Below are 55,985 nucleotides of genomic sequence, written 5' to 3' on the forward strand. Positions count from 1 at the left end.
GATGATGCCTTGCTGGGGCCTTACCTGAACGGTGGCAAGGTTGGGGTGATCGGCTACTCGGCCGGTGGTGAAACTGCCTTGATCCTCTCAGGCGCGCGCCCGGACCTGGACCGCCTGCGCAAGTACTGCCTGGAGCGCCCTGACGACGCCGACGCCTGCAAGACCCACGGTGTACTGATTGCCGACCGCAGCGAGCTGGTGCCAGAGGCCGACCAACGGGTGGGGGCCGTGATGCTGATGGCACCTCTCAGCCTGCTGTTCGGGCGCCATGCCCTGGCCGGGGTGCAGGTGCCGGCGCTGATCTACAGTGGCGACAGCGACCAGCTGGTGGCGGTGGACCGCAACGCCGAAGCCCTGGCCCGCAAATTGCCGGTCACACCGGACTATCGCCTGCTGGCCGGCGCCGGGCACTTCGTGTTCATGGCCCATTGCGATGCCGAGCAGTCCGTGCGGATGCCGGCGCTGTGCAAGGACGCCGCAGGCGTGGACCGCCGGCACATCCACCATTCCCTGCAGCAGGAAGCCGCGGTGTTCTTCAGCCAGGCGTTGGGCGCGCCGGAGCCGGCCGAGCGTTCAGCCGCGAGTGGCGCGCCGCGCCAGCAACAGCGTTAGGCCGACACCGGCCAGGGCGAGCAGGGCGGCCACACAGAAGATCGAGGCATAGCCCAGATGTGCGGCCACTGCGCCCATCACCGGCCCGGCGATGGCCAGGGCCATGTCGAAGAACACGGCGTAGGCCCCCAGCCCTGCACCACGGCTACTGCTGGGTACCTGCTTGATCGCTTCAACCCCCAGCGCCGGGTACACCAGCGATAGCCCGAAACCGGTAAGCCCGGCACCGATCAGCGCCCACGGCGGCGACGGTGCCAGCCACAGCAGGCTCAGGCCGAGCACTTCGGTGGCCATGCACGCGACCGCCACGTTGTAGCCACCAAAGCGGTTGACCGCATTGACGAACAGCAGCCGGGAAATGATGAAACACACGCCAAACGCACTCAGGCACCAGGCTGCGCCCACCCAGCCGCGCTCCAGGTAATACAGGGTGACGAAGGTGGTCAGGGTACCGTAGCCGATAGAGGCAAGGGTCAGGCCCAGACCGCACGGTGCGACCCGGCCGAAGGCCGACCAGAAGGGCAGGCGCTCGCCGCGCACCACCACCACGTCCGGCCGCTTGCGCAGTACCAGCAGGGCAGATACCGCCAGCACCAGCAATGCCGGCCCCAGCACGCTGAAGTCCAGTCCGTCGACGGCCAGTACACCCAAGGGGGCACCAATGGCGATGGCGCCATAGGAGGCGATACCGTTCCACGAAATCACCCTGGCGGTGTGTTCGGGCCCGACCTGGCTGATGCCCCAGCTCAGCGTGGCCACGCCGATCAGCCCTTGGGCGACGCCCAGCAGCAGGCGCCCGCCGAGCAACAGCGCCAGGCTAAGCAGCGGTAGCGTCAGGGTCCAGGCCGAGAGCAGGGTCAACACCCCGCAGCCGGCAATCCCCAGCAAACCGAAGCGAATGGCCTGCTTGCCCCCCAGGGTATCGGCCACGCGCCCGGCAAACGGGCGGCTGAGTAGCGTGGCCAGGTATTGCAGGCCAATGGTCAGCCCGGCGACCACCGCGCCAAACCCCAGCTGGTCGTGCACATGGCTGGGCAGCACGGCGATCGGCAGGCCGATGCAGAGGAAGGCGATGAAGGTGTAGAAAACGATCGACAGGATCTGCAGGGTGATTTGCAGCGTGTTACTGGCGGGGGCGGGTTGTTGCGCGGTCATGGGCTCGTTCGCGGGCGGGCGGTTGGGCGTGGCCCCATCATGGCCGTTGCGCGAAGGAAATGAAAGCAGGCTAACGAATTAATCGTCGGGCAGTGCCAGCCCGTGGGATCGGCGGTGAATTCTTCGCGGGCGAGCCCGCTCCTGCAGGATGTGCATAGGCCTCAAATGCTACGCAGCCCCTGTGGGAGCGGGCATGCCCGCGAAGAGGCCGGCCCAGCCATACAAGATGGCCAGGCCGCCCCATCAATCAGACCAGCACACCCTGGCTACGCAGGTAATCGTCATTCGCGGGCTCGCCCGCTCCCACAGGATTTGCATAGGCCTCAAGTGCTACGCAGCCCCTGTGGGAGCGGGTTTACCCGCGAAGAGGCCGGCCCAGCCATACAAGATGGCCAGGCCGCTCCATCAATCAGACCAGCACACCCTGGCTACGCAGGTAATCGTCGTAGGTACCGCTGAAGTCCACCACGCCATCAGCCGACAGCTCGATGATGCGCGTGGCCAGCGAAGACACGAACTCACGGTCATGGCTGACGAACAGCAGGGTGCCCGGGTAGTTCTCCAGCGCCAGGTTCAGCGCTTCGATCGATTCCATGTCCAGGTGGTTGGTCGGCTCGTCCATCACCAGCACGTTCGGCTTCTGCAGGATGAGCTTGCCGAACAGCATGCGGCCTTGCTCACCACCGGAAATCACCTTCACCGACTTGAGGATCTCGTCGTTGGAGAACAACATGCGCCCGAGGGTGCCGCGGATCACCTGCTCGCCGGAGGTCCACTGGCCCATCCAGTCGAACAGGGTCATGTCGTCTTCGAAGTCGTGGGCGTGGTCCTGGGCGTAGTAGCCCACTTCGGCGCTGTCGGTCCACTTCACTTCACCCTTGTCCGGGGTCATTTCACCGACCAGGGTGCGCAGCAGGGTGGTCTTGCCGATACCGTTGGGGCCGATGATCGCCACGCGCTCGCCAGCCTCGATGGTAAAGCCCAGGTCCTTGAACAGCACCTTGTCGTCGAAGGCCTTGGCCATTTTTTCGACGGTAACAGCCTGGCGGTGCAGTTTCTTGGTCTGCTCGAAGCGGATGAACGGGCTCACCCGGCTCGACGGCTTGACCTCGGCCAGCTGGATCTTGTCGATCTGCTTGGCCCGCGAGGTGGCCTGCTTGGCCTTGGAGGCGTTGGCCGAGAAGCGGCTGACGAAGGTCTGCAGTTCGGCGATCTGGGCTTTCTTCTTGGCGTTGTCCGACAGCAGCTGCTCGCGGGCCTGGGTGGCAGCGGTCATGTACTCGTCGTAGTTGCCCGGGAACACGCGCAGCTCGCCGTAGTCCAGGTCGGCCATGTGGGTGCAGACACTGTTGAGGAAGTGCCGGTCGTGGGAAATGATCACCATGGTGCTGTTGCGCGCGGTGAGGATGTTCTCCAGCCAGCGGATGGTGTTGATGTCCAGGTGGTTGGTCGGCTCGTCGAGCAGCAGTACGTCCGGGTCCGAGAACAGCGCCTGGGCCAGCAGGACACGCAGCTTCCAGCCCGGAGCCACCTCGCTCATCGGGCCGAAGTGCTGTTCCAGCGGAATACCCAGGCCCAGCAGCAGTTCACCGGCGCGTGATTCGGCGGTGTAGCCGTCCATCTCGGCGAATTCGGTTTCCAGTTCGGCGACGGCCATGCCGTCTTCCTCGGTCATTTCCGGCAGCGAGTAGATGCGATCGCGCTCGGCCTTGACCTTCCACAGCTGGCCGTGGCCCATGATCACCGTGTCGATCACGGTGAATTCCTCGTAGGCGAACTGGTCCTGGCGCAGCTTGCCCAGGCGCGTGTTCGGCTCGAGCATGACCTGGCCGCCGGACGGCTCCAGGTCACCGCCGAGGATCTTCATGAAGGTCGACTTGCCGCAACCGTTGGCGCCGATCAGGCCGTAGCGGTTGCCGTTGTTGAATTTGACGGAAACGTTTTCGAACAGCGGCTTGGAGCCGAACTGCATGGTGATGTTGGCGGTGGAGATCAAGAGACTTACCTATCAATAACTTACGTGACTTCTTCGCAGCGTCGGACCCATTCTGGACCAATCGGGAGCTTTTCCAGCTCCTGCCAGTCGTTGGACGAGTTAATCCAGCGCGCATGAGTCGATAAGAGCATCTGCACGCTATGCCCGAGCTGATGGGCGATGAATGCGGGGTTGAGACCAGACATTGAGCACATTGTCGCATAGGTGCGACGGCAGTTATACGGGGGCGGTATCTGATCCCCGGACCCTTGACGATCGGGCGCTATTGATGGTGCAGGTTATACGTGTTTTTCATCTTGATCCGGGCAGGAAGACGAACGGCGATTCGGCGAAAGGCCTTGCCTGCCTTCGACGCTCCGTATCCTGTTTCAAGGCTTTGCCTCCTGTTCACGGAAGCGGAGTTATCAGCTCGGCACCTTGGTTACGCACATTCCCCACGGCGATACCCACCCGGTACCACTCGAAGGCTTCGGCCGGCTCACCCAGGTTGAGCACCAGTTGTTCTGCGCGCTCGCTCGGCATTGCTGCCGCGATCCACTCGTACGCCAGTTCTGGCGACAACACGACAGGCCGGCGGTCGTGAACGTCGACCATTCCGCCCTGAGCGTCGGCGGTAATGATGACGAACCCGTCGTGCTCTGTGCCGGTGAACTGGCCGATCGAGGCGCAAAGGGCAGGGCGCCCATCCTGGCGGCGGATGTAGTACGGCTGCTTCTTCGGCCCACCTTCATCAACCCATTCGTACCAGCCGTCGATTGGGGTGATGGCCCGGTGCGGCCAGATCGCCCGGAAGAATGGGCCATGCGCCACCTTCTCGACGCGGGCGTTGATCGGCGCAGCGCGATCATTCGCCCAGTGCGGTCGCCATCCCCACCTCACCAGGTCCGCTCGTGGGCCTGCGTCATCCATCCGCAGTACTGCCACCGGCGTGGTCGGCGCGATGTTGTACCGGCCAAGCGGCTGGTCGCCGACGTTGTTCCGCCAGGCCTCTGGCAGGCTCAGGGTTTCAACGAAGTCATGTATGCCACGGTACTGGCTGAGCCTTCCGCACATACGCCCTCCTACCGAAACCTGAAGGATAGCCGTTGGCTGGTAGTAGTGCCGGCAGTCATACGGAGACGGCCAGGCACCCAGCATGCCACGATGCATGACCAACGGATTTCAGCACCTACCCGCAACGGGGTCAGCCTGCCGTTGCGGGCGATGGCTGCAGGCTGTCTGCCTGCTCGGGAACCCTGACGAACACGCTGTATCTGCCACCTTCCATTTCTTCGAAGGCAATCAGTTTTTTCACCAGCGCACCGTTTAGTACCTTGCCGGCATTCAATAGCAGCATGCCGTTGTCGGCGTTGAGGTTGCGCGCCAGTATCATGCCATCCGCCAGTTCGTGCGTGCTCAATACCTTGATCGCCGGGTCGGTCAAGGTAATGTCGCGCATGTACGCGGCACAGACATTGACGAAGTCTTCCACCAGATCTGGGTCATACAGCTTTCCAGCATGCTTGCGTATGTAGAGCAGTGCCTCATCGCTATTGAGCTGGCGATCCAGGACCAGTCCGCGCTGCAATTCGATGAAATCCACGGCCATTTTCAACCAGCGGGCGCCCAGTGGAATTGCCGCGCCCTTCAGGTGGCCCGGAAAACCGCTGCCATCCCAGCGTTCCTGGTGGTGAAGTATGAGTTGTGCAGCCTCTTTTATTGGCTCCAGGGTCATGACCAGTGCTTCGCTCTGTTTCGGGTATGACCGGTACAGTTCGCGCTCTGGTGGAGGTATGAGATCGGCGGGGCAGGTGAGCATGTTGTCGGTCCAGCTCATCTTGCCGATGTTGTAGAGGGCTGCAGCCATGGTCAGGTTGCGACAGGTACCTTCGTCCAGTCCATGGCTGGTGCAATACACCCGTATCAATTCTATGACTTGCCGGTTGGTCTGCTTGGCCTTGGGCAGACGCATGTTGCCTAACTGCGAAAAGAACTCGGTGGTGGTCACGTAACTGCGCTTGAGTTCTTCATAGGCAAGGTCAAGCATGTCGGCAGTTTGCTGCAGCTCGGCGGTGCGCGCCACTACACGCTGTTCAAGGCTTTCGTTAAGCGCCTTGAGTTGCTTGATCTGTAACTGAGTCAGTTGTTCCAGGCGCTTTCGCTCGCTTTCCGAATGCTGGTGGGCCAATGCCTGGCGCAGAGTGACCAACAGTTCTTCATCATTCCAGGGTTTGCTGATGTAACGATAGATGTGCCCATCATTGATGGCTTTTGCGATGGTGTCCGTGTCAGCGTAACCCGTAAGCAGGATGCGCAACGTATCGGGAAAGCGCTCATGTACGTGGGCCAACAGCGTTGCCCCGTCCATGTTTGGCATGCGCGCATCACTCATCACCAGATTGATCGGGCGTTGTTGGAGCAGTTGCAGGGCGTCGGCACCGCTTTCGGCAAGGAGGAGTTCGTAGGGTTGGTTGCGAAGTAGACGACGAAGGCTGCTGAGAATCGAGGGCTCGTCGTCAACCAGAAGTATCACCGGCTTGTCTGCTGCGCCATCGGTAACGGGTAGCTCCATGGGTCCCTCCCTGCTGGTCTCGGCCAGATTACTCCCAGGCGACAGCCTAGATGATATTTGCCCCTGCCGTTAGCTTTTGCCTGTTGGCCTCACTATGCTCGGAGACAGGTGCATCTTGCCAGGGAGGGTCATGCTGTGCCGATTTGTCTGCAGGTTCGCATCGTTGCCTCGATGCTTGTCGTTTTACCGGCATGGGTGCTGGCCCAGAGCATCGGTGGGCCGCTCACGCCATTGCCGGCGGTGCCTGAGCTTGACCCTGCCCGGGTGGAACTGGGGCGCAAACTGTTCAATGACTCGCGTTTGTCCCTCGATAGCAGCCAGTCCTGTGCAGATTGCCATCGCCTGGATCGTGGTGGCGCGGACGGGCAGGCGCGCTCGCTTGGTGCAGATGGCAAACCCTTGCCAGTTCACACCCCCAGCGTCTTCAACGCCAGCCTGAACTTCCTGCAGTTCTGGGATGGGCGCGCGCAATCGTTTGACGGCCTGGTGCACCTGGCAACCGGTAATACGGACGGCAAAGAAGATGGCTGGGCTACCGCGGTTCAACGAATTGCTGACGATCCGGCTTACCAGACGGGGTTCGCCGAAGCCTATGGCAAGCCGGTGACCACCATTGATGTCAAAGATGCCCTGGTTACGTACCAGCGCACCCTGCTGACACCCGATTCACGCTTCGATCGCTATCTGAAAGGAGATACCAGCAGCCTCAGCCTGGAAGAGAAGCATGGCTATCAGCGCTTCCAGGAGTACGGTTGTATAGCCTGCCACCAGGGTGTGAATATCGGCGGCAACATGCTGCAGAAGTTCGGCGTCTTCGATGATTATTTCGCCAACCGTGGCAATGTTACCGGGGCAGATCGGGGACGCTACAACGTGACAGGTGACCCGGACGACCTCCACCTGTTCAAAGTTCCAAGCCTGCGAAACGTGGAGGTGACTGCCCCTTACTTTCATGACGGTTCGGCGCCCACCTTGGAAGCAGCCGTCGATGCCATGTTTCATTATCAGTTGGGACGTACGCCGAGCGACGATGATAAAGCGCTGATCATCAAGTTTCTCCAGACCCTCACCGGCCAATGGGAGGGTAAACCGCTATGAGGTTGAACGCTCGGCGCAGTCTGCTGCTGTTGGCTGCGTGCGCCATATTGCTGGCTTCCGTGCTGGTCTACCTGTACTGGATGTCCAGGTCCGATGAGAGTGGCGACTACGCTCAGGCGCGCGATCTGATACGCCAGATCAAGCAGTACGATGCACAGTGGGAGGGTGCAGTGCTCAAGGCGCGCACCACTACCAATTACAACTACGACCCGCTGGTGTTGCCGTTGATTGAAATGAAGCGCCTATGGCGGGAATTCGGCACGCTGGAAGGGCGTCATCAAAAAACGGAACTGCTCGCTTGGCAAAAGGCTTTTCGCGACTACCAACAGGCCTTTGACGACAAGGTCCTGCTGGTCTCGCGCTTCAAGACGCACAATGCAATCCTGCGAAATTCCCTGGCTTTTCTCCCGGCTGCGGCTGATGTAATACAGGTGCACCTCCGGCAATTGGTCGATGCCGATACACTGCGTCTGCGTAGAGTCACAAGCGATACCTACGACTTGATGCTGAGCAGCCTTGAGTTTGCCCAGACCACAACCGATGAAAAAGCTGCCGAAATCCTTGTCGGACTGAACAACCTTTCTGTCAACAAGGAGCGCTTGCCCGGCGATTTTCAGGTGCCCATCGATACCATCAGCAAACACATAGAGTTGATTCTTCGTGAGCAACCCAAAGTCGATCAACTGCTTGAAGCGATCGAGGCGGTTCCGATCGCCGAGTACCTGGACGCCATTGCCCTGATGCTGGACCGCGACGAGCAAGCAGCAGTGCTGATGGCTCAGCGATACCATTTTTATATGTTGGTGTTTTCCACCCTGCTGGTTTTGCTATTGCTGTACCTGGGGATGTGGCTGATGCGTAGCTACGCCGAAATAAACCGTGTAAACCGAGCGCTGGTGAGTGCCAACGACGAATTGGAACAGCGGGTCGAACGGCGTACCCAGGCACTTACCCAAGCCAGCGCAGCACTGCAGCGCGAGGTGGATGAACGCCGATTGCTCGAGAACCAGTTGGTCCAGTCCGAAAAGCTTGCCTCGCTCGGTCAGCTGGCAGCCGGCGTAGCCCATGAAGTCAACAACCCGATTGGTTTTGTCTCTTCCAACCTCGGTGCACTGGACGATTATTTCGGCCGTTTGCAGGTAATGCTGAATGCATATGCTGACGCGGAACATACCCTGGTTCCAAACGCGCTCGGCGCTGAGCTGGCGAAGTTGCGCACGGAAATCGAGCTGGATTACTTGCTGGAGGATATTCCGGCGCTGATTCGCGAATCCAAAGACGGCATCGGCCGCGTTGCGCGGATCGTCAAAGACCTCAAGGACTTTTCGCGAGTAGAGACCAGCCATGACTGGCAAGTGGCAGACTTGCATCAAGGCATAGAGTCAACTCTGAACATTGTTGCCAGCGAACTCAGGCACAAGGCGGACCTTGTCAAGGATTACAGCCCATTGCCGCCGGTCGAATGCCTACCTTCACAGATCAATCAGGTAATCATGAATCTGCTGGTCAATGCCACCCAGGCGATGGGGGCCGAGCGTGGCAGAATTACCCTGCGAACCGGTGCCAGTGACAAGTGGGTATGGATCGAAGTCGCAGACAATGGTTGTGGCATTCCTGGCGAAAGCCTGCAAAAGATCTTCGATCCGTTCTACACGACGAAGCCCATCGGCCAGGGCACCGGGCTGGGATTGTCACTTTCGTACGGAATCATCAAGCGTCATGGTGGCGAGATCCGCGTAGACAGCGAGGTGGGAGTCGGTACGACATTCAGGGTCGAACTGCCCATCCATCAGGCTCGGTCGGCCTGAGCCCGCTCCGAGCACACCAGGGAAGTGGAATGCAAATTGCTGTGACCCCTTGGTGCATCGTTCATGCGGAGTACGCAGAAATGACTCAGAATGACCGCTACTACATGATCTTCGTTGTGGTTGCTGTGCTGGTTCTGGATCTAGCAGCGACATTTGTGTTTCTGAAGGTCATCGCCTGACCCCCGTTTGTGGGTCCGGTTGTACCCGAAATCGGGGACATCGGCAGAGTGAACCCGGCCCAGGCTGGCCTGTCTGGCACTTTTCCACTGATCCATGAACGTAGGTTATCTTCGCGAGGAAAACCCGCCCGGAAGCCGATATAGCAAACAAGCCTATTGCCCGGCTAACGTCGAGCAGTACCATGAGCGAACAAAAACCAAAAAAAGGCATGCGGCTTGGCAACACTTTCCCAAGTTACTCGATGGGGCAGCAGGAGCGTGTCGCGTGAAAAGTCCAAGATCGGTAGCAGGCGCAATACTGATGTCCACTTTCGCCACTCTGTTCATGGCAGGCTGCGCACATGAGCCCGATGTGCGTCAGGGCCATGGGTATGCGGCCGGGGCCACTGAAAGAAGTACGCCGGCGTACCTGGGGTGCGTCAAAAGCGAACTTCAAGGTAATGTGAAAACGTACCAGGTCGATGGCGATAACTCGGTCAGGCTGTTCGTTGATAGCACCGACCCCGACACGGCGGGTGGCCTGGTCGAAGTGCGGGGCACGGGGACCCAGCGCCAGTTCGCGGCCTATCAACGTGATGCCTGGTACGACCATGGCAGGCTGCTGGATGCCGCGCTGATGTGTTCGAAAGCGTGATCATCTGACCCCTTATACAAAAGGCCCGCCCTCGAGAGCGGGCTTTTTGCATTTGCCGACCCCAGCCGCAATAATCCGCTCATTTGAAGGAGAACACCAAGTTGGAAGAAAGAAGCGTTGTTGCTGAGATGTTCATTGGGATGCCGACGCATTTCTGGGTGTTGCCCGTTGCCGGCCTGATCGCCTGGTTCGGCCTGAAATGGGCCGAACAATCCGGTAGCCGCGCCAGCACATTGCGGATCGTGACCTACCTTCTGCTCATTGCGTTGGCGGTATTGCCCAATGGTTTTTATGCGCTGTTTCCCCCTTCGTCCGACATGCCCGAGCTGTTGTTGAATCGTGAGCCGCTGCCCAACTACGAGGGGCGCTTTTACCTGGATGCGTTTTACGTGTTCAGTGGGTGGGCACTGAGCAAGGTGGCCAAACTCAAGTTCAACTAGAGCGAACACGAGATTCCATTTCCGATCAAGAGATCAATTGCGACTGGCGTTTTCGCCAAAGTTGGAGCGCTCCCAAGGCATTTTGCCCCGGATGGCAGCAGCATCAGCGGTACTGCCGAGCCGAACAGGCGGCAACCGGTTCCTGCGCGGCAAGAAAGTACTGCCGATCATCCCCGGCATGGTTGCCGAGATGGATATCCTCAGCGGCAAGCGCAGCGTGCTCAATCACTTGCTGCGCCCGCTGATCAAGGCCCGTCTCTACTGAGCTGGAGCGTCAGGCCATCAGTACGGATGCCAGTAGCTTTATTGCCGACGTGCGGTGATGGCCGGCACTGTAGGCCAACACTATGTCGCGGCAGTACCTTGGTTCTTCGGCCAGAACCAGGGCGTTTGGCGATTGCTCCAGCAATGACGGCCATTGCGGGACCAAGGAAACGCCTTGCCCCAGGGACACCAGCAGGCTGATGGCCTCGAGTGCATCCAGGTCGCAAGCCACGTTGGGTGCGAGGCCCAGATCGTCCAGATAGCGCTGGGTTATCAGGCCTCCCCAGGAGTCGATGGCATACCGGATATAGGGCCCAGTGGCCAGCATTGCGTGTGCTTCAGCGCGGGAGGCTGTGGCAGGTGCCAACAAGCACAGCGGTTCGCTGCGCAACGTGAGCATTCTCAACGATTTTGCTGTCTTGAAGGGTGGCGTAACCAGAATTGCCGCATCCAGTTCCTGATTGATCAGCTTGTCATGGAGCAATTTGGAGTCACCGGGCGTGATGGTGAGCTTGAGGTTGGGCGCGGAGGATGACAAATGCTCCAGTGCTGCCGGTACAAGGCCGGTGAGTGCAGTTGATATGGCGCCAATGCGCAGTTCCCCGGTCAGCGTGTCGGCGTTCAGGTCATTCCTGAGCTGACTGGCATGTTCGACAATGCAACGTATCCGTGGCATCAATACCAGCAGCTTGTCTGTCGGCCTGATCGCATGTGCCTCTCTATTGAAGAGTGCACAGCCCAGGTGTTTCTCCATATTGCGAATACGCAAACTTATTGCAGCGGCTGAAACATTTGCTTTCTTTGCCGCACCCGCAATGGAGCCGCATTCGACAACGGATATGAGGCTTTCCAGATTTTGAATGTCCATAAGTAATGCTTATGCTCAGGCCAAGTGTCAGTTGGTGTACATGGATGCCGGGCGGTGTGAGGATAGTGGCTCTGTTCGAGGAGTACCATCATGTTGACACCCTTTCATGTTGCTTATCATGTCAGCGATCTGGACGTGGCAAGAAAATTCTATAAAGAAGTTCTTGGTTGCGTCGAGGGACGTAGCACTGAGACCTGGGTAGACTTCGAGTTTTTTGGTCACCAGATATCTCTGCATGTGGGCAAGCCCTTTGAAACCAGCCGCACTGGCAAGGTCGGCCCACACCTTGTATTGATGCCTCATATCGGAGTGATATTGCCTCTGGAGCGATGGCAGGCCTTGGCTAAGCGCCTTGAAATTCTGGGCGTGCAGTTCGAAATCCCGCCGGTTGTTCGTTTTGAGGGTGAGCCTGGCGAACAAAGGACAATGTTTTTCCTGGATCCCAGTGGTAACCCGATCGAGATCAAGGGGTTCAAAAACTTTCGTGCAATCTTTGCTTCCTAGTGTTTTATAAAAACAGAGATCAATCCCGTGAGAATAAAAATAAATCTAATCACGCAAATTGCAATTGGTCTGGCTTTCGGTATATGCGTTGGCCTGCTATTGAATCATTTTCCAGATTACAAGGGCTGGTGGATCGAGCAAGCGCTGCAACCGGCGGGTGATGCGTTCATAAAACTGATGAAAATGATCATCGTGCCGCTGGTGTTTTCCTGCATGGTGGTAGGCATAGCCGGCTCCGGCAAGCGCGCCCTGGGGCGGGTGGGAACAAAGAGCCTTGTCTATTTCTTTGCCGTGACCGGGGTCGCAATCATTTTCGGCTTGTTGGTCGGTAACGTGCTCCAGCCAGGCGCCGGTGCGGGGTTCGCCGTTACACCGGCGAGTGGGGCAGTGCCTCCTGTGCAAAATGCTTCGGCAGGGCTCGGCAAGGTACTGTTGGGCATCATTCCTGATAATGTAGTGGCGGCAATGGCGGAGGCTAAGCTGTTATCGGTACTGTTCTTCGCAATCTTGTTCGGGGTGGCACTGTCTACGCTGGATGAACCCAGGAAACAGCCGTTGGTTGCAGTGCTGCAGACGGTAGTGGATACCATGTTCAAGGTCACTCATATGGTCATGGCCTACTCACCGATCGGCATCTTTGCCCTGATAGCTGTCACGGTGTCGACCTTCGGGATTGATTCACTGCTGCCGTTGGCAAAACTGATAGCCATTACTTATGTGGCGGTACTGTTCTTTGCAATTGTCGTGCTGGGCCTTGTTGCCAGGGCTGTTGGCGAGAATATCTTCGAGATCATCAAGGCCTTCAAGGGTGAACTGATACTGGCGTTCAGCAGCGCGAGTTCTGCCACCGTCATGCCGCAATTGATGGCCAAGACCGAAGCACGGGGTGTACCGCGTACGATCACTTCGCTGGTGATCCCGTTGGGCTATTCATTCAACCTGGATGGCGCGTCGCTGTTTGCGGGCCTGGGTACGCTGTTTATCGCGCAGGCCTACAATATTGAACTGGCCTTGGCAGACCAGGTTATGTTGGTATTCATCATGGTATTGACGTCCAAAGGCGCTGCCGGAGTGCCCGGGTTCATGTTTGTCATTCTCACCGCAACCCTGACGGCGGCAGGTTTGCCTTTGGAAGGCGTGGCCTTGATTGCAGGGGTGTATCGATTGATGGACATGCCCGTTACGGCACTGAACGTACTCGGCAATGCGCTGGCGCCGATCGTGGTCGCAAAATGGGAAAGCCGCGCTGGAACATTACCGGCTGATGTCGTGGTTATGGAGCAATCATCTCGATAGCAGATGGGCAGGCTCGTTCAGCCAGGCGTTTGGAACGGGAATTGCTGCATCCCTGAAAACCTGCTCATTTGGGGATACGGCCATGTTTCCAGAAGATCTGTACTTCATGTTTCTCTACGCCGTTGCCGTGTTGGCTCTCGATGTGGCAGCCATCATGCTCTATCGGAGTGCCAAGCCCTGACCCGGGTTCGGGGACTTCCACCCTGAACCGGGTTTTGGTCTACAGTGCTGGGACGTCTTCCGTGTAAGGAAACAGCTATGGCAAAGCGTCGATGGGCAGTTATCGCTACCTCGATTGCGCTGGCAGTGGGGCCGGCGCTCACTTATGCCGACCCGGGTAATGGTAAAGGGCAGGGCCACGGCAAGGACAAGGGGCAGCATGGTCAAGGTCACGGGGGCTCGTATGGTGGGCCGTCGATAAACCGCGGCGATGTGCTTGGCATTCTTGACGGGCACCGCAGCTACTGGAGCGCAGGGCCGGCGCTGCCCCCGGGCATTCAGAAGAACCTGGCCCGTGGCAAACCACTGCCGCCGGGTATCGCCAAGAAGCTGGATGGCAGGCTGCTGGGGCAGTTGCCTCATTACGATGGCTATGAATGGATGCAGGCGGGTGCGGACCTGATCCTGGTGGCAGTTGCTACGGGGATCATCTACGAAGTGTTGAACGGCGCACTGGATTGACGTCAGGCGCAGGTGTCAGCGAGCGCCGTCAATTGCAGGAGCGGCCTTGTGTCGCGATGGGCTGCAAAGCAGCCCCCGGCAGGCGACGCGGTGGTTGGCACCGGCTGCGCCGGTGTTCGCGGGTAAACCCGCTCCCACAGGTACAGCGCATGCTTTCGGCAGGTGGGGTCCTTGTGGGAGCGGGCATGCCCGCGAAGCAGGCGACGCGGTGGTTGGCACCGGCTGCGCCGGTGTTCGCGGGCGTGCCCGCTCCCACAGGTATGGCGCATTCTTTCGGCTGATGGGGTCCCTGTGGGAGCGGGTTCACCCGCGAAGCAGGCGACGCGGTGGCTGATACCGGCTACGCCAGTGTTCTCGATAGCGCCCGTTTCTCCAAAATCAGGAGTTTTCCTGCACGTTCAGTACTGAACCCTTATCGTCCGTCGCCAGCAAGCCGCTGGAGTGGGTGCCTTCAGTTTGCAGTTCGGCGAGTGGCACATCTGTAGTACGGAAAATACTGCGACCTTGTTCACCAACCGTCAGAGAGATCAGTTTTCCATTCTGATAGAAGAATTGCGTTCTGTTGGTGTTCTTTTGCATGGTTAGTGCTCCGAAGGCTATTGGCAGATGCACTTTCCCAGCCTTCACTCACCCAGGCTACTGGCAGAAATATCAGGCGGGCCTGTGCTGCGAGACTTTGGTTGATTGGTAAGCCAATACAACCCCCGATAGAATGCAGCGTATCCTTGATGGCTAATCGCAAATGTCTATGTTTCGTATCTTTCTCTTCGCCGTGCTGGTCACCGGTGTTGCCGGCTGCGCAACCCCTGGCAAACCCACTGCCAGCAAACTGACTCACAAATCGCCCCAGCAATACGCCGCTTGCGTACTACCCAAATGGCAAGCACTGGCGCCTCAAGCCACGCAGAAATCGATCGCCCACGGCTATCGGCTAACGGCACCCAGCCCCGTGGCATCCGATGATGTGCTGGACGTAGTCGATTCCCACGAGGGCAGCCGCGCGACCTTCTACAAGGGCAGCTTCCTGTCTGGCGACAAATTGCGCCAGGCTGCCAGGGAATGCCTGGACTGACTCAGTAACCCGATCCGCTAGAGCCGCCCATGCTGGGCAGGCGGGCCCTGCGCTGAGCATTGTTCCACTCGGCGCAGGTCATGAAAGCGGTATTGTCCACTTTGCCGGTGCCGTCGAAGCTGACGCTGTAGGGTTGCCGGTTGTCGGCCTTGGTCAGCATGTAGTCGAAGCAGGTGCCGGGCACCACGGTGCGTTCGGTCTCGGCATCGGGCTTGCCGCCTACCTGCATGACCTGGTCTCTGCTCATGCCGTTGGTGACTTTCGCCACCAGCGGCTGGTCGTGGTACAGCGTGGAGTTGGACGAGCAGGCAGAAAGCGCTGCCATTGCGAGGATCAGCGCGTGAAAGGGTTTGTTCATGGCAGTGCTCCGGTAGAGGACGCCGACCGGCGATATCAATTCGCTCGGCTTTCAATCATACGCCTGCACTGCCTCACCCGCAGTAACGTGCCCCCATGTGGGAGCGGCTTTAGCCGCGAACACCGGCGCAGCCGGTGCCATGCACCGCGTTGGATTCTTCGCGGCTAAAGCCGCTCCCACAGATTACGCGGACTGCTTCCGAACTCAGTTCTCTACATGACAGCGCAACCCGAAAGGCTGTGCGATCTCCCACAGGGATCGAGCAAGGCAATTGCTTGTGCGATCAGCCTGCATCACCGCGCTTGTTCATCTGCTCACACTGCGTCTGCGCAGCCGTCCTGCTTGGATAACTGGGCTTGAGCCGCTCCTTCGCTTGGTTATCGTAGATGTCGAAACCCCCACATACGGTAGCGGCGTAATAGCGGCTACCCACGCGGAACGACTCCTTTTCGATCGGCACAGCGGGAACGATAACGAATCTTGGTTGCATTTTTCGTGCCTCCCCAGGCAGAGACTTAAGTATTAGTCTGACCATTGGCAAGCATCAAGTAGGCTCATGAATAAAACACGGTTTTCGTGATCGGCAGGTCGACGCTCGTACTGTCATCAAATGAAAACCCGCTGTCGTCCGATGCGAAGCACCCCACACACCAAGGGCATACAGTCCAATTACCCAGAACTGACGCCATGCGTCCAGATCGATGATTGGAGAGACAAGCATGTCCAAAGTCGTACGTTTCCATCAGACCGGTGGCCCCGAGGTGCTGCGCTACGAGGACGCCGAGGTCGGCGAGCCCGGCCCGGGGCAGGTGCGTTTGCGCCAGGTGGCTGTGGGCTTGAACTACGCCGATACCTATTTCCGCAACGGCACCTACCCGATCCCGCTGCCCAACGGCATCGGCGTGGAAGCGGCCGGGGTGGTCGAGGCGCTGGGTGAGGGTGTGACCCAGGTGGCGGTCGGTGACCGGGTCACCTATACCGGCTTCCTCAACACCCTGGGCGCCTACTGCACCGAGCGCCTGATCCCCGCGGCCGCGCTGATCAAGCTGCCCGATACCATCGCCTTCGAAACCGCTGCTGCCATGACCATGCGCGGACTGACCTCGGCCTATCTGCTGCGTCGGCTGCATGACTTCAAACCCGGCGACAGCGTGCTGCTGCATGCCGCTGCTGGCGGGGTCGGCCTGATCGTCGCGCAGTGGGCGCAGCTGCTGGGGCTTAACGTGATCGGCACGGTGTCCACCGAGGCCAAGGCCGAAGTGGCTCGCGCCCACGGCTGCAACCACGTCATCAACTACAGCGTCGAGGACGTTGCCACGCGCGTGCGTGAGCTGACCGACGGGGTAGGGGTGAACGTGGTGTTCGATAGCGTTGGCAAGAACACCTTCATGGGCTCGCTCGATTCGCTCAAGCGCCGCGGCCTGATGGTTTGCGTCGGCACGGCGTCAGGCACCATCCCGCCGTTCGACCCGCAGTTGCTGGCGATCAAGGGCTCGCTGCAGCTCACCCGCCCGGCACTGGCCGACTTCATCGCCGACCCGGCGGAAAAGGCCGACCTGGCCGGTGAGCTGTTCGATCACGTCGGCAGCGGGCGCATCCGTATCGAGATCAACCAGCACTACGCACTGCAGGATGCCGTCCAGGCCCACCGTGACCTGGAAGCGCGCAAGACCACCGGCTCGTCGATCTTCGTCATCTGAAGAGGGCAACAGCATGCACATCGAACAACTGACCTGCGCGATCGGTGCCGAGGTAAGTGGGGTCAACCTGGCCGACGCGATCCACGACGACGACCTGTTCGCCCAGCTTCGCGCGCAGTTGCTCCGGCACCGTGTGCTGTTCCTGCGCGACCAGCACTTCAGCCGCGCCGAACATGTAGCGTTCGCCCGCCGCTTCGGCGACCTGGAGGACCACCCGGTGGCCGGCAGCGACCCGGAGCATCCGGGCCTGGTACAGATCTACAAGCGACCGGACCAGCCCAACGACCGCTATGAAAATGCCTGGCACACCGACGCCACCTGGCGCGAGGCCCCGCCGATGGGCTGTGTGCTGCGCTGCATCGAATGCCCGCCCGTGGGCGGCGACACGATGTGGGCGAACATGGTGCTGGCCTATGAAAACCTGCCAGGCGATGTGAAGGCCAAGATCGAAGGCCTGCGCGCCCGCCACAGCATCGAGGCGAGCTTTGGCGCTGCCATGCCGCTGGAAAAGCGCCTGGCGCTGAAGGCGCAGTTCCCCGATGCCGAGCACCCGGTGGTGCGCACCCACCCGGAAACCGGCGAGCAGGTGCTGTTCGTCAACGCCTTCACCACCCATTTCAGCAACTACCACACCCCGCAGCGGGTGCGCTTCGGCCAGGACGCCAACCCCGGCGCCAGCGACCTGCTGCGCTACCTCATCAGCCAGGCCTACCTGCCGGAGTACCAGGTGCGCTGGCGCTGGAAGCCCAACAGCGTGGCGATCTGGGACAACCGCAGCACACAGCATTACGCCGTCATGGACTACCCGCCGTGCCATCGCAAGATGGAGCGCGCCGGGATCAAGGGCAGCCCCACGTTCTGAGTTCGTCGCCGTCGCTGGCGGCAACCGCACAATAACAACAGCGAGGACTACAGCATGCAATTCTTCGACGATTCGTTGCACCCGGAAAACATGGAAAAGGTGGTGATCACCGTGGCCCCCTATGGCCCGGAGTGGATGCCCGAAGACTTCCCTGAAGACATTCCCCTGACCATGGACGAGCAGGTGCAGAAGGCTGTCGACTGCTTTGATGCAGGTGCCACCGTACTGCACCTGCACGTGCGCGAACTGGACGGCAAGGGCTCCAAGCGCCTGTCCAAGTTCAACGAGCTGATCGCCGGGGTGCGCGAAGCGGTGCCGGACATGATCATCCAGGTTGGCGGATCGATTTCCTTCGCCCCGGAAAGCGAGGGCGAGGCGGCCAAGTGGCTGTCGGACGACACCCGGCACATGCTCGCCGAGCTGACGCCGCGCCCCGACCAGGTGACCGTGGCCATCAACACCACGCAGATGAACATCATGGAGTTGCTGTACCCCGAGTACCTGGAAGGCACCTCGCTGGCCAGCCCGGCGATTCATGCCGCCTACAGCGAAATGACCGTGCCGGCCGGCCCGGCCTGGGTCCGCGAGCACCTGCGCCGCCTGCAGGCCAGCAACATCCAGCCGCATTTCCAGCTGACCGGCATGCATGCCCTGGAGACGCTCGAGCGCATCGTGCGTCGCGGTGACTACATGGGCCCGCTGAACCTGACCTGGATCGGCATCGGCGGCGGTTTCGACGGCCCCAACCCGTTCAACTTCTTCAACTTCATCCACCGCGCGCCGGACGGCTGCACCCTGACCGCCGAATCGTTGCTGAAGAACGTGCTGCCGTTCAACACCATGGCCCTGGCCATGGGCTTGCACCCACGCTGCGGTAACGAAGACACCATCATCGACCAGCATGGCAAGCGCTTCACCTCGGTGCAGCAGATCCAGCAGACCGTGCGTGTGGCCCATGAGCTGGGCCGCGAGATTGCCAGCGGCAAGGAAGCACGCGCCATTTATCGCATCGGGCAGCAGTACGACAGCATCGAGCAGACCCTCGAGGCCAACGGCATGGCGCCGAATCGCCAGCCGGGTGTGAAGGGCGTGCCGCAGCGCGGCTGATACAGCAGGGTGCCACGGTCTTGATGCTTTTTGTGGGAGCGGCCTTGTGTCGCGAAAGGGCTGCGGAGCAGCCCCAGCAATTACTGCTCTGTCGCTGATTTCTGGGGCTGCTCCGCAGCCCTTTCGCGACACAAGGCCGCTCCCACAGCGACCGAACAAGGTTTTGCAGTAGTTCATAACAACAAGAACAACCTCACGCCCTACATCCCAAGGAGGCAACATGGCCACCTATCTCGCCAGTGCCGAAGATTCCGGCACCGACACCGCCCACAGCGTCCCTCGGCGCTATGCCTGGGTGGTCTTCGCCCTGACCTTTGGCCTGTTGATCTCCGACTACATGTCGCGCCAGGTGCTCAATGCGGTTTTCCCGCTGCTCAAGGGCGAATGGGCATTGAGCGACAGCCAGCTCGGCCTGCTCAGCGGTATCGTCGCGCTGATGGTCGGCCTGCTGACCTTCCCGCTGTCGCTGCTGGCCGACCGCTTCGGCCGGGTGCGCAGCCTGGTGCTGATGGCAGTACTGTGGAGCCTGGCCACCCTCGGCTGCGCCCTGGCGGAAAACTACCCGCAAATGTTCGTCGCGCGGTTTCTGGTAGGGGTGGGCGAGGCTGCCTACGGCAGTGTCGGCATCGCCGTGGTGGTCGCCGTGTTCCCCCGCGATATGCGCTCGACCCTGGCCGGCGCGTTCATGGCCGGTGGCATGTTCGGCTCGGTGCTGGGCATGGCCCTGGGCGGAGTACTGGCCCAGCACCTGGGCTGGCGCTGGGCATTTGCCGGCATGGCGCTGTTCGGCCTGGTGCTGGCGATGCTGTACCCGATTATCGTCAAGGAGGCGCGTATTGCGCCTCGATGCGCGCAGCAGTCGCAAGGCAAGGCCAGCCGCCCGCTGCGCACCCTGTACAGCAGCCGTTCGGTCATAGCGGCCTACGTCGGCAGCGGGCTGCAGCTGTTCGTCGGCGGCACCGTGATCGTGTGGATGCCAAGCTACCTGAACCGCTATTACGCCATGGGCACCGACCGCGCCGGGGCGATTGCCGCAGTCATCGTGCTGTGCAGCGGCATCGGCATGATCCTCTGCGCCATGCTCTGCGACCGCCTCGGGCGGCAGCGCCCGGACCGCAAGATCAGCCTTGCCATCGCTTACTGCCTGGGTAGTTGCGCGCTGTTGTCCATCGCCTTCGCACTGCCGGCCGGCACCGCCCAACTGGTACTCATCTGCCTGGGCATGATGATCGCCGCCGGCACCAACGGCCCGTCCAGCGCCATGGTCGCCAACCTCACCCACGCCTCGGTGCACGGCACCGCGTTTGCCACCCTGACCCTGGCCAACAACCTGTTGGGCCTGGCGACCGGGCCGCTGATCACCGGGCGCGTTTCCGACCTGATCGGCTTGCATGCCGCCTTCCAGCTGGTACCGCTGATGAGCATCGGCGCGGCGGCAGTGTTTTTCCTTGCCAAACGTCATTACCACCGCGACATGGAGCGTCTGCATGCACCGGCAGGCGACGCTGCCGCACCCCGGGAGTTGAAACCGTGAAACAGCTGTTGTCCGTCGAAGTGTTCTTCGATTTCGTCTGCCCCTGGTGCCTGATTGGCCAGCGACACCTGCAGGCCGCGCTCTTGCACTTGCAGCGTGAACAACCGCAAGTGCAGGTACAACTGCAATGGCGAGGTGTGCAGTTGTTGCCGGGCTTGCCAGCCAGTGGCGTGCCGTTCCATGCCTTCTATCTGCAACGCCTGGGCAGCGAGGAAGCGGTAAGTGAGCGCCAGGCCCAGGTGCGCGCCGCTGCCCGCGTGGTGGGCGAGGACATCGACTTCTCGCGTATTCGCCGCATGCCCAACACCGGCAATGCCCATCGGCTGCTGCAACGTGCTGCTCAGTTGCTCGAAGCAGGGCAACTGGAAGCCTTGCTGGCACAGCTGTTCATCGCCTATTTCCACCAGGGGCGCGACCTGGGGGATAGCCGCACCTTGCTCGACATCGCGCAGTGCTGCGGGCTGGAAGCCGCGCAGGTTGTCGACTGCCTGCGTGACGACGGCAGCCCGTTCCTCGATGGGGCAGGGCGCGCCGGCAGTGCAGTGCCTCGTTTTCGTTTCAATCAAGGGCCGCTCATTGCAGGTGCGCAGCCTGCCGAGGTGCTGTATGCGGCCATGACCGAAGCGCTGCAAGAGGTTGAGAGGGCATGACCCGGCGCATTGCATTGGCCCTCCATCAGGTGCCGGAGCGTGACGGCCGTGTGCTGTTAGCCTGCGAAGGGCGCAGCGTGGCGCTGTTCAACGTTGCCGACTCGCTCTATGCCATTGACGACAGCTGCCCGCACCAGGGCGCGTCGTTGTGTGGCGGCCGGCTGGAAGGCCGTGTCATCCAGTGCTGCGCGCACGGCCTGCGCTTTGACCTGGCCAGCGGCTACCTGGTCAATTCCAAGGCCTTGAAGGTTGCCAGCTACCCGGTCGAGCAGCAGGGCGGGCAGGTTTACATCGTGTTTGACTGTGAGGAAGCGGGGCAATGAATACACTGGCACTTGGCGCTACCCATCAGCGTATCCGCACCCTCGCCCCGGGGGTGGTGGTCAGCCTCATCGTCGGTGCGGCCGCCAGTTTCCTCAGTGAGCATTACGCAGCGCCGGTCATGCTGTTTGCCTTGTTATTGGGGATGGCGCTGAACTTTCTCGCGGTCGACGGCCCCTGCAAAGCCGGTATCGAGTTTACCGCCCGCACGGTACTGCGCCTGGGCGTGGCGTTGCTTGGCATGCGCATCACCCTGGACCAGATCGCCAGCCTGGGCTGGAAGCCCGTGGCCCTGGTCGTGACCCTGGTGGTGGTGACCATCCTGGTTTCGGTGGTGGTGGCCAAGGCGCTGGGGTTTTCACGGCTGTTCGGCATGCTCACCGGCGGTGCCACGGCCATTTGCGGTGCCTCGGCGGCGCTGGCGCTGGCAGCTGCCTTGCCCCAGCACCCGCGCAAGGAGCATGCAACGCTGTTCACCGTGATCGGCGTGTCGGCGCTGTCGACTTTGGCGATGATCCTCTACCCGATGATTGCCCAGTGGCTGCACCTGTCCCCAGCCCAGGCTGGGGTGTTCCTCGGTGCGACCATCCACGACGTGGCGCAGGTGGTGGGCGCGGGCTACAGCATGTCTACCGAGACCGGCGACATCGCCACCGTGGTCAAGCTGATGCGGGTGGCCATGCTGTTGCCGGTCATTGTCTGCGCGGCCATGATCACCCGGCGCCAGGGCCTCGAAGCAGGCGGGCAGCGGCCGCCCTTGTTGCCTTGGTTCGCGGTCGGCTTCCTGCTGCTGGCGTGCGTCAACAGCACAGGCTGGGTACCCGCCGCGGTGCAGGGCGGTATCAACGAGCTGTCGCGCGGCTGCCTAGTGGTGGCGATCAGTGCCCTGGGCATGAAAACCCAACTCAAGGCGCTGGCCTCGGTCGGGGTGAAACCCATTGCGCTGATGGTGGGGGAGAGCGTGTTTCTTGTGCTTTTGGTGCTGGCGTTGATGCACTGGGGCCTTTAGAAAGTGACCGTGGGTGACAACACTCCGCGGCGCCTGCTTCGCGGGCATGCCCGCTCCCACAGGGCTCGCGCATGGCTTGAGGTCAATACGGTCGAGGTGGGAGCTGGCTTGCCGGCGATGGGCTGCATGGCAGGCCCAATGGGTCAGCCCGCTGTGCCCGCCAACTGGCAGGCGGCATGCCGAACTGGGCGATAAACCAGCGGGTGAACGAGCTGGGCATCGAATAACCCAGCATGTCGGCGATACGCCCCAGCGAATAGCCGGGGTTTTCCAGGTAGCGCATCACCAGGTCACGGCGCACGCTGTTGATCAGGTCCTTGAAGGTCAACCCGCTTTCTTCCAGGCGCCGCTGCAGGGTGCGCACGTTCATGCCCTGGGTCTGTGCCACCTGTTCGATGGTGGCGCGGCCCATGGGCAGCAGCAGGTAGATGGTCTTGCGCAACTCCAGCTCCAGGGACGGCGAGCCGCCCGCCGGCAGGCTGTCCAGATAGCGCTGCGCCAGGCGCGCCATGGCCTCGTTGGCCTGCGGGCTGGCGCTGTCGAGGTCGGCGGCCGGGCAGACAATACCGTTGAACTCGCTGCCGAACACCAGCGTGCAGCCAAAAATGCGCCGGTGGGTGGCCAGGTCGGCGGGAGGCGCGTGGGTGAAGTTGGCGCTGATCGGGTGCCAATGCGCACCTAGCAGCGCCGCGCACAGGCGCATCATCACGCCGATCGCCAGCTCGGTGGCCTGGCGGCTGCAGGGCGCGCGTTCGTTGATCACCTCCTCACGGATGACCACGGTCTTGCCGGCTTCCTCGATATGAATGGCCAGGGCGTCATTGAGCAGGTGACGGTACTGCACGATCACCTGCAGTGCATCACGCAGGGTGCGTTGGTGGCTGAGCAACAGGCTTATTTCGCCGAAGTCCGACAGTTGCCGCAACTCGGCCATGCGCAGGCCGAAGCTTTCGCAGCGGGTGGCGCTGGCGGAGGCTTCCAGCAAAGCGATGACGCTGGCAACCGGAATACGCCGATTGGGGTCTTCGAGCAACGCGGCGCTGAGGCCAACCTGTGCCAACAGCGCATGGGGATTGAGGCCCAGGTGGCGGGACACCTCAAGGTAATTGGTCAAGCTGGCGGCACGGACTAGGGCAGGCATCTTTGGTTGTTTTCCATGCGGTTTTTTGTTTTTGGGTATGCCGACATGCGTTTTGTGTTTTATAGCCTGCGTGTCATGAATTGAAAAGCAAAGCCCTGTCTTGGCCATTGTCATCAAATGAAAAGCCCCTGACGCCCAATGTGAAGCACCCGGTGGGTGGGCTGTTTACTGTGAACCTCAAGAGCTACACCGCACACGAGGTTCACCGTGGAAAAACTGCAAACCACTGCCACCGTGCTGATCGTCCCCGGCCTGCGCGACCATGTTGCCGAACACTGGCAGACCCTGCTCGCAGGCCGCCTGGCCAAGGTGCGCAGCGTGCCGCCACTGCAGGTCGACGGCCTGAGCTGCACAGCCCGGGTCGAGGCGATCCAGCGCGAACTGGACCAGATCGATGGTGAGGTGATCCTGGTGGCGCACAGCGCTGGCGTACTGATGGTCGCCCACTGGGCGGCGCGCTACCGGCGGCCGATCAAGGGTGCATTGTTGGCGGCGCCGCCCGACCTGAACGCGCCATGGCCGGCCCACTACCCAAGCCCGGCCAGCCTGGCCGAGCACGGCTGGTCGCCATTGCCCCAGGCGCCGCTACCGTTCCCCAGCATTGTCGCGGCCAGCAGCAACGACCACCTGGCCAGCTTTGCCGCAGCCAGCGCCCTGGCCCATGGCTGGGGTAGCGAACTGGTCGCACTGGGGGCCGTCGGCCACCTCAACCCGGCCTCCGGCTTCGGCCCCTGGCCGCAGGCCGAGGCGTTCATCCAGCGACTGGACCAGCCCAACCTGCAATAGCGCATGGACGCCCCAGCCACGCTCGCAAAAGACGGGCGGCGAAAAAAACAATAACAATACGTGGAGCCATCGTAATGCCAGAACACCGCATTTACCGTGCTGTGAAACCACAGTGCTGCCTGCTTGCCTGCGCCATCGGCCTGCTCACGCTGCCCGCCGCCCAGGCGTTCGAAGTCGATACCGGTAATGAAAACTGGGCCGTGCGCTTCGACAACACCGTCAAGTACAACTACGGCGTGCGCACCGAAAGCGCCGACAAGCGCATGCTGGGCACGCCCAACAGCAACGACGGTGACTACAACTTCCGCAAGGCCGGCACCAACATCACCAACCGGGTCGACCTGCTGACCGAACTGGATGTGGTCTACCAGGGCAACACCGGGTTCCGCGTCAGCACCGCCAGCTGGTACGACAAGGCCTATGACAACACCGGCTCCAATAGCAACCCGTTCGTCAACGGCAACGGTGACCAGTCCGGCATCAACCCCAGCCTCAATGGCTTGCCTGGCACTGGTGTGCCGTTGGGCAGCCCGCGCCTGAGCAACTACGCCCAGCGTTACTACAGCGGCCCGTCCGGTGAAGTGCTGGATGCCTTCGTGTTCTTCAGCCGGGAAGTCGGCGAGGCCTCGCAGGTCAGCGCCAAGCTGGGCCAGCACAACCTGTTCTGGGGTGAAACCCTGCTCAACCCGGTGCACTCGTTGAGCTACGGCCAGTCGGGCCTCGACCTGGCCAAGCTGGCCGCCTCGCCGGGCACCGAGGCCAAGGAGCTGTTCGTGCCGCGCAACCAGCTGTCGACCTCGTTCCTGGTCAACTCTGAACTGACCCTGGGCGCCCAGTACTTCTTCGACTGGGACGCCGCCCGCCTGCCCGAAGCCGGTACCTATTATGGCGGCTCGGACGTGGTAGGCGAGGGCGCCCAAAGCTTCCTGCTCGGCCACACTGGTACCCCGGGGCTGATCCCGGTGCGCGGTGCGCTGACCACCATCCGCCGTGGCCATGACCTGAACCCAGGCAAGAGCGGCGACTGGGGCATCATGGCCAAGTGGTCGCCGGAGTGGCTGGGCGGCACTCTCGGTTTCTACTACCGCAAGACCTCCGAGATCCTCCCGCAGGCCTGGCTCGACGCGCGCGGCATGACCGTCGCCAACGGCCCGTTCGGCAACCCGCCGGGCAGCCGCCAAGGCGCAGTCGGCAACCTGTACAACTCGCTGCAAAGCACTACCTACCAGTTCGCCTACTCCGACGACATCGACATCTATGGCCTGAGCCTGTCCAAGGATGTGGGCGGCATCAGTGTCGGCAGCGACCTGAACATCCGCCACAACATGCCGCTGGCGAGCATCCCGGCAATCGTCAGCGCCCCCGGCCAGGGTGGCCTGGGCGGCGGCTTCGGCCTGCTGCCGGCACGCCTGCCCAGCAGCGGGGTGATCTACGACGTGCCCAAGGATGGCGACGGCCTGAGCGCCACCGGCGACACCTTGCACTGGACCTTGAACGGCCTGATGACCATTGGCGATACGCCGCTGTTCGATTCGGCAACCCTGCTTGGCGAGCTGTTCTACAGCAACCTGCTCAAGCTCGATAGCCACAACGAGGCCTTGTACAAGGGCAAGAGCAGCTACCGCGGCATCGACAAGGCCACCCGCGACAACTGGGGCATCGCGGTCAACTTCACCCCTACCTGGTACCAGGTGCTGCCGGGCATGGACCTGAGCATGCCGCTGTCGGTCAACGTCGGCCTCGACGGCGTGTCGCCGGTGCAGGGCGGTGGCGCCGAGAACACCGGCAACTATGCGGTGGGCGTGAGCGCCGCGATCTACAACCAGTACTTCATCGACCTCAAGTACGTCGACAGTTTCGGTGAGACCAAGGCCTGCAAGGACGGCCAGACCGACGGCAGCACCCCCAACGCCCTGGACGGCGAACAGGATTACACCTGCTACGGCGGCGGCTACGCCTCCTTCTCCGGCGGTGGTGCCACCACCGAGGACCGTGGCGCCCTGTACCTGACCGTCAAGACGACCTTCTGAGTCATGTTTCCTACAGCCTACACAGGAAGACAACCATCATGAATTTCGTACGTACCCTGCTGGCCTCGTGCCTGTCGCTGGCCGCCCTGAATGCTGCCCAGGCCGCCGTTTCCACTGACCAGGCCGCGCGCCTGGGCACCAGCCTGACCGCCATCGGCGCGGAAAAGGCCGGCAATGCCGATGGCTCCATCCCGGCCTACCAGGGCGGCCTGCTGACGCCGCCAGCCAGCTACCAGAGCGGCGCCAGCATGCGTCCCGACCCGTTCGCCAGCGACAAGCCGCTGCTGGTCATCGATGGCAAGAACGCCGAGCAGTACAAGGGCCAGCTGACTGCCACCACCCTGGAACTGCTCAAGCGCTACCCCAGCTACCGCGTCGATGTATACCCGACCCACCGTAGCGTGGCGCTGCCGCAAGCGGTACTGGACAACACCCGCAAGAACGCCACTGCCGCCAACAGCAAGGAGGGCGGTACGGCGGTGGACAACGTGCTGCCGGGTATCCCGTTCCCCATTCCGCAGAACGGCGCCGAGGCCATGTGGAACTTCCTGCTGCGCTATCAGGGCGTGAGCATGGCTGCCAAGTACGACTCGTGGAACGTCGACGCTGCCGGCAAGCCATCGCTGTCGACCACCGGCCAGGCCAATATCAGCTACCCGATCTACGAGGACATGACGAAGCCGATCGGTGCCAAGGACACTTACTACCAGATGAAACTGGTGTACACCGGGCCCGCACGCCGTGCAGGCGAAGCGATGATGCTGCGCGATGCCGCCAACCCGCTGGTGCAGCCACGCAGTGCCTGGCAGTACCTGCCGGGCCAGCGCCGGGTCAAGCTGGCACCGAACCTCGCCTACGACACGCCCAACCCGGGCACTTCGGGTTCGGGTACCTACGATGACGTGTTCGTCTTCAACGGTGCGCTGGACCGCTACGACTGGACCCTGGTCGGCAAGCAGGAAATGTACGTGCCGTACAACACCTACCAGCTGACCTACAACACCGACGTCAAGCAGGTGATCACCCCCAATCACCTGGCGCCACAGTTCGTGCGTTGGGAGAAGCACCGGGTGTGGGTGGTGGAAGGCAAGCTCAAGGACGGTGCGCGCCATATCTACCACAAGCGCCGCTTCTACCTCGACGAAGACAGCTGGATCGCCCTGGCCTCGGACCAGTACGACGCCCGTGGCCAGCTGTACCGCGGCTCGTTCGCCTTCCTCACCCAGAGCTATGACAAGCAGACCCCGGACGCCACGCCGTTCATGATCTACGACCTGATCGGCGGCACCTATAACCTCAATGGCGTGGTCGGTGCCTACGGCGGCATCCGCTATATCGACCCACTGTCGAAAACCCAGTGGTCGCCCGAGTCGCTGGCCGGCAACGGCATTCGCTGAACGCACGGAGCAGAGGTGGCAATGTCTGTCTTCAAACGATGCAGCGTGGTGGTTCTGGCTTTGGCCGCGCTGCAGGGCGCGGCCCAGGCTGCGCCCTTCACCGATGTGCTGGACCTGCCCGCCAGGCCCAGCGCCCTGGTCGCCAGCAGCGCCTTGCGCGATGTCACCCTGGCCGGCCAGCGCCTGGTCGCGGTGGGCCCGCGAGGGCACATCCTGTACTCCGACGATCACGGCGCGCACTGGCAGCAGGCCCAGGTGCCGGTCAGCGCCGACCTGAATGCTGTGAGCTTCGCCACGCCCGAACTGGGCTGGGCGGTTGGCCACGATGGCGTGGTGCTGCACAGCCGCGATGGCGGCGTGCACTGGCAAAAGCAGCTGGATGGCCGGGCACTGGCCGAACAACTGCCGGGCACGGGTAGCGACAATGCCTTGCTCGACGTGTGGTTCAGCGATGCCCGCAATGGCTATGCGGTCGGCGTGTTCAACCTGCTGTTGCGCACCGTTGATGGCGGCGAGCACTGGCAGCCTTGGCTCGACCACAGCGATAACCCGCAAGGCCTGCACCTGACCAGCTTGGCCGCGGTAGGTGACGAGCTGTACATCACCGGCGAGCAAGGCCTGCTGCTGAAGCAGGACGGTGAGCGCTTCAGCCGTGTCGAGACACCCTACGCCGGCACACTGTTCGGTGCTGTCGGCAAGCCTGGCGTACTGGTGGTCTACGGCCTGCGTGGGCATGCCTACCGCAGCACCGATGGCGGCCGGCAGTGGCAACCGGTCAGCACGGGTGTGAACACCAGCCTCACCGCCGCCGGTGTCGACCGTGACGGCCAGCTATGGCTGGCCAGCCAGGCCGGCGACCTGCTGCTCAGCCGGGATGATGGCGCCAGCTTCAGCCCGGTGCCGCAAAGCGCCCGTGGCCCGGTGACCGCGCTCGCCACCGATACCGGCAACGGCCTGGTACTGGTCGGCGAGCGGGGCGTGCGCAACCAGCCCGGTAACCCCACGCTGCACCCATAACAAGAGAAGACCCTGATGGCCGCTACCCGCCAAGACACCCTGCCGGTAATCCGCAACCTCGACGATTTCGACCCACGCTCGGGCAATTGCCTGGAGCGCCTGGTGTTCAACCATCGCCTGCCGTTCCTGCTGTGCATGCTATTGGCGACCCTGGTGCTGGGCTACATGGCGCTGACCCGCCTGGAGCTGCGCCCCAGTTTCGACAAGATGCTGCCGCAGAGCCACCCCTACATCCAGAACTACCTGGAAAACCGCCCATCACTGCGTGGCCTGGGCAACGCAGTGCGGGTGGTGGTGGAGAACACCCAGGGCGACATCTTCGACCCGGGCTACCTGCAGACCCTGCGCCACATCAACGACGAGCTGTTCCTCAGCCAGGGCGTGGACCGAGCCTGGGTTAAGTCGCTGTGGAGCCCGGCGGTGCGCTGGACCGAGGTGACCGAGGAGGGCTTCCAGGGTGGCCCGGTAATGCCCGACGGCTACCAGGGCGCTGCGGGTGACATCGAGCAACTGCGGCAGAACATCGAGCGCGCCAACATCGTCGGCAGCCTGGTGGCGCGCGACTTCAAGTCGAGCATGCTGGTCGTGCCGCTGCTCGACCAGGATTCGGCTACCGGCAAAGGCCTCGACTACCACGCCTTCTCGCAGAAGCTCGAACAGCTGCGCAGCCAGTACCAGGCCAGCGGCCAGTACCGCATCCATGTGATCGGCTTCGCCAAACTGATGGGCGACCTGATCGACGGGCTGATCCAGGTGATGGCGTTCTTCGCCCTGGCGGTGCTGACCAGCCTGCTGATCATCTACTGCTACACCCGTTGCGTGCGCAGCACCCTGCTGGTGGTGCTGTGTTCGCTGACCGCGGTGGTGTGGCAGCTGGGCATCGTCGCCTGGCTGGGCTACGCCATCGACCCGTATTCGATCCTGGTGCCATTCCTGATCTTTGCCATCGGCGTATCCCACGCGGCGCAGAAGATGAACGGCATCCTTCAGGACATCGGCCGTGGCACCCACCGCCAGGTGGCAGCGCGCTATACCTTCCGCCGCCTGTTCGTGGCCGGGGTGACTGCGTTGCTGGCGGATGCGGTGGGCTTTGCCGTGCTGATGCTGATCGACATCCCGGTGATCCAGGACCTGGCCATCACCGCCAGCATCGGCGTGGCGGTGCTGATCTTCACCTCGCTGCTGCTGATGCCGGTGGCGCTGTCTTATGTTGGTGTTGGCCACAAGGCTGCCGAGCGGGCCCTGCATATCGACGCCCGCGCAGCCCAGCACCGAGGTTTCGGCCGGCTGTGGGACCTGCTCGACCGCTTCACCGAACGCAAATGGGCCAGCGTCGCACTGCTGGTGGCGCTGGCCCTGGGCGCCCTTGGCATCTGGGGCAGCCTGCAACTGAAAATCGGCGACCTCGACAGCGGTGCCCCCGAACTGCGCGCCGACTCCCGCTACAACCTCGACAACGCCTACATCACCCAGCACTACGCGCTGTCCAGCGACACCTTCGCGGTCATGGTCAAGACCGCGCCGGAAGGCTGCCTGCAATACCAGACGCTGGTGCTTGCCGACCGCCTGGCCTGGGAGCTGCAGCAATTGCCGGGTGTGCAGACCACCGTGTCGCTGGCCAATGCCGTGCGCCAGATCACCGCCGGCACCTATGAAGGCAACCCGCGCCTGAACAGCCTGCAGCGCAACCAGGACGTGCTCAACTACGCCGCCCAGCAGGCCTCGGTCAACGCCCCCGAGCTGTTCAACAACGACTGCTCGCTGATGCCGGTAATCGCCTACCTCAAGGACCACCGCGCCGACACCTTGGCCCAGGTGGCCGCCGTGGCCGAGCGTTTTGCCCAGGCCAACAGCAGCGCCGAACAGCAGTTCCTGCTGGCCGCCGGCAGCGCCGGCATCGAGGCCGCCACCAACGTGGTGGTCCGCGAGGCCAACCACCGCATGCTGTTGCTGGTGTACCTGGCGGTCACGCTGTTCTGCCTGTTCACCTTCCGTAGCTGGCGCGCCACGCTGGTGGCGATCCTGCCGCTGATGCTCACCTCGGTGCTGTGCGAAGCGCTGATGGTAGCCATGGGCATTGGCGTCAAGGTCGCCACCTTGCCGGTGATCGCCCTGGGCGTAGGTATTGGCGTGGACTACGCGCTGTACCTGCTCAGCGTGCAACTGCACTACCAGCGCGCCGGGTTGAGCCTGGCCCAGGCCTACCAGAAAGCCGTGGCCTTCACCGGCCGGGTGGTCGGGCTGGTCGGCATTACCCTGGCGGCCGGTGTGGTCGGCTGGGCCTGGTCGCCGATCAAGTTCCAGGCCGACATGGGCCTGCTGCTGACCTTCATGTTCCTGTGGAACATGCTCGGTGCGCTGGTGTTGATCCCCGCCTTGTCGCATTTCCTCCTGCGTGGCCAGGCCGCCCCGGCGCCTGCCGAGGCCCCGGCCACGTCGCTTCCGCAAACCCAAGAAACCGAGTGTTCGCCTCATGTCTGATTACCTTCCGCCACTGCGCGACATGGATTTTCTGTTCAACGAAGTGTTCGACATCCCGGCCTGGTGGGCGCAAACGCCCGCGCTGGCCGAGCAGGTCGATGGCGACACAGCCCGGGCCGTGCTCGAACAGGCCGGCCGGCTGATTGCCGAGGTGGTGGCGCCGCTCAACCGCAGTGGCGACGAGCAGGGCTGCCGCTGGGAGGCCGGCCAGGTATACACCCCCGATGGCTTCGCCGACGCCTACCGGGCATTTGCCGCGGATGGCTGGGTGGGTGTGGCCGGTGCCCCGGAATATGGGGGCATGGGCATGCCGAAAGTGATCGGTGCCCAGCTCGAAGAAATGCTCAATGCCGCCAACCTGTCGTTCGGCCTGTACCCGATGCTCACGGCCGGAGCCTGCCTGGCGCTGCTCAACCATGCCAGCGAGCCGTTGAAGGCGCTGTACCTGCCGCCCATGTACCAAGGGCGCTGGACCGGTTCGATGTGCCTGACCGAGCCGCACGCTGGCACCGACCTGGGCCTGATTCGCACCCGCGCCGAGCCGGTTGCCGATGGCCGCTACCGCATCAGCGGGACCAAGATCTTCATCACTGGCGGTGAGCAGGACCTGACCGAGAACATCATCCACCTGGTGCTGGCGCGGCTGCCGGATGCGCCCGCCGGGCCCAAGGGCATATCGCTGTTCCTGGTGCCCAAGGTGCTGGTTGACGCCGACGGCGTGCTGGACGACGCCAATGCGGTGAGCTGCGGGTCGATCGAGCACAAGATGGGCATCAAGGCCTCGGCCACCTGCGTGATGAACTTCGACGGTGCAATCGGCTACCTGGTCGGCGAGCCGAACAAGGGCCTCAACGCGATGTTCACCATGATGAATTACGAGCGCCTTGGCGTAGGTATCCAGGGCCTGGCCCTGGGCGAACGCTCCTACCAGGGCGCCATTGCCTATGCCCGTGATCGCCAGCAGGGCCGTGCGCCGACGGGGGCCGAAGCGCCGGGGCAAGCCGCTGACCCGATCGTCGTCCACCCGGATGTGCGGCGCATGTTGCTGACCATGAAAGCGCTGAACGAAGGCGGGCGGGCCTTCTCTACCTATGTGGCACTGCAGCTGGACCTGGCCAAATACAGCGAGGCCCCGGTCGCACGCGCCCAGGCCGAGGCCAAGGTGGCATTGCTCACGCCAGTGGCCAAGGCCTTCCTAACCGACATGGGGCTGGAAACCACCGTGCACGGCCAGCAGGTGCTGGGCGGTCATGGCTATATCCGCGAATGGGGCCAGGAGCAGTTGATCCGCGACTGCCGCATTACCCAGATCTACGAAGGCACCAATGGCATCCAGGCCCTCGACCTGGTGGGGCGTAAACTGTTTGTCGATGGCGGCCAGGCCTATCGCGGCGTGTCCGATGAAATTACTGCCTTTGTCGAGACGCTGCCCGCGGCGTGCGCCGAGTTCGGCGCGCCGCTGCTGGCTGCCGTGCGCAACCTCGACGAGCTGACCGCCTGGTTGATCGATCGGGCCCAGGGCAACCCGCGTGAGCTGGGCGCGGCGGCGGTGGAGTACCTGCAGGTGTTTGGCTACACCTTCTACGCCTACCTGTGGGCACGCATGGCCGTGGTTTGCCAGTGTCATGCGGCTCCCGAGCCGTTCCACCTGAGCAAGCTGGGCACCGCGCGTTTCTACTTTGCCCGCCTGCTGCCACGCATTCATTCGCTGAGCGCCAGCGTCAGGGCCGGTAGCGACAGCCTGTACCTGCTCGAGGCCGGGCAACTGTGAAGGCCGCCGACATGATCACCACTCGCATCATGCCTGCGGCCGAGCAGGCCTACGCCTATCCGCTGCTGATCAAGCGCCTGCTGCTGTCGGGCGTGCGCTACCAGCCCAACCAGGAAATCGTCTACGCCGACAAGCTGCGCTACACCTACACCACGCTGCTCGAACGCATTCAGCGGCTGGCCAATGTGCTGACCGCCGCCGGGGTCAAGCCTGGCGACACCGTGGCCTTGCTCGACTGGGACAGCCATCGGGCCCTTGAATGCTTCTTCGCCGTACCGATGCTGGGTGCGGTGCTGCACACGGTAAACGTACGGCTGTCCACCGAGCAGGTGCGCTACACCATGAACCATGCCGAGGACCGCCTGGTACTGGTGCATGACGACTTCCTGCCGTTGATGGCGCAACTGCGCGATGACTTGCCGACGGTCGAGGGTTTCATTCGCCTCGGCGAAGGCGGCCCGGCAACGCAAGATGTGCCGTTGCTGGGTGAGTACGAAGCGCTGCTGGCGGCTGCCGAGCCACAGTTCGACTTCGCCGATTTCGACGAGCACTCACTGGCCACGCTGTTCTACACCAGCGGTACCACCGGCAACCCCAAGGGCGTGTACTTCAGCCACCGGCAACTGGTGCTGCATACCCTGGTCGAGCAGGGCACCCTGGCTGCCTGCGGCGAGGTGCCGCTGCTGCGCAGCGGCGACGTGTACATGCCCATTACGCCGATGTTCCATGTGCATGCCTGGGGCGTGCCCTATGTGGCCACGGCACTGGGCATCAAGCAGGTCTACCCGGGGCGCTACGAGCCCAACCGCCTGGTGCGCCTGTACCGCGACGAGGGCGTGACGTTCTCTCATTGCGTGCCCACGGTGCTGCAGATGATGCTCGACAGCGAGGAAGGGCGCCGCGCCGACCTGAGCGGTTGGAAGATGCTGCTGGGCGGCAGCGCCCTGACCCTGGGCCTGGCGCAGCGTGCCAGCGAGCGCGGCATCAGCGTGCATTGTGGCTACGGCATGTCGGAAAGCTGCCCGCTGCTCAGCATCACCCACCTGAGCGCCGAGCTGCTGGCACTGCCCATGGCGCAACAACTGCCGCTGCGTATCGATGCTGGCGTGCCGATCGCCCTGGTGGACCTGCGCATCGTCGACGCTGAAGGCATTGATGTGCCCCGCGACGGCGAGAGCCTGGGTGAAATCGTGGTGCGTGCACCGTGGCTGACCCAGGGCTATCTGCACGAACCGGAGCAGGGTGCCGCGTTGTGGCTGGGGGGCTGGATGCATACTGGCGACCTGGCCTGCATCGACCCTGCGGGTGTGGTGCGCATTCGTGACCGGATCAAGGATGTGATCAAGACCGGAGGCGAGTGGGTCAGCTCGGTGGCGCTGGAAAACCTGATCAGCCAGCACCCGGCAGTCGCTTCGGTGGCAGTGATCGGCATCCCGGACCCGCAGTGGGGTGAGCAACCCTTGGCCTTGGTGGTCCGTTGTGACGGAATGCAGTTCGACCAGGCGGCATTGGCAGGGCATCTGCAGCCGTTTGTCGACAGCGGGCACCTGAACAAATGGGCGATACCGCGGCAGTTGCGTTGCGTGGAGGAGATCCCCAAGACCAGCGTTGGCAAAATCGACAAGAAGCGGATCCGCCAGGCATTTCTCTGAATGCAGGCAGCGCCGGCTGATGGCACCGGCTACGCCGGTGTTCGCGGGCGCGCCCGCTCCTACAGGTATGGCGTATTCCTTCAGCTGGTGGGGCCCCTGTGGGAGCGGGCATGCCCGCGAAGCAGGCGACGCGGTGGATGGCACCGGCTGCGCCGGTGTTCGCGGGTAAACCCGCTCCCACAGGTACAGCGTATTCCTTCAGCTGGTGGGGCCCCTGTGGGAGCGGGTTCACCCGCGAAGCAGGCGACGCGGTGGAGGGCACCGGCTACGCCGGTGTTCGCGGGCGCGCCCGCTCCTACAGGTATGGCGTATTCCTTCAGCTGATGGGGTCCCTGTGGGAGCGGGCATGCCCGCGAAGCAGGCGACGCGGTGGATGGCACCGGCTGCGCCGGTGTTCGCGGGTAAACCCGCTCCTACAGGTACGGCGTATTCCTTCAGCTGGTGGGGCCCCTGTGGGAGCGGGTTCACCCGCGACGCAGGCGACGCGGTGGAGGGCACCGGCTACGCCGGTGTTCGCGGGCGCGCCCGCTCCTACAGGTATGGCGTATTCCTTCAGCTGATGGGGTCCCTGTGGGAGCGGGCATGCCCGCGAAGCAGGCGACGCGGTGGATGGCACCGGCTGCGCCGGTGTTCGCGGGTAAACCCGCTCCTACAGGTATGGCGTATTCCTTCAGCTGATGGGGCCCCTGTGGGAGCGGGTTCACCCGCGAAGCAGGCGACGCGGTGGATGGCACCGGCTACGCCGGTGTTCGCGGGTAAACCCGCTCCTACAGGTACGGCGTATTCCTTCAGCTGGTGGGGCCCCTGTGGGAGCGGGTTCACCCGCGACGCAGGCGACGCGGTGGAGGGCACCGGCTACGCCGGTGTTCGCGGGCGCGCCCGCTCCTACAGGTATGGCGTATTCCTTCAGCTGGTGGGGCCCCTGTGGGAGCGGGCATGCCCGCGAAGCAGGCGACGCGGTGGATGGCACCGGCTGCGCCGGTGTTCGCGGGTAAACCCGCTCCCACAGGTACAGCGTATTCCTTCAGCTGGTGGGGCCCCTGTGGGAGCGGGTTCACCCGCGACGCAGGCGACGCGGTGGAGGGCACCGGCTACGCCGGTGTTCGCGGGCGCGCCCGCTCCTACAGGTATGGCGTATTCCTTCAGCTGGTGGGGCCCCTGTGGGAGCGGGCATGCCCGCGAAGCAGGCGACGCGGTGGATGGCACCGGCTGCGCCGGTGTTCGCGGGTAAACCCGCTCCCACAGGTACAGCGTATTCCTTCAGCTGGTGGGGCCCCTGTGGGAGCGGGTTCACCCGCGAAGCAGGCGACGCGGTGGAGGGCACCGGCTACGCCGGTGTTCGCGGGCGCGCCCGCTCTTACAGGTATGGCGTATTCCTTCAGCTGATGGGGTCCCTGGACTGCCCCCAAGAAGTTGGACACCAATCCAACCCTTGGGGGATCTATGGGTAAATACACAGAGCAGTTCAAGCTCACGGCTATCACCGCTTACCTAGAGGGCAGCCGGGGCTTTCGCAAGGTGGCACAACACTTTGGCATCGATTTCAGCCTGCTTCGGCGCTGGGTTGCTGGCTACCAAGTCGATGCCAGCCTCGGCCCTCGCTCGCATGGTCGCCGCTACACCGAGGAATTCAAGCGGCGGGTGCTCAAGTACATGCTTGAGCATCGCCTGTCCCTGCGCCAAACAGCGGCGCACTTTGACCTTGGACAGTCCTCACAGATAGGCATTTGGCTGCGGCAGCACTACAGTGGCAGTCCTGAAGCCACTCTCGCCAAACAAAGAAAATCAGCCGTGCCGAAGAAAATTAAGCCCATCAAGCCGACAGATACCAATGACGCAGAGAAATCTCGTGAGCAGTTGTTGAGCGAGCTCGAGTATCTGCGCATGGAGAATGATGTCCTAAAGGAGTTAAAGGCTCTGCGAGAGGAGAAGGAGCGAACACGGACGAAAAAGCCCTGATCGTCTGTAAATTCAGACATAAATATCCGCTGCCTGACCTCTTGCAGATGGTGGGGTTGGCACGCAGTACCTTTTATTACCAGATCAAGTGCCAGCAAAAGCCGGACAGGCACGCCTCGCTCAAGGAGTTGGTGCAGCGTGTCTATCACGAGGAGAAAGGGCTGTATGGCTACCGCCGCATTGCCCTTGCCATCAGGAATCAGGGGACCTTGGTCAACAAGAAGGTCATTGAACGGTTGATGGCTGAGCTTGGTTTGCAGTCCGTTGTACGCCCGAAGAAGTATCGATCCTATCGCGGCATTGTCGGCAAGGTGGCAATGAATTTGCTGGAGCGTAATTTCGTCGCGCAACGCCCCAACCAGAAGTGGGTGACCGATGTCACTGAGTTCAAAGTGGCCCAACAAAAGCTCTACCTGTCGCCCGTGATGGACTTGTACAACGGTGAGATCATCGCCTATGAAACAGCTTGCCGGCCTACTTATGGCTTGGTCGGGAACATGCTGGAAAAGGCGCTCGATGGGTTGGGTGAAAAGCCCAAGCTAGTGATCCACTCAGACCAAGGATGGCATTACCAGCAGCCCCAATACCGCCATAAGCTCGCAGCGCGCGGTGTGAAGCAGAGCATGTCTCGCAAGGGCAATTGTCTGGATAATGCAGCGATGGAAAGCTTCTTCGGCACACTGAAGTCAGAGTTCTTCTACCTGAAGCGCTTTGAAAGCGTCGAACAGCTGAAGGCGGGCCTGGAGGAGTACATCCATTACTACAACCATGACCGCATCAGGCTGAAACTCAATGGCCTGAGCCCTGTCAGCTACAGGACTCAGGCCACTGGCTAAAACTGTCCAACTTTTCGGGGGCAGTCCACCCTGTGGGAGCGGGCATGCCCGCGAAGCAGGCGACGCGGTGGATGGCACCGGCTGCGCCGGTGTTCGCGGGTAAACCCGCTCCTACAGGTATGGCGTATTCCTTCAGCTGATGGGGTCCCTGTGGGAGCGGGCATGTTCTGCGAAGCAGGCGACGCGGTGGAGGGCACTCTGGTCCGGGCAATATGCCGACGCCGATGTTCCGCTTGCGTGATTGCCTGAGCAAGAAAGCGGATGCAGGCAGAACTGGGGATGCGTACAGTAGGTTGATCGCAACCTGGCAGGAGCCTGCTTATGTCCAGCGCATTCACCTTCATGCAGTCACCCGTCGGCACCTTGACCCTGGTAGCCCGTGGCGAGTGCCTGACAGCCGTACTGTGGGAAGAGGAGCGGGAAAACCGCGTGCGCCTTGGTGCCCTGCACCGTGATGACCAGTGCCCGGTACTGCTGGAAACCGCTCGCCAGCTCGGCGAGTACTTTGCCGGCAAGCGCCAGCGCTTCGACCTGGCGCTGGATTTTGCCGGTACCGAATTCCAGCGTCAGGTGTGGGCTGCGCTGTTGGCGATTCCGTTCGGCGAAACCCGCAGCTACAGCGACATCGCCCGACAGATCGGCAACCCCAGCGCGGTGCGTGCGGTAGGCGCCGCCAATGGCCGCAACCCGATTTCGATCATCGCCCCGTGTCATCGGGTAATCGGTGCATCTGGCAGCCTGACCGGCTTTGCCGGTGGCCTTGCGGCAAAGCAGTACCTGCTGGCGCTGGAAGGCCGGCAAAGCCTGGCACTGGACCTGTAGATGTCAGCAGAACCAGCTGGCGGCCAGGCAGACCAGCAGGGCCAACGCCGAGCCGGCCATCAGGGTGTACTGCCGATGGGCCCGGCGCGCATGTGGCTTGACTGCACGCAGATACTCGCCGGGTGTCGGCGCATCAGGCCGGTGGCGCAAACCCTCGGCTACATCGGCCAGTTGCCCATGGATGAGCAGCCCCGTCAGGTAATAGGTACAGGCGTAGCTCAGCAATGCCAGGAACAGATAGATCATGACGGGTGCGGGGCCAAGGACACCGCCATGGCACTGGCGCTGGCGGTGTCCAGTACGATCAGCCCTTCGCTGTGGTCGTCCAGGCTGGCCAGCAAGCGTCCCTGGCTGTCCCACGCCGCCGAGCCGCCAGCGCCGATGAAGGTGTCGGCCGGCCCCACGCAGTTGGCCAGCAACACTGCCATGCCCAGCTCTCGAGCCACCTCGGAGTAGTGCAGGTAACCCTCGCGAATGCCCTTGGCAGTTTTCGCCACACTGACCAGGTACAGGTCGGCGCCGTGTTCCCGCGCGGCTGCCGCATGCGCCATGAACATCGATTCGTAGCAGATCGCAGGCGCTACCCGGTGCGCGCCCACCTGCAGCAGCAAGGCTTGATCGCCTGGGGTGAACCAGGGCAGTTCATCATCATGCAGGCGCCGCTTGGCATAGGCCTGGCGCGGTACACCGGGGCTGAGGATTGGCATGCCGATACGAATGCCATCAGGGGTCGGCAGTGGCAGGCCCGCTGCGACAGTGATACCAAACCGGTCGCAGGCTGCCTGCAGCGGGTCCAGCCGTGCCGAACTGACTGGCAGGGCGGCCTGGCGCGCTAGGGTTGGTTCATAGCCGGTCAGCGACAGCTCGGGAAATACCACCAGTTCGGCACCAAGGGCCGCGGCCTGTTCGATGCAGGCCAGGTGGCGTTCGAGGTTGGCTTGCACATCGCCCTTGAGCGACGCCAGTTGCACGGCGCACAACTTCATGAAAAACCCTTCCCTGGTACAGGTTGAAGGGCCGAGCATACTACCGGCACCAACGCCTGTACCAGTGAAGGGATTTTCAGGATGCCGGGTGGACGGCGAAACGCTGGCGGAACCAGTCGTCGAGCATGGCCTTTTCTGCATACAGGCGGTCGCTGCTGCTCGTGACCCGGCCCGGGCGGCTGAGGTACATCTTGTCGCTGACCCGTTCCTGCGCCTGCTGGTCGGGTTTGCCCGGTTGGCTGAGGGTGTAGCTGAGGTCGATGGTCGGCCAGGTGATTTCGCGCATGAAGCGTACATCGTAGGCCTGGCTGTGCCAGGGCTCGAAACGCCCGGCCAGGTCGATGTCGCGAATGTCGATGACCAGTTGCTGGCCAGGTTGCAGGTAGCGTTGGCCAAGCTTCTGCAGGTACTGGGTCAGGGTTTTCATCACATAGGCGTCGGCGCCACGCTCGTACCCGTGGCTGTCGAGGCTGGCATCGCGGAATTTTTCCGGATGCTCGAAACGTACCTCGACCTGCGCGGCCGGGGCACCTTGTGCCATGCTGTCCAGAGACAGCGCCATGAGCACGGCACACACGAGGGCGGTACGCATGATGCACCTCCGGGGCAGATTGTGTGTGCCTCCATTTTACCCCTGGCATGGCGGCACCAGCAGAGGAAGATTGTAATGGCACGGTTTCGGCGTCTGATTGCCAACCTGCGTGGGCGTGACCTGGCGGTGGGCGATATCCATGGTCACTTCCAGCGCCTGCAGCAATGCCTGGATGGGGTGGGGTTCGATCCGGCCGTGGACCGCCTGTTCAGTGTTGGGGACCTGGTCGACCGTGGCCCGGACAGCGAGGCGGCGCTGGATTGGCTGGCGCAGCCCTGGTTCCATGCCGTGCAAGGTAATCATGAGGCCCTGGCGATTACCCGCGTGCGCGGCGGGCGGCTCGATCTGGACATGTATCGCGCCGCCGGGGGGGGCTGGTTTCTGGACCTGCCGAGGGCTCGGCAGTTACGTTTCGTCGAGCGCTTCGAGCAGCTGCCGATCGCGATAGAGGTTGAAAGCGCGGCCGGCCTGGTAGGCCTGCTACATGCCGACAGCCCGTACGCCGACTGGACGGTGTTGAGGACCTGGCTGGAACTGGATGACGACCCGCAGGTACGGGAGGTGTGCCAATGGTCGCGGCGGCGCCTGAAGGTAGGCGATACCGCGCCCGTGCAGGGCCTGCGTGCCTTGTTGGTGGGCCACACACCGGTGCTGGAGGCCAAGCTGCTTGGCAACGTCTGGCACCTGGACACTGGCGGCTGGGCCAGTGGCCATTTCACCTTGATGGACATGCGCACCCTGCAACTGGTCAGCCCCAGGCCAGGTGAAACAACAGTGCCATAGCCAATAGCACCAGCATGGCCCCGGAGGCCCGTTCCAGCCAGGGCAGGCTGCGGGCGAAGCGCCGCAGCACCAGCGAGTTGCCGATGGCCACGGCAACCAGCAAGTCCCACAGCAGCACAATGCTGAACATCCACAGGGCACAGGTTGCTTTCCAGGCAAAGCTGGCGCTGGCGACCATGCTGACCAGGCTGGCATAGAACAGCGCATTCTTGGGGTTGAGGATGCCGGACAGGAACCCCATGCCCAATCCCCGCCACCACCCATGGGCGGTCTGTTTGCCAGCGACTGTGCCCAGGCTGGTTTGCCCGGCATGGCGCAGGAACAGGGTGCCGATGTACAGCAGGTAGCCGGCGCCGGCCAGTTGCAGGGCGGTGAACAGCAGGCTGCCTTCCTGCAGCACCGACAAACCGGTGAAAGCCATGGCGATGAACACGCCATTGGCCAGGGCGATACCCAGGCAGGCGCCGCTCGCGACGCGCCAGCCAGCGTTGACCGAAGTGCGTGCGACCAGGAAGAAGTCCGGGCCGGGAGAGAGCAGGGCGAGGAAGTGGGCGAGGGCGATGATCAGGAACTGTTGCATTGGGGTGAGGCTGCTCTGGAGGAAAAGCCTGACTCTGCCCTTCGGCGCTCATGCCGTATTGAACAATATTGCAGGCCCATTGCCGGGGCTGCTGCGCAGCCCTTTCGCGACACAAGGCCGCTCCCACATTGAACGGCGTACGCAGCACCTTGTGGGAGCGGCCTTGTGTCGCGAAAGGGGCGCACAGCGCCCCCATGGTCTCAGAGGCTGTGCAAGTCCCGATACTGCCCCGGTGTCACCCCCACATGGGCCTTGAACACCCGCTGGAAATGGCTTTGGTCGGCAAAACCGAGCCGATAGGCCACCTCCGCCAGGGCCTGCCCTTCACCCAACAATTGGCGCCCACGGTTGACCCGGGCATTGAGCAGGTAGGCATGCGGCGTAAACCCGGTGGCCGCGCGAAATGCGCGAATCAACTGGTAGCGCCCAAGCCCGGCCTCCCGCGCGAGTACCGCCAGGCTCAACTGCGCCGGGTCCTGGCCTTCGATGTGCGCAATCAGCCCACTCAACGCGGTCACCCCCAGGGCCGGTGCCGGTGCCAGCGGCGCGTGCCTGGCAAAGTCCAGGTCACCCAGAAAGGCAATCAGCGCGGCATCCTTCTCACCATTGCTGGCGTTGGAAAACAGCAGACTGTTCAGTTCGCAGAACTGCCGATACACCTCCGGCACCTGGCAGATACGTGCCGGCTCGCCGGGCCCGGCACCATCCAGCCCGGACTCCAGGTGCAGCTGTGCCAGCCAGTAGGCATCCACATGCAGCATCTGGTAGCTCCACGCCTGCCCGGGCGCGGGGTTGCAGGCATGTACCCGGCGGGCCGGGACCAGCACCAGAGTGCCAGGCGTCAGGCGTTGCTGGCCGTTGCCGGCACCGGTGAAATGACTGTGGCCGGCATCCACCACACCGATGGAAAACGTTGGGTGGCTGTGGGCCTTGTAGCAGGCGCGGCTATGGCAGGCGCGGCGGCTTTCGACATGCGGCAGGGCCGGGTCGCGCCACAGCGCGGCATGGGAACGGGGCATCACAGGGTCCTCGATATGCCCGGCAGCTTATCAGGCGCCGCGCACCCATACAGTTTTTTCCACTGGCTGTAACTTGACCACCAGGCCAGCTAACCGCCGAAATAGGCGCCTGTTGCCAAAGGAAAACGATAATGGACCTTTCAAGCCTGCTGCTTTTCATCCCCGCCTGTTTCGCCCTGAACATGGCGCCGGGGCCGAACAACCTGCTGTCGCTGCACAATGCCAGCCGTTACGGCCTGCGTACGGCCTGCGTGGCCGGTGGCGGGCGCATCGTCGCCTTCAGCGGCATGATCGCCCTGGCGGCGATGGGCCTGGCAGTGGTGCTGCACACCAGCGAATACCTGTTCCTGGCCATCAAATTGGCGGGGGCGGCCTACCTGTTCTATATCGCCTGGCAACTGTGGCGGGCACCGGTGGGCGAGGCCGCGGTTGCAGGTGATCAGCCACACGGCACCTGGCGTCTGGTACGCCAGGAGTTCTGGATGGCTGCTGGTAATCCGAAGGCTATCCTGATCTTCACCGCGTTCCTGCCGCAGTTCGTTTCGGTCGGCAGTACCACTCCGGTGAGCGAGCAGTTCCTCTGGCTGGGTGCGTTGTTCCTGTTGCTGGAATGGGCCGCGATCGCCATCTACGCCGGCCTGGGGGCGTACATGCAGCGCTGGTTCAGCCAGCCCGGCCCACGCCGGCTGTTCAACCGGGTCAGCGCCTCATTGCTGGGCTGCGCCGGCCTCGGGCTGCTGGCTGCGCGGCGCTAGAACTGCCAGCGCAGGCCCAGGTTCACGCCGCTGGCTTCCTGCTGGCGGCTGTCCAGGTTGGCGGTGTACTGCACGCCGCCATGCAGGCTCAGCGCTTCGTTGACCTGCGCTACCACGCCGCTTTCAAGTTGCACCGAGGTATAGCGGTAATCGGTCTTGATCTTGTCGACGCCATCGAAGGTCAAGGTGTCGCGGCCACCGTCGCCATGCCACAGGTTGACTTGCGCATAGGGTTGCAACAGGCGGTCGCTGCTGCCTTTGAAGGCCCCCTCGAGCCGAACCCCCAGTCGGCCGGTCAGCTCGACCTGGGCGTCGTGGCTGATGTGGGAGACGCTATCGCTGGCGCTGTCGAGCGAGACTTTTTGCGCGATCACCTGAGCCTGCGGCTCCAGTACCCAGCGTTCGGACAGAGCGATGGGATAGCCGGACTCCAGTGAAGCGGTCCAGGCGTGGCCGTCGATGTTCAGCTTGTCACCACGGTCCGAACGCGCCCGGCCATCCAGGTTGGTGTACTGCAGCACGGCGTCGAGGTAGCCGCCTTGCGGTCCGACCAGCGTCCAGTAGGCGCCGACGCTGTCGCCATCAAGCTCCAGGTCACCGACGCTGCGGTTCTCCACGGCGAGGGCGAAGCCTTTGACGTCGGCGTCCAGACGGCTATGGCTGACGTAGATACCGATGTGCTGGCGATAACCGCTGTCGCCAACCTTGGCATACAGGTCCTGGCCCACCTTGAAGCCGTACAGGTCGCCATCCAGGCTCGGGCTGACCGTGCCGCTCCATTGCTGACGTAACGCGCCGCCATAGGCCTGGCCCCAACTGGCGGGCACGGCGCCGTCACCCTGCAGCAGCTGCTGGTCGCCCTGACGCTGGTGGAACGTGCCCAAGGCCTGGCGGGCGATGATCGCGGCGCCCCTCGGCGCAGTGGCGTACAGCGGGACTTCAGGCCGGTACAGCGGCAGGCTCTCGCCTTGGATCGGGGCAGGCAGCTCGACCTGGCCGGGCGCCGGGGCCGCGACAGGCGGGGTAGCGGCGGGTGCGATGACCACTGGCTCGCCCGGTTGCGTTGGCTGTGTCGGCTCGCCCGGTTCCGGCGCAGGGGCCGGAGCGGGTGGCGCAACCAGGGTGGAGCGCAGGTACCAGCTGTTTTCACTGCCTGCAGTCACGCCGCCCTTGAACAACCGGTAGTCGTAGGCGCCGGCTGAAAGGGTCTGGGTCTGGACAAATGCGGTGGCCGTGCTGACCGCGCCGTCACGCGCTTCAACGACTTGAATACCGTTTTGCGCCGTCGCCGCGCCAGCGCCGTTGAGGTTGTTGATGAGCAGCTGGGTAGAGCCGCCAATCGCACCACTGCTGACCACCAGGCGATCGGAGGCGGCGCCGTCGCCGGCCAGCATGCTGTTCAGTCGCAGGGTGCCGTTGTTGCCGGTGTAGTTGCCCTGGATGGTCAGGCGGCCCTGAGCGTCGTTGCCACGGCTCAGGTCTATGGTGCCGGCGTTTACCACGGACGCCTTGTTGCCATTCTGGATGCTGACGATGCTGCCGTGGCGACTTGTCAGTGTGCTGGTCGCGTCGACTTGCAGGGTACCGGTGCCCGTGGCTGCGGCTATCGGTTTCTGATCGGAGCCCAGGTCACCCAGGGCCAAGCTGTCGTTCAGGGTCAACTGGCTGCCCTGGTTCAGGTTGATGGACTCCCAGTTGACATACAAGGCACCCTGACCGACCTTGGCTTGCTGAAACGTCAGGGTATCCGTGCCCGTACCACCGTCCAACAGCACTGTTGAACTGCTCAAGTCGAGTGTGCTGACGGTGGCCGTGTCATTGTCGGCGCCCATGTCGACTTTCTTGCCGATCTTTCCGCTCGTCCAGTTGAAGTTATCGTCGCCCTGGCCGGCACGTATCTCGCCTTTGAGATTGACGCCTTCGACATTGATCTTGTCTTTGCCGCTGCTGGTACTGAGATCTCTCCCGATGGTGCCGCCAGCCAGGATGTAAGTATCGTTGCCAAGGCCGCTGACCACGTTGCCAACAACGATGGTTTCCACACCAAGGTTTTCGGACATTTCAAGGAAGTTATCAGCCATCTTGAGGTCGATGCTGCCAATGCTGCCACCCTTGAATCGGGCCGTATCGCCATCTTCGAAGGCACCCTTGATGGTCCCCTTGGTCATGAGGAAATCGTCCATGGCACCGCCTTGATTGAGCGACCCTAGTTCGCCACCAGACATGTTGAACGTGTCCTGCCCCTCGCCTTGTTGCAACGATGTGACCTTGCCGCCGGTGATGATGAACTGATCTGCAGCTGGCGTCTGAACGATGGCGCCCAGGTCCTCGCCTGCTGCAACGGTCAGGGATTGGGCATGAGACAGCAAAGGCAAAGTCAGCAGAGGGAGTGCGGCAGGCAAAAGCAGGCGAGGGCAGCGCATAGGCAGGTCTCCATTAGAGGGGCCACTGCCTGAGTTGTATGTTTTGTACGGTAGGGGGACAACTGGCAAAAATGTCAGGTGGCCCGGGGCTATCAGTCGCGGTAGAACGTCTGCACCAGGTGATAGCCGAACTTGCTCTTGATCGGCCCGTGCACCACGCGCAGGGGCTTCTTGAAGATCACCTGGTCGATGGCGCCGACCATCTGCCCGGGGCGGATTTCACCCAGGTCGCCGCCACGCTTGCCCGAAGGGCAGGTGGAGAACTTTTTTGCGAGCACGTCGAAAGCCTCGCCATTGGCGATGCGCTGCTTGAGCTTTTCGGCTTCGTCAGCGGTCTTGACCAGGATGTGGCGGGCTTGGGCTTTCATGGGGTACCTGTGCTTCGGGGCGAAAAAGGTCGGCATTATGCCTGATCGAGTCGAGTGGAGGCCATTGTGGGAGCGGCCTTGCGTCGCGAAAGGGCCGCAAAGCGGCCCCAGAAATCTATGCTTGGCTGCTGAAATCCCGGGGCTGCTTTGCAGCCCTTTCGCGACGCAAGGCCGCTCCCACAATGACGGTGAATACCTTCATTACGGGGTGCGCAACTCCTCGCGATCCCGGAACTGCTCCAGCGCCTCGGGGTTGGCCAGGGCGTCGGTGTTCTTCACCGGCAAACCATGCACCACATTGCGAATCGCCAACTCCACCAGCTTGCCGCTGATGGTACGCGGGATGTCATCGACCTGGGCGATCACCGCCGGTACATGGCGGGGCGTGGTGAACTGGCGGATCACCTGGCGGATGTGCTGGCGCAGGGCCTCATCCAGCTGCAGGCCGTCACGCAGGCGAACGAACAGCACCACCCGCACATCGCCTTGCCAGTCCTGGCCGATGGCCACGCTTTCCAGCACCTGCTCGACCTTTTCCACCTGGCGGTAGATCTCCGCCGTGCCAATGCGCACGCCACCGGGGTTGAGCACGGCATCGGAGCGGCCATGAATCACCAGCCCGCCGTCGGCACGCTGTTCGGCGTAGTCGCCCTGGGCCCACACCCCCGGGAACTGGCTGAAGTAGGCGTCGTGATAGCGGCTGCCGTCCGTGTCCTTCCAGAACCCCAGCGGCATGGACGGGAAGTTGCGCGTGCACACCAGCTCGCCTTTTTCGCCCAGCACCGGCTGGCCATGCTCGTTCCACACCTTCACCGCCATGCCCAGGCCCTTGCACTGGATCTCGCCACGGCGCACTGGAAGGGTCGGGTTGCCCAGCACGAAGCAAGAGACGATATCGGTGCCGCCGGACATCGACGCCAGGCACAGGTCGGCCTTGATCTTGCGGTACACGTAGTCGTAGCTGTGTGGCGACAGTGGCGAGCCGGTGGACAGTAGCAGGCGCAAGCGCGCCAGGCGGTGGCTTGCCGCAGGTTCCAGGCCCGCCTGCTCCAGTGCCGCCAGGTACTTGGCGCTGGTACCGAAGGCCTGGATATCCTCGGCGTCGATCAGGTCCAGCAGCCGCTCGGGGCCGGGATGGAAGGGCGAGCCGTCATACAGCACCAGCGTGGCGCCCACCGCCAGGCCGCTGACCAGCCAGTTCCACATCATCCAGCCGCAAGTGGTGTAGTAGAACAGTACGTCATCGGCTTTCAGGTCATTGTGCAGGCCATGTTCCTTCAGGTGCTGCAACAACACGCCGCCAGCGCGGTGGACAATGCATTTGGGCACGCCGGTGGTGCCGCTGGAATACAGGATGTACAGCGGGTGGTCGAAGGGCAGCGGGGTGAAGCGGGGCTCGCCGCCGGGCTGATAGAACTCGTCCCACAGGCTGACATTGGCGGCCTGGAATTCGTCGACACGCGTTCCGCTACGGGTGTGGGGGACCACGATCAGCTGTTCCAGCCCGGGCAGCTGCGCGCACACCTGGTTGACCTTGTCCACCTGGTCGATGGCTTTGCCGGCGTACTGGTACCCGGCGCAGGCGATCAGCAGCTTGGGCTCGATCTGACCGAAGCGGTCGATGATGCCGTGCACGCCAAACTCGGGCGAGGAGCTGGACCACACCGCACCGAGGCTGGTGCAGGCAAGCATGGCGACCAGTGTCTGCCAGGTATTGGGCATGATGGCGGCTACGCGGTCGCCGGGGCCGATGCCGGCGGCCTTCAAGGCTGTTTGCAGGCCGGCCACCTGGGCGGCCAGCTGGGCATGGGTGAACAGCTGACGCTGGCCGTCTTCGCGCACAGCGACCAGGGCCGGGCGGTCGTCACGGCGGCGCAGCAGGTGTTCGGCAAAGTTGAGGGTGGCGTTGGCGAACCACTGGGCATCGGGCATCTGCGGCCCTTCGCTGAGCACCTGGCTTGGCGGGTTATGCCAGTGAACGTGGAAGTAGTCGGCAACGGTTTGCCAGAAGGCAGGGCGCTGCTCGATGCTCCAGCGGTGCAGCGCGTGGTAGTCGTCGAGTTGCAGGTTGTAACGCAGGTTGACCCGGCGGCGGAAGGCATCCATCCGGCTGGCCTCGATCTGCGCCGTGGAGGGGCGCCAGAGCACATCGTTCATGCCGAACCTCCAGATGATCATTTGGATTCGAGGGCGCCTTCGCGGGCTCGCCCGCGAAGAAGCCCCTGGCAACAGGGGCTTGCGCGTTACTCTACTTTAGCCTTTTGCACGTCCTGCGACGCGGTCCAGACGCGGTAGCGCACTTCGACGTCCTTGGGCACATACACCACCACCGGCAGCTTGCTGTTGTAGCGCAGCATGAAGCCTTCACCGACCACTGGCACGAAGGCCTCGGTCTTCTTGCCATCGGGGCAGGCCATCAGTGTGCTGGCCGGGCCGCTGACCTTGTCCAGGCGGTAGTAGCTGTAGCCCCAGCCTTCCAGGGTACGTTCCTCCAGGCTGCCGCCCAGGCGCTGACGATTGCAGTCAACCTTCAGGGTCTTGCCGGCGAGGATTTCCAGTTGGTAGGTCGACTCATCAGCCTGGGCCGGGAGGTGGATGACATGCCGGGTAAAGCCTTTTTCCGCCTCGGGGTAGGGCGCGACGTCCTTCAGGCTGGCTGCCATCGCGGGTGCGGCGGCAGCCAGGGTCAGGGCCAGAATCGCGGTCATCGGGGTTGGGCGCATAGGGCCTCCTTGCAGATAAACGAATGCAAGACCGCCGCCAGGCCCAGGCCGCTCGTCACTGGGCCAACCAGCCACCATCGACGTTCCAGGCGGCACCGCGAACCTGGCTACCGGCCTCGCTGCACAGGAATAGTACCAGCTCACCCAGGTGCTCGGGGGTGACGAAGGCCAGCGACGGTTGTTTTTCTGCCAGCAGATCGTGCTGCGCTTGCAGCGGATCGCCACCGTTGGCAGCACGATCGTCGATCTGCTTCTGCACCAGCGGGGTCAACACCCAGCCAGGGCAGATGGCATTGCAGGTGACGTTGCTGGTGGCGGTTTCCAGGCCCACCACCTTGGTCAGGCCGACCACGCCGTGCTTGGCCGCCACATAGGCCGCCTTGCCGGTAGAGCCGACCAGGCCGTGCACGGAAGCGATGTTGATGATGCGCCCCCAATTGCGCGTGCGCATGCCGGGCAGGGCCAGTCGCGTAGCGTGGAACACGGCCGACAGGTTGAGGGCGATGATCTTGTCCCAGCTTTCCAGCGGGAACTGTTCCACTGGCGCCACGTGCTGGATACCGGCGTTGTTGACCAGGATGTCGACGTCGCCGAACTCGCGCGCGGCCACGGCGAACAGCGCTTCGATCTGGGCCACGTCCGAGAGGTCGGCCGGGTGATGGGCTACCTTCACCCCGTGCCGGGCGATCTCCGCCAGCGCCGGTGCAGGGTCGCCGAAGCCGTTGAGCACGATGTTGGCGCCTGCGCGAGCCAGTACCTGGGCAATGCCCAGGCCGATGCCGCTGGTGGAACCGGTGACGAGTGCGGTCTTGCCTTCGAGGGTCATGCAAAGCTCCTTAGACGATGCCGGTGACGTAGAACGTGGCGATGACCACGAACACCGCCAGGGTCTTGATCAGGGTAATACCGAAAATGTCCTTGTAGGCCTCGCGGTGGGTCAGCCCGGTCACGGCCAGCAGGGTGATGACCGCACCGTTGTGCGGCAGGGTGTCCATGCCACCGCTGGCCATGGCGGCCACGCGGTGCAGTACTTCGAGCGGGATGTTGGCGGCATTGGCGGCGGCGATGAAGGTGTCGCCCATGGCCGCCAGGGCGATGCTCATGCCGCCCGAGGCAGAGCCGGTGATGCCGGCCAGCAAGGTCACGGTAATCGCTTCGTTGACCAGTGGGTTGGGGATGCCGCGCAGGGCGTCGGCCAATACCAGGAAGCCCGGCAGCGAGGCGATCACCGCGCCAAAGCCGTATTCCGAGGCGGTGTTCATGGCCGCCAGCAAGGCACCGCCCACGGCGCTTTTGGTGCCTTCGGCCAGGCGGGTGCGGATGGCGCCGAAGGCACACACCAGCACCATCAGGATGCCCACCAGCAACGCTGCCTGCACCGCCCAGATGGCCGTGAGCTTGGCCACATCGCTTTGCACCGGTGCGCTCATGCCGGGCAGTTGCAGGCTGTGACTTGGGCCGTACCACTGCGGGATCCAGTGGGTGAACAGCAGGTTCATCACCCCCACCAGCAGCAGCGGTGACAGGGCCAGCCAAGGGTTGGGCAGCGCCAGGTCGGCAGCGGTCTCCGGTTCGTTGCGCAAATCGCTGCCATAGCCTTCACCGGCGCGCTGGGCCTTGTTGCGCTGGCGCTGCAGGTAGGCCATGCCGGCGCAGAACACGAACAGTGTGCCGATCAGGCCCAGCCATGGCGCGGCCCAGGCGGTGGTGTTGAAGAAGGTGCTGGGGATGATGTTCTGGATCTGCGGGGTGCCGGGCAGGGCATCCATGGTGAACGAGAACGCGCCCAGGGCGATGGTTGCCGGAATCAGGCGTTTGGGGATATTGCTCTGGCGGAACATCTCGGCGGCGAACGGGTACACCGCGAACACCACCACGAACAGCGAAACGCCGCCGTAGGTGAGCAGCGCGCAGACCAGCACGATCACCAGCATCGCCTGGCGGGTGCCGAGCACGCGGATGGCGGCGGCGACGATCGAGCGCGAGAAACCGGACAGCTCGATCAGCTTGCCGAACACGGCGCCCAGCAGGAACACCGGGAAGTAGAGCTTGATGAAGCCGACCATTTTCTCCATGAATACCCCGGTGAATGCGGGGGCCACGGCGGACGGGTCGGTGAGCAGTACCGCACCGAGGGCGGCGATGGGGGCGAAGAGGATTACGCTGTAGCCGCGGTAGGCAGCCAGCATCAGCAGGGCCAGAGCGGCGAGGGCGATGAGCACGGTCATCGGGGTGGGTCTCCTGGGTGAGTCTTGTTTTTATCGGTGAGCAGGAGATAGCGGGAATCGTGCCAGTTTTTAACTCACTGATTTATATAGGTATTTTGTTTTCTTCTGAATTTTTGTCTCTGTCTTGAGATTTTGGGGCCGCTTTGCGGCCCCTCGCGACACAAGGCCGCTCCTACATGTGCACCGCGATCTCCTGCAGGAGCGGCCTTGTGTCGCGATCGAGGGCAAAGCCCTCGCGACAGTCTCGAAATGGAAACAAAAGTCTCCACTCAGAGACCGAGCGCTACCATCTTCTTATACAGCGTTGACCGCCCCAGTCCTAACGCCGACGCAGCTTCCGGCACATTTTCCCCATGTTCGGCCAGTGCCCCAACAATCAGCTCGCGCTCAAATGCCTCACAGGCCTCACGGTAAGTCTGCCGCATAGGTTCACCCGCCACCGGGCTCAACGGCCCCAATGCCGCCCGAAGATCCGCCACCCCCAGCCGCGGCTGATCCGCCAGCAGCGTGGCCCGCTCTAGCACATTGCGCAGCTCGCGAATGTTTCCCGGCCATGCATGCCGCGCCAGTAGCTGCTGCGCTTCGGCCTCCAGCTCATACTGGCTGCCCAGTTCGCCCAGGATGGCCTCGCACAGCGCCGGCAGGTCCTCCAGCCGTTGCCGCAGTGGTGGCACCTCGATCGGCAGCACATTCAGCCGGTAATACAGGTCGGCGCGGAATGCCCCTCGGGCGATGGCGGCCTGCAGGTCGATGGAAGTGGCGGCAATGATGCGCACATCACTGCGCAGCATCTGGTTCGAGCCTACCGGCTCGTATTCCTTTTCCTGCAACACCCGCAGCAGCTTGCTCTGCAGGGCCAGCGGCATGTCGCCGATCTCGTCGAGGAACAGCGTGCCGCCTTCGGCCAGTTGCAGCTTGCCGGTGCGGCCCTTGCGGTCGGCGCCGGTAAAGGCGCCGGGGGCGGTGCCGAAGAATTCGGCTTCCAGCAGTGTTTCGGGGATCGCCGCACTGTTGATGCTGACAAACGCCTTGTGCGCCCGCGCCGACGCCGCATGGATGGCATGGGCCAGCAGTTCCTTGCCGGTGCCGGTTTCGCCCAGCAGCAACACCGGCGAATCACTGCTCGCGCCACGCCGGGCGCGGCGCTTGGCCTCCAGGCTGGCGGCGCTGCTGCCGACGAACTGGGCGAAGCTGTACTTGGCCTGGCGAGCGCGCAACTGCGAGCGGGTCGAGGCCAGTTCCTGCTGCATGCTGGAGTAGCGTTTGAGCAGCGGCGACAGGCTGCGCAATTCATCGAACAGGGCAAAGCCGATGGCACCGATCAGCGCGCCCTGGTCGTCGTGGATGGGCAGGCGCATCACTACCAGCGGCTCGTTAGGGGTATCGAGCATGTCCAGCAGGATTGGCCGGCCATTGTTCACTACTTCGCGCATCAGGCTGCCCGGGATCACCGCCTCGCATGGCTGGCCGATGGCACTGGCGGCGTCGGCCAGGCCAAAGCGCCGGGCGTAGCGCTCGTTCATCCAGACGATGCGCGCCTGGCGGTCGACGATTACCGTGCCCTCGCTGGACTGCTCGATGATCTCGAACAGCGAGCGGATCGCCAGTTGCCGTACCTGGGGGTAGTCCTTGAGGCTGTCGCTGTCGTGCATGGGTAGAAATCCTGAAATCTGTAAAAGCAGGGCCGGCCTCTTCGCGGGTAAACCCGCTCCCACAGGTACCCCACAGCCTCAGGATTTGTGGTGACCCTGTGGGAGCGGGTTTACCCGCGAAGAGGCCAGACCTGAAAACCTATCCCCTGGGGTCGAACGCCTCGCGCAAGGCATCCCCGATAAACACCAGCAGCGACAGGATCACCGCCAGCACAAAGAACGCGGTAAAGCCCAGCCACGGCGCCTCCAGGTGCTGTTTGCCCTGGGTCACCAGCTCTCCCAGCGAAGCACTCCCGGCCGGCATGCCGAAACCGAGAAAATCCAGCGCAGTCAGGGTGGTGATCGCCCCGGTCAGCATGAATGGCACATAAGTCAGGGTCGCATTCATGGCATTGGGCAGGATGTGCCGCAGCATTACCTGGCTGTCTGGCAACCCCAACGCTCGGGCGGCCTTGACGTACTCCAGGTTGCGACCGCGCAGGAACTCTGCGCGCACCACGTCGACCAGCGTCAGCCAGGAGAACAGCGCCATGATCCCCAGCAGCCACCAGAAGTCCGGCTCGACGAACCCGCTGAGGATGATCAGCAGGTACAGCACCGGCAACCCCGACCACACCTCAAGCAGGCGCTGGCCGACCAGGTCGACCCAACCACCGTGGTAGCCCTGCAGGGCCCCGGCCGCCACCCCGATCAGCACGCTGACCACGGTCAGGGCGAAGGCGAACAGCAAGGATACCCGCGTGCCATATAGCACCCGGGCCAGCACGTCGCGGCCCTGGTCGTCGGTACCCAGCCAGTTGCTCGCGCTCGGCGGGCTGGGGGTGGGCACCTGCAGGTCGTAGTTGGGGGTATCGGCGCTGAACGGGATGGGGGCGAACAGCATCCAGCCACCTTGCTGTTCGATCAACTGGCGTACATACGCGCTGCGGTAGTCTGGCTGGAACGGCAGCTGGCCGCCGAACTGCTGCTCGGTGTAACGCTTGAGCGCCGGCACGTACAGGTCGCCCTTGTAGCCCAGCAGCAGCGGTTTGTCGTTGGCCACCAGCTCGGCGCACAGGCTCAGCAGCAAAAGGGCGGTGAACAGCCACAGCGAAACCCAGCCCAGGCGGTTACGGCGAAAGCGTTGCAGGCGGCGACGCGAGATCGGCGAAAGCATCAGTGTGCCCTCGCGTCGAAGTCGATACGCGGGTCGAGCAGGGTGTACGACAGGTCACCGATCAGGCGGATCAGCAGGCCCGCCAGGGTGAAGATGAACAGCGTGCCGAACACCACTGGGTAATCCCGCGACACGGCCGCCTCGTAACTCATGCGGCCAAGGCCATCGAGCGAGAAGATCACCTCGATCAGCAACGAGCCGGCGAAGAACACCGTGATCAATGCCTGCGGCAACCCGGCTACCACCAGCAGCATGGCATTGCGCAGCACGTGGCCATACAGCACCCGGCGTTCGCTCAGGCCCTTGGCGCGGGCGGTAACCACGTATTGCCGGGAAATCTCGTCGAGGAAGGCGTTCTTGGTCAGCAGCGTCAGGGTGGCGAAGCCGCCGATCACCAGGGCACCGACCGGCAGCACCAGGTGCCAGAAGTAGTCGGCGACCTTGCCCAGCAGGCTGAGCTCGTCGAAGTTGTCCGAGACCAGGCCGCGCACCGGGAACCAGCTGAGCGAGGTGCCGCCGGCGAACAGCACGATCAGCAACAGGGCGAACAGGAACGAGGGCAGGGCATAGCCGACCACGATCAGTGCACTGCTCCAGGCATCGAAGCGGCTGCCATGGCGCACCGCCTTGCGGATGCCCAGCGGGATCGACACCAGGTAGGTGATCAGCGTGGCCCAGAAGCCCAGCGACAGGGTTACCGGCAACTTGTCGAGGATCAGGTCGGTGACCTTGGCGCCGCGGAAGAAGCTGTTGCCGAAGTCCAGCCGGGCGTACTGGCCCAGCATCAGCCACAGGCGCTCGGGGGCGGACTTGTCGAAGCCGTACTGGCGCTTGATCTCCTCGATCAGTTTCGGGTCCAGGCCACGGGTGGCACGTGACTCGCCGTGCACCACCTCGGCCCGGGCACCGGGAGCGCCACCGCCGATACCTTGCAGGCGTGCCACCGCCTGCTCCACCGGGCCTCCCGGTGCGGCCTGGACGATCAGGAAGTTGACCAACAGGATCGCCAGCAGGGTCGGGACGATCAGCAGCAGACGGCGCAGTATGTAAGTGGTCATGGCGAGGATTTCCGGCGGTCGGCCATTTGCGCGTTGGTCAGCGCGGCAGGGCTGACTTCCCACCAGGTGTCCAGGCCTTCGTCATAGGCAGCCTGGACCTTGGGCAGGCCGAAGCGGTTCCACCAGACAGTGGAGCTGCCCGGTGGGTAGTAGTTGGGGATCCAGTAGTAGTTCCATTGCAGCACCCGGTCCAGGGCATGGGCGTGGTACAGCATGTCGGCCTGGGTGTCGGCGCGCACCAGGCCGTCGATCAGGCGGTCCACGGCAGGGTCCTGCAGCACCATCAGGTTGTTCGACCCAGGGTCGTGGGCCGCCGCCGAACCGAAATAGTTGTACAGCTCGGCGCCAGGCGACAGGGTGACCGGGTAGCCGGTGACGATCATGTCGTAGTCACGTGCCATCAGGCGGTTGACGTACTGGGCCGAATCGACGTTGCGGATGTCCAGGGTCACGCCAATCTGGGCCAGGTTGCGCTTCCACGGCAGCAGCAGGCGCTCCATGCCTGCCTGGCCGTTGAGGAAGGTGAACGCCAGCGGCGTGCCCTGGCTGTTCACCAGGCGGTCGCCTTCGGGGCGCCAGCCGGCTTGTTCGAGCAGCGCCAGTGCCTGCAGCTGCTGCTTGCGGATGATCCCCGAACCATCGGTGACCGGGGCGGTGAACACGGTGCTGAAGACTTCGTCCGGCACCTTGCCGCGCAACGGTTCGAGCAGTTTCAACTCGCCGGCATCCGGCAGTTGGCGGGCGGCCAGCGGGGTATTGGAGAACACGCTCTGCTGGCGGATGTACATGTTGCGCATCATCTGCCGGTTGCTCCACTCGTAGTCCCACAGCATGCCCAGCGCCTGGCGCACGCGACGGTCATTGAACTGCGGCCGGTCGAGGTTGAACACGAAGCCTTGGGCCACCTGCGGTTTGGCCGGGCCCAGGTGGGCGCGCTGCAGGCGGCCGTCGTCCAGTTGCGCGCCGTTGTAGCCCAGGGTGTAGGCGGTGGCGGAGAATTCGCGGTTGTAGTCGTAGCCGCCGCCTTTGAGCACCTGCCGCGCCACTTCGGTATCACCGAAGTACTCGATG

At 63.0% G+C, this 55,985-nt stretch carries 52 protein-coding genes and 2 pseudogenes (2 of these 54 cut by a window edge); 29 read left to right on the plus strand and 25 right to left on the minus strand.

What is annotated here, in order from left to right; all coding sequences use genetic code 11:
• Positions 1–612, plus strand: partial view of a dienelactone hydrolase gene (locus KDB76_RS13720; protein WP_024087042.1) — the 3' portion only. It extends 435 nt beyond the left edge of the window; 612 of the gene's 1,047 nt are visible here — the last part of the coding sequence; the start codon falls outside the window, past its left edge; its stop codon occupies positions 610–612.
• Here KDB76_RS13720 and KDB76_RS13725 read toward each other — a convergent pair.
• The 5 genes and pseudogenes from KDB76_RS13725 to KDB76_RS13740 all read right to left on the minus strand — a co-directional run bounded on the left by KDB76_RS13725 (position 574) and on the right by KDB76_RS13740 (position 6,314).
• Positions 574–1,767 carry an MFS transporter gene (locus KDB76_RS13725; RefSeq protein WP_038409611.1) on the minus strand — a complete coding sequence of 398 codons (1,194 nt, stop codon included), beginning with the start codon at positions 1,765–1,767 and terminating at the stop codon, positions 574–576. The two genes, KDB76_RS13720 and KDB76_RS13725, sit on opposite strands and share 39 nt — an antisense overlap.
• Before the next feature lie 409 nt (positions 1,768–2,176).
• Positions 2,177–3,763: an ABC-F family ATPase gene (locus KDB76_RS13730; protein WP_013972511.1), complete on the minus strand. Its 1,587-nt coding sequence runs from the start codon at positions 3,761–3,763 to the stop codon at positions 2,177–2,179.
• Positions 3,764–3,783: 20 nt separating this feature from the next.
• Positions 3,784–4,090 (minus strand): annotated as a pseudogene (locus KDB76_RS29805) (site-specific integrase); the annotation flags it as partial.
• 60 nt (positions 4,091–4,150) lie between these two features.
• Complete coding sequence (locus tag KDB76_RS13735) at positions 4,151–4,816, minus strand: SOS response-associated peptidase family protein (protein ID WP_013972513.1); 666 nt, start codon at positions 4,814–4,816, stop codon at positions 4,151–4,153.
• A gap of 130 nt (positions 4,817–4,946) precedes the next feature.
• Positions 4,947–6,314, minus strand: coding sequence for an HD domain-containing phosphohydrolase (locus KDB76_RS13740; RefSeq protein WP_013972514.1), 1,368 nt, complete (start codon positions 6,312–6,314; stop codon positions 4,947–4,949).
• Between the two features lie 171 nt (positions 6,315–6,485).
• On the opposite strand from KDB76_RS13740, the gene KDB76_RS13745 reads away from it, so the two are divergent.
• The 6 genes and pseudogenes from KDB76_RS13745 to KDB76_RS13770 all read left to right on the plus strand — a co-directional run.
• Positions 6,486–7,412 carry a cytochrome c peroxidase gene (locus KDB76_RS13745; protein ID WP_044039983.1) on the plus strand — a complete coding sequence of 309 codons (927 nt, stop codon included), beginning with the start codon at positions 6,486–6,488 and terminating at the stop codon, positions 7,410–7,412.
• Positions 7,409–9,220 carry a DAHL domain-containing protein gene (locus KDB76_RS13750; protein ID WP_013972516.1) on the plus strand — a complete coding sequence of 604 codons (1,812 nt, stop codon included), beginning with the start codon at positions 7,409–7,411 and terminating at the stop codon, positions 9,218–9,220. Before KDB76_RS13745 ends, KDB76_RS13750 begins: the two co-directional genes overlap by 4 nt.
• Before the next feature lie 29 nt (positions 9,221–9,249).
• Positions 9,250–9,399, plus strand: coding sequence for a hypothetical protein (locus KDB76_RS13755; protein ID WP_023660898.1), 150 nt, complete (start codon positions 9,250–9,252; stop codon positions 9,397–9,399).
• A gap of 301 nt (positions 9,400–9,700) precedes the next feature.
• Positions 9,701–10,033: a hypothetical protein gene (locus KDB76_RS13760; protein ID WP_044039752.1), complete on the plus strand. Its 333-nt coding sequence runs from the start codon at positions 9,701–9,703 to the stop codon at positions 10,031–10,033.
• 128 nt (positions 10,034–10,161) lie between these two features.
• The gene (locus tag KDB76_RS13765) at positions 10,162–10,473 is read left to right on the plus strand and encodes a hypothetical protein (protein ID WP_024087046.1); all 312 of its coding nucleotides are present in this window, start codon (positions 10,162–10,164) and stop codon (positions 10,471–10,473) included.
• A 121-nt stretch (positions 10,474–10,594) separates the two neighbouring features.
• A pseudogene (locus KDB76_RS13770) lies at positions 10,595–10,738 on the plus strand (hemolysin D); the annotation flags it as partial.
• A 9-nt stretch (positions 10,739–10,747) separates the two neighbouring features.
• On the opposite strand, the gene KDB76_RS13775 reads toward KDB76_RS13770, so the two are convergent.
• Positions 10,748–11,605 carry a LysR family transcriptional regulator gene (locus tag KDB76_RS13775; RefSeq protein WP_038409612.1) on the minus strand — a complete coding sequence of 286 codons (858 nt, stop codon included), beginning with the start codon at positions 11,603–11,605 and terminating at the stop codon, positions 10,748–10,750.
• Between the two features lie 90 nt (positions 11,606–11,695).
• Here KDB76_RS13775 and KDB76_RS13780 point away from each other — a divergent pair, with 90 nt between their 5' ends.
• The 3 genes from KDB76_RS13780 (at position 11,696) to KDB76_RS13790 (ending at position 14,086) form a co-directional block, all read left to right on the plus strand.
• On the plus strand, positions 11,696–12,109 hold the full coding sequence (locus tag KDB76_RS13780; protein WP_023660900.1) for a VOC family protein: 414 nt from the start codon (positions 11,696–11,698) through the stop codon (positions 12,107–12,109).
• Positions 12,110–12,136: 27 nt separating this feature from the next.
• Positions 12,137–13,405, plus strand: coding sequence for a cation:dicarboxylase symporter family transporter (locus KDB76_RS13785; RefSeq protein WP_023660901.1), 1,269 nt, complete (start codon positions 12,137–12,139; stop codon positions 13,403–13,405).
• 258 nt (positions 13,406–13,663) lie between these two features.
• On the plus strand, positions 13,664–14,086 hold the full coding sequence (locus KDB76_RS13790; protein ID WP_013972524.1) for an anti-virulence regulator CigR family protein: 423 nt from the start codon (positions 13,664–13,666) through the stop codon (positions 14,084–14,086).
• 378 nt (positions 14,087–14,464) lie between these two features.
• Here KDB76_RS13790 and KDB76_RS13795 read toward each other — a convergent pair whose 3' ends face one another.
• A complete protein-coding gene (locus KDB76_RS13795; RefSeq protein ID WP_023660903.1) occupies positions 14,465–14,665 on the minus strand; it encodes a hypothetical protein in 201 nt (66 codons plus the stop codon).
• A 163-nt stretch (positions 14,666–14,828) separates the two neighbouring features.
• Here KDB76_RS13795 and KDB76_RS13800 point away from each other — a divergent pair, with 163 nt between their 5' ends.
• The gene (locus tag KDB76_RS13800; protein ID WP_038409613.1) at positions 14,829–15,158 is read left to right on the plus strand and encodes a hypothetical protein; all 330 of its coding nucleotides are present in this window, start codon (positions 14,829–14,831) and stop codon (positions 15,156–15,158) included.
• Between the two features lies 1 nt (position 15,159).
• Here the strand turns inward: KDB76_RS13800 and osmE are convergent, their stop codons facing one another.
• Together osmE and KDB76_RS13810 are read right to left on the minus strand one after the other, a co-directional pair.
• Positions 15,160–15,516 carry an osmotically-inducible lipoprotein OsmE gene (osmE, locus tag KDB76_RS13805; protein ID WP_038409614.1) on the minus strand — a complete coding sequence of 119 codons (357 nt, stop codon included), beginning with the start codon at positions 15,514–15,516 and terminating at the stop codon, positions 15,160–15,162.
• Positions 15,517–15,799: 283 nt separating this feature from the next.
• A complete protein-coding gene (locus tag KDB76_RS13810) occupies positions 15,800–16,006 on the minus strand; it encodes a hypothetical protein (protein ID WP_003258802.1) in 207 nt (68 codons plus the stop codon).
• Between the two features lie 229 nt (positions 16,007–16,235).
• Here KDB76_RS13810 and KDB76_RS13815 point away from each other — a divergent pair, with 229 nt between their 5' ends.
• The 7 genes from KDB76_RS13815 (at position 16,236) to KDB76_RS13845 (ending at position 22,699) form a co-directional block, all read left to right on the plus strand.
• Positions 16,236–17,216, plus strand: coding sequence for a quinone oxidoreductase (locus KDB76_RS13815; protein ID WP_013972529.1), 981 nt, complete (start codon positions 16,236–16,238; stop codon positions 17,214–17,216).
• Positions 17,217–17,229: 13 nt separating this feature from the next.
• The gene (locus tag KDB76_RS13820) at positions 17,230–18,078 is read left to right on the plus strand and encodes a TauD/TfdA family dioxygenase (protein WP_013972530.1); all 849 of its coding nucleotides are present in this window, start codon (positions 17,230–17,232) and stop codon (positions 18,076–18,078) included.
• Positions 18,079–18,132: 54 nt separating this feature from the next.
• Positions 18,133–19,185: a 3-keto-5-aminohexanoate cleavage protein gene (locus tag KDB76_RS13825; RefSeq protein WP_024087049.1), complete on the plus strand. Its 1,053-nt coding sequence runs from the start codon at positions 18,133–18,135 to the stop codon at positions 19,183–19,185.
• A 220-nt stretch (positions 19,186–19,405) separates the two neighbouring features.
• The gene (locus KDB76_RS13830; protein ID WP_024087050.1) at positions 19,406–20,719 is read left to right on the plus strand and encodes an MFS transporter; all 1,314 of its coding nucleotides are present in this window, start codon (positions 19,406–19,408) and stop codon (positions 20,717–20,719) included.
• On the plus strand, positions 20,716–21,369 hold the full coding sequence (locus KDB76_RS13835) for a DsbA family oxidoreductase (protein WP_038409615.1): 654 nt from the start codon (positions 20,716–20,718) through the stop codon (positions 21,367–21,369). Before KDB76_RS13830 ends, KDB76_RS13835 begins: the two co-directional genes overlap by 4 nt.
• Positions 21,366–21,692, plus strand: a complete 327-nt coding sequence (locus KDB76_RS13840) for a Rieske 2Fe-2S domain-containing protein (RefSeq protein ID WP_023660907.1) — start codon at positions 21,366–21,368, stop codon at positions 21,690–21,692. The genes KDB76_RS13835 and KDB76_RS13840 overlap by 4 nt, the downstream gene beginning before the upstream one ends.
• Entirely contained in the window at positions 21,689–22,699 is a 1,011-nt protein-coding gene (locus tag KDB76_RS13845) for a putative sulfate exporter family transporter (protein WP_038409616.1), read from the plus strand. The genes KDB76_RS13840 and KDB76_RS13845 overlap by 4 nt, the downstream gene beginning before the upstream one ends.
• An 82-nt stretch (positions 22,700–22,781) precedes the next feature.
• Here KDB76_RS13845 and KDB76_RS13850 read toward each other — a convergent pair whose 3' ends face one another.
• Complete coding sequence (locus KDB76_RS13850) at positions 22,782–23,840, minus strand: AraC family transcriptional regulator (protein ID WP_038409617.1); 1,059 nt, start codon at positions 23,838–23,840, stop codon at positions 22,782–22,784.
• A 207-nt stretch (positions 23,841–24,047) separates the two neighbouring features.
• On the opposite strand from KDB76_RS13850, the gene KDB76_RS13855 reads away from it, so the two are divergent.
• The 9 genes from KDB76_RS13855 (at position 24,048) to KDB76_RS13895 (ending at position 38,591) form a co-directional block, all read left to right on the plus strand.
• On the plus strand, positions 24,048–24,626 hold the full coding sequence (locus KDB76_RS13855; protein WP_013972537.1) for an alpha/beta hydrolase: 579 nt from the start codon (positions 24,048–24,050) through the stop codon (positions 24,624–24,626).
• Between the two features lie 74 nt (positions 24,627–24,700).
• Complete coding sequence (locus KDB76_RS13860) at positions 24,701–26,656, plus strand: DUF1302 domain-containing protein (RefSeq protein WP_023663091.1); 1,956 nt, start codon at positions 24,701–24,703, stop codon at positions 26,654–26,656.
• 38 nt (positions 26,657–26,694) lie between these two features.
• On the plus strand, positions 26,695–28,053 hold the full coding sequence (locus KDB76_RS13865) for a DUF1329 domain-containing protein (RefSeq protein ID WP_013972539.1): 1,359 nt from the start codon (positions 26,695–26,697) through the stop codon (positions 28,051–28,053).
• A 21-nt stretch (positions 28,054–28,074) separates the two neighbouring features.
• Positions 28,075–29,070, plus strand: a complete 996-nt coding sequence (locus tag KDB76_RS13870; protein WP_024087052.1) for a YCF48-related protein — start codon at positions 28,075–28,077, stop codon at positions 29,068–29,070.
• 15 nt (positions 29,071–29,085) lie between these two features.
• Positions 29,086–31,551 (plus strand): MMPL family transporter, encoded by a 2,466-nt coding sequence (locus tag KDB76_RS13875; RefSeq protein WP_023663321.1) that lies wholly within the window; start codon positions 29,086–29,088, stop codon positions 31,549–31,551.
• On the plus strand, positions 31,544–33,322 hold the full coding sequence (locus KDB76_RS13880; protein WP_038409618.1) for an acyl-CoA dehydrogenase C-terminal domain-containing protein: 1,779 nt from the start codon (positions 31,544–31,546) through the stop codon (positions 33,320–33,322). The genes KDB76_RS13875 and KDB76_RS13880 overlap by 8 nt, the downstream gene beginning before the upstream one ends.
• Before the next feature lie 11 nt (positions 33,323–33,333).
• On the plus strand, positions 33,334–34,974 hold the full coding sequence (locus tag KDB76_RS13885; protein ID WP_024087054.1) for a fatty acid--CoA ligase: 1,641 nt from the start codon (positions 33,334–33,336) through the stop codon (positions 34,972–34,974).
• Between the two features lie 1,443 nt (positions 34,975–36,417).
• Positions 36,418–37,769, plus strand: a protein-coding gene (locus KDB76_RS13890; RefSeq protein ID WP_230684691.1) for an IS3 family transposase whose coding sequence is annotated in 2 segments (ribosomal slippage) — positions 36,418–36,895 and positions 36,895–37,769 — 1,353 coding nt in all. Because the reading frame shifts where the segments join, the coding sequence is not laid out codon by codon here.
• Positions 37,770–38,090: 321 nt separating this feature from the next.
• Positions 38,091–38,591, plus strand: a complete 501-nt coding sequence (locus KDB76_RS13895; protein WP_003258793.1) for a methylated-DNA--[protein]-cysteine S-methyltransferase — start codon at positions 38,091–38,093, stop codon at positions 38,589–38,591.
• Positions 38,592–38,594: 3 nt separating this feature from the next.
• Here the strand turns inward: KDB76_RS13895 and KDB76_RS13900 are convergent, their stop codons facing one another.
• From KDB76_RS13900 to KDB76_RS13910, 3 genes are all read right to left on the minus strand, one after another.
• Positions 38,595–38,837, minus strand: coding sequence for a hypothetical protein (locus KDB76_RS13900; RefSeq protein ID WP_013972544.1), 243 nt, complete (start codon positions 38,835–38,837; stop codon positions 38,595–38,597).
• The gene (locus KDB76_RS13905) at positions 38,834–39,577 is read right to left on the minus strand and encodes a carbon-nitrogen hydrolase family protein (protein ID WP_038409620.1); all 744 of its coding nucleotides are present in this window, start codon (positions 39,575–39,577) and stop codon (positions 38,834–38,836) included. Before KDB76_RS13905 ends, KDB76_RS13900 begins: the two co-directional genes overlap by 4 nt.
• Positions 39,578–39,653: 76 nt before the next feature.
• Positions 39,654–40,169, minus strand: coding sequence for a DUF3016 domain-containing protein (locus KDB76_RS13910; RefSeq protein ID WP_038409621.1), 516 nt, complete (start codon positions 40,167–40,169; stop codon positions 39,654–39,656).
• A gap of 75 nt (positions 40,170–40,244) precedes the next feature.
• Between KDB76_RS13910 and KDB76_RS13915 the strand changes: the two genes are divergently transcribed.
• Positions 40,245–40,952, plus strand: coding sequence for a metallophosphoesterase (locus tag KDB76_RS13915; RefSeq protein ID WP_013972547.1), 708 nt, complete (start codon positions 40,245–40,247; stop codon positions 40,950–40,952).
• Here the strand turns inward: KDB76_RS13915 and KDB76_RS13920 are convergent.
• Positions 40,918–41,532, minus strand: coding sequence for a LysE family translocator (locus tag KDB76_RS13920; RefSeq protein WP_013972548.1), 615 nt, complete (start codon positions 41,530–41,532; stop codon positions 40,918–40,920). The genes KDB76_RS13915 and KDB76_RS13920 overlap by 35 nt on opposite strands.
• A 200-nt stretch (positions 41,533–41,732) precedes the next feature.
• Complete coding sequence (locus KDB76_RS13925; protein WP_038409622.1) at positions 41,733–42,551, minus strand: AraC family transcriptional regulator; 819 nt, start codon at positions 42,549–42,551, stop codon at positions 41,733–41,735.
• A gap of 131 nt (positions 42,552–42,682) precedes the next feature.
• Here KDB76_RS13925 and KDB76_RS13930 point away from each other — a divergent pair, with 131 nt between their 5' ends.
• A complete protein-coding gene (locus tag KDB76_RS13930; protein WP_013972550.1) occupies positions 42,683–43,306 on the plus strand; it encodes a LysE family translocator in 624 nt (207 codons plus the stop codon).
• Here the strand turns inward: KDB76_RS13930 and KDB76_RS13935 are convergent.
• From KDB76_RS13935 to KDB76_RS13980, 10 genes are all read right to left on the minus strand, one after another.
• Positions 43,303–45,729, minus strand: a complete 2,427-nt coding sequence (locus KDB76_RS13935; protein WP_038409623.1) for an autotransporter outer membrane beta-barrel domain-containing protein — start codon at positions 45,727–45,729, stop codon at positions 43,303–43,305. The genes KDB76_RS13930 and KDB76_RS13935 overlap by 4 nt on opposite strands.
• Before the next feature lie 92 nt (positions 45,730–45,821).
• Complete coding sequence (locus tag KDB76_RS13940) at positions 45,822–46,097, minus strand: peptidylprolyl isomerase (protein WP_013972552.1); 276 nt, start codon at positions 46,095–46,097, stop codon at positions 45,822–45,824.
• A 201-nt stretch (positions 46,098–46,298) separates the two neighbouring features.
• Positions 46,299–48,254 (minus strand): acetoacetate--CoA ligase, encoded by a 1,956-nt coding sequence (locus tag KDB76_RS13945; RefSeq protein ID WP_038409624.1) that lies wholly within the window; start codon positions 48,252–48,254, stop codon positions 46,299–46,301.
• 86 nt (positions 48,255–48,340) lie between these two features.
• A complete protein-coding gene (gene eco / locus KDB76_RS13950; protein ID WP_038409625.1) occupies positions 48,341–48,820 on the minus strand; it encodes a serine protease inhibitor ecotin in 480 nt (159 codons plus the stop codon).
• Between the two features lie 55 nt (positions 48,821–48,875).
• Complete coding sequence (gene hbdH, locus KDB76_RS13955) at positions 48,876–49,646, minus strand: 3-hydroxybutyrate dehydrogenase (RefSeq protein WP_013972555.1); 771 nt, start codon at positions 49,644–49,646, stop codon at positions 48,876–48,878.
• Between the two features lie 10 nt (positions 49,647–49,656).
• Positions 49,657–51,048, minus strand: coding sequence for a GntP family permease (locus KDB76_RS13960; protein ID WP_038409626.1), 1,392 nt, complete (start codon positions 51,046–51,048; stop codon positions 49,657–49,659).
• 269 nt (positions 51,049–51,317) lie between these two features.
• Positions 51,318–52,700: a sigma 54-interacting transcriptional regulator gene (locus KDB76_RS13965; protein WP_038409627.1), complete on the minus strand. Its 1,383-nt coding sequence runs from the start codon at positions 52,698–52,700 to the stop codon at positions 51,318–51,320.
• A gap of 139 nt (positions 52,701–52,839) precedes the next feature.
• On the minus strand, positions 52,840–53,856 hold the full coding sequence (locus KDB76_RS13970) for an ABC transporter permease (protein ID WP_013972558.1): 1,017 nt from the start codon (positions 53,854–53,856) through the stop codon (positions 52,840–52,842).
• On the minus strand, positions 53,856–54,914 hold the full coding sequence (locus KDB76_RS13975; protein ID WP_013972559.1) for a microcin C ABC transporter permease YejB: 1,059 nt from the start codon (positions 54,912–54,914) through the stop codon (positions 53,856–53,858). Before KDB76_RS13975 ends, KDB76_RS13970 begins: the two co-directional genes overlap by 1 nt.
• On the minus strand, positions 54,911–55,985 hold the 3' portion of the coding sequence (locus tag KDB76_RS13980; protein WP_038409628.1) for an extracellular solute-binding protein. 854 nt of this gene lie beyond the right edge of the window; 1,075 of the gene's 1,929 nt are visible here — the last part of the coding sequence; its start codon lies off the right edge, out of view — the gene reads right to left on this strand; its stop codon occupies positions 54,911–54,913. Before KDB76_RS13980 ends, KDB76_RS13975 begins: the two co-directional genes overlap by 4 nt.

The organism is Pseudomonas sp. JS425 (assembly GCF_018223845.1).
Lineage (GTDB): Bacteria > Pseudomonadota > Gammaproteobacteria > Pseudomonadales > Pseudomonadaceae > Aquipseudomonas > Aquipseudomonas asiatica.

Excerpts from the sequence above, each read along its gene's own strand:
- KDB76_RS13755 (WP_023660898.1), top strand. The coding sequence starts at position 9,250 with ATGCAAATTGCTGTGACCCCTTGGTGCATCGTTCATGCGGAGTACGCA.
- KDB76_RS13790 (WP_013972524.1), top strand. The coding sequence starts at position 13,664 with ATGGCAAAGCGTCGATGGGCAGTTATCGCTACCTCGATTGCGCTGGCA.
- KDB76_RS13725 (WP_038409611.1), bottom strand. The coding sequence starts at position 1,767 with ATGACCGCGCAACAACCCGCCCCCGCCAGTAACACGCTGCAAATCACC.
- KDB76_RS13850 (WP_038409617.1), bottom strand. The coding sequence starts at position 23,840 with ATGCCTGCCCTAGTCCGTGCCGCCAGCTTGACCAATTACCTTGAGGTG.
- KDB76_RS13800 (WP_038409613.1), top strand. The coding sequence starts at position 14,829 with ATGTCTATGTTTCGTATCTTTCTCTTCGCCGTGCTGGTCACCGGTGTT.
- KDB76_RS13910 (WP_038409621.1), bottom strand. The coding sequence starts at position 40,169 with ATGCGTACCGCCCTCGTGTGTGCCGTGCTCATGGCGCTGTCTCTGGAC.
- KDB76_RS13970 (WP_013972558.1), bottom strand. The coding sequence starts at position 53,856 with ATGCTTTCGCCGATCTCGCGTCGCCGCCTGCAACGCTTTCGCCGTAAC.
- KDB76_RS13895 (WP_003258793.1), top strand. The coding sequence starts at position 38,091 with ATGTCCAGCGCATTCACCTTCATGCAGTCACCCGTCGGCACCTTGACC.
- KDB76_RS13840 (WP_023660907.1), top strand. The coding sequence starts at position 21,366 with ATGACCCGGCGCATTGCATTGGCCCTCCATCAGGTGCCGGAGCGTGAC.
- KDB76_RS13780 (WP_023660900.1), top strand. The coding sequence starts at position 11,696 with ATGTTGACACCCTTTCATGTTGCTTATCATGTCAGCGATCTGGACGTG.
- KDB76_RS13880 (WP_038409618.1), top strand. The coding sequence starts at position 31,544 with ATGTCTGATTACCTTCCGCCACTGCGCGACATGGATTTTCTGTTCAAC.
- KDB76_RS13740 (WP_013972514.1), bottom strand. The coding sequence starts at position 6,314 with ATGGAGCTACCCGTTACCGATGGCGCAGCAGACAAGCCGGTGATACTT.
- KDB76_RS13870 (WP_024087052.1), top strand. The coding sequence starts at position 28,075 with ATGTCTGTCTTCAAACGATGCAGCGTGGTGGTTCTGGCTTTGGCCGCG.
- KDB76_RS13860 (WP_023663091.1), top strand. The coding sequence starts at position 24,701 with ATGCCAGAACACCGCATTTACCGTGCTGTGAAACCACAGTGCTGCCTG.
- KDB76_RS13795 (WP_023660903.1), bottom strand. The coding sequence starts at position 14,665 with ATGCAAAAGAACACCAACAGAACGCAATTCTTCTATCAGAATGGAAAA.
- KDB76_RS13885 (WP_024087054.1), top strand. The coding sequence starts at position 33,334 with ATGATCACCACTCGCATCATGCCTGCGGCCGAGCAGGCCTACGCCTAT.
- osmE (WP_038409614.1), bottom strand. The coding sequence starts at position 15,516 with ATGAACAAACCCTTTCACGCGCTGATCCTCGCAATGGCAGCGCTTTCT.
- KDB76_RS13935 (WP_038409623.1), bottom strand. The coding sequence starts at position 45,729 with ATGCGCTGCCCTCGCCTGCTTTTGCCTGCCGCACTCCCTCTGCTGACT.
- hbdH (WP_013972555.1), bottom strand. The coding sequence starts at position 49,646 with ATGACCCTCGAAGGCAAGACCGCACTCGTCACCGGTTCCACCAGCGGC.
- KDB76_RS13830 (WP_024087050.1), top strand. The coding sequence starts at position 19,406 with ATGGCCACCTATCTCGCCAGTGCCGAAGATTCCGGCACCGACACCGCC.
- KDB76_RS13735 (WP_013972513.1), bottom strand. The coding sequence starts at position 4,816 with ATGTGCGGAAGGCTCAGCCAGTACCGTGGCATACATGACTTCGTTGAA.
- KDB76_RS13965 (WP_038409627.1), bottom strand. The coding sequence starts at position 52,700 with ATGCACGACAGCGACAGCCTCAAGGACTACCCCCAGGTACGGCAACTG.
- KDB76_RS13820 (WP_013972530.1), top strand. The coding sequence starts at position 17,230 with ATGCACATCGAACAACTGACCTGCGCGATCGGTGCCGAGGTAAGTGGG.
- KDB76_RS13975 (WP_013972559.1), bottom strand. The coding sequence starts at position 54,914 with ATGACCACTTACATACTGCGCCGTCTGCTGCTGATCGTCCCGACCCTG.
- KDB76_RS13940 (WP_013972552.1), bottom strand. The coding sequence starts at position 46,097 with ATGAAAGCCCAAGCCCGCCACATCCTGGTCAAGACCGCTGACGAAGCC.
- KDB76_RS13960 (WP_038409626.1), bottom strand. The coding sequence starts at position 51,048 with ATGACCGTGCTCATCGCCCTCGCCGCTCTGGCCCTGCTGATGCTGGCT.
- KDB76_RS13930 (WP_013972550.1), top strand. The coding sequence starts at position 42,683 with ATGGACCTTTCAAGCCTGCTGCTTTTCATCCCCGCCTGTTTCGCCCTG.
- KDB76_RS13925 (WP_038409622.1), bottom strand. The coding sequence starts at position 42,551 with ATGCCCCGTTCCCATGCCGCGCTGTGGCGCGACCCGGCCCTGCCGCAT.
- KDB76_RS13900 (WP_013972544.1), bottom strand. The coding sequence starts at position 38,837 with ATGATCTATCTGTTCCTGGCATTGCTGAGCTACGCCTGTACCTATTAC.
- eco (WP_038409625.1), bottom strand. The coding sequence starts at position 48,820 with ATGCGCCCAACCCCGATGACCGCGATTCTGGCCCTGACCCTGGCTGCC.
- KDB76_RS13865 (WP_013972539.1), top strand. The coding sequence starts at position 26,695 with ATGAATTTCGTACGTACCCTGCTGGCCTCGTGCCTGTCGCTGGCCGCC.
- KDB76_RS13945 (WP_038409624.1), bottom strand. The coding sequence starts at position 48,254 with ATGAACGATGTGCTCTGGCGCCCCTCCACGGCGCAGATCGAGGCCAGC.
- KDB76_RS13920 (WP_013972548.1), bottom strand. The coding sequence starts at position 41,532 with ATGCAACAGTTCCTGATCATCGCCCTCGCCCACTTCCTCGCCCTGCTC.
- KDB76_RS13905 (WP_038409620.1), bottom strand. The coding sequence starts at position 39,577 with ATGAAGTTGTGCGCCGTGCAACTGGCGTCGCTCAAGGGCGATGTGCAA.
- KDB76_RS13750 (WP_013972516.1), top strand. The coding sequence starts at position 7,409 with ATGAGGTTGAACGCTCGGCGCAGTCTGCTGCTGTTGGCTGCGTGCGCC.
- KDB76_RS13810 (WP_003258802.1), bottom strand. The coding sequence starts at position 16,006 with ATGCAACCAAGATTCGTTATCGTTCCCGCTGTGCCGATCGAAAAGGAG.
- KDB76_RS13745 (WP_044039983.1), top strand. The coding sequence starts at position 6,486 with ATGCTTGTCGTTTTACCGGCATGGGTGCTGGCCCAGAGCATCGGTGGG.
- KDB76_RS13825 (WP_024087049.1), top strand. The coding sequence starts at position 18,133 with ATGCAATTCTTCGACGATTCGTTGCACCCGGAAAACATGGAAAAGGTG.
- KDB76_RS13775 (WP_038409612.1), bottom strand. The coding sequence starts at position 11,605 with ATGGACATTCAAAATCTGGAAAGCCTCATATCCGTTGTCGAATGCGGC.
- KDB76_RS13815 (WP_013972529.1), top strand. The coding sequence starts at position 16,236 with ATGTCCAAAGTCGTACGTTTCCATCAGACCGGTGGCCCCGAGGTGCTG.
- KDB76_RS13875 (WP_023663321.1), top strand. The coding sequence starts at position 29,086 with ATGGCCGCTACCCGCCAAGACACCCTGCCGGTAATCCGCAACCTCGAC.
- KDB76_RS13845 (WP_038409616.1), top strand. The coding sequence starts at position 21,689 with ATGAATACACTGGCACTTGGCGCTACCCATCAGCGTATCCGCACCCTC.
- KDB76_RS13760 (WP_044039752.1), top strand. The coding sequence starts at position 9,701 with ATGTCCACTTTCGCCACTCTGTTCATGGCAGGCTGCGCACATGAGCCC.
- KDB76_RS13765 (WP_024087046.1), top strand. The coding sequence starts at position 10,162 with ATGTTCATTGGGATGCCGACGCATTTCTGGGTGTTGCCCGTTGCCGGC.
- KDB76_RS13915 (WP_013972547.1), top strand. The coding sequence starts at position 40,245 with ATGGCACGGTTTCGGCGTCTGATTGCCAACCTGCGTGGGCGTGACCTG.